Raw genomic sequence first — 54,697 nt, 5'->3', positions numbered from 1 at the left:
GGTGCGCAGGCTGGTCTGGGCGGTGCCGTAGACACCGGCGCGGGCTTGGCTGGTTCCGCTGCCGGTGGCGCGCAAGCAGGTTTGGGCGGTGCCATAGAAACCGGCGCCGGCCTCACCGGTTCCGCAACCGGTGGCGCCCAGGCAGGCACCGGCCTGGAGACCGGCCTCGCCGGTTCCGCAACCGGTGGCGCGCAGGCGGGCACCGGCCTCGAGACCGGCCTCGGCGGATTCGGCGACGCGGGTCTGTCGAGCACGGTGACCGGCGGCACGCAGATCGCCGGCGGACTCGGCAGCACCGTGGACGGTGCGACGCAGGCCGGCACCACCGCGACCGGCGAATTCGCCGGGACCTCGACGGCCCAGGCCGACGCCTCCGGTACCCTCGGCGCCACCACCCAGGGCGCGGTCACCACCGCGGCCGACACCTGGTCCTCGGTCGACGTGTCGAGCGCGTTCGGTTCCGGCCTGCACGGCTCGAGCCTCGGCGGTGGCGAGGCGTCGCTGTTCGGCGAGTCGAGTACTGTCGCCGAGACCGGTGCCGACGTGCACACCGACGGACTGTTCCACTGAGCGAAACGGGCGCTGCGATGGGGACTCTCGCACCGAATGCGGTGCCGCTGACGACGGTGTTGGCCGACACCGTCGCAGCGGCCCGCGCCGCAGGCCGCGACGATCTGGTCGGGCGCCTGGAGAAGGTCACCGAGCGGGTGCGCGATCCGCGGCACCGCATCGTCGTCACCGGCCAGCTCGGTCAGGGCAAGAGCCGGTTCGTGAACGCGCTGCTCGGGCTCGACGTGTGCCAGGTCGGCGACGACACGACCACCGTGCTCCCGTTGCAGCTGTCCTACGGCGCGCAGCAGCGGGCGTATCTGGTGCTCGCCGCGCCCGGCACCGAGGATGCGCGGGTGGAGATCCCGTTCGACGAGATCGGCGTCGTGGATCCGCGCAGCCCGCTGGCCCAGGGCAGGCAGATCGTGCGGATCGAGGCCGAGCTGCCCAACCAGCTGCTGGCCGACGGCATCGTCCTGATCGACACCCCCGGTGTCGGTGGCCACGGAAGCGCTTGTGCCGCAGGCGTTCTCGGTCTCGCTGCGGCCGCCGACGCGGTGCTCGTGCTCTCCGACGCCTCGACCGAGCTCACCGAACCCGAGCTCACCTTCGTCCGGCAGATCCGCGAACTCTGCCCCACGGTCGCCGTCCTGCTCACCAAAACCGACCTGTATCCGCACTGGCACCGGGTACTCGAGGCCGACCGAACCCATCTGACCCGCGCCGAAGCCGACGTCGCCCTGATCCCGGTGTCGGCACTACTGCGCGCACACGCCCTGCGCCTGCAGGACGCGCAGCTGGGCCTGGAGTCGGGGTTCGGCGTGCTGTTCGGTTTCCTCCGAGACCGGGTCGTCGCCCGCGACCAGGCCGTAACCCGGCAAGCGGTGGCACGCGAACTACATTCGGCGGCAGAGCATTTGGCACTGGCCCTGGGCAGCGAACTGGTCGCACTGCGCGACCCCGCGCTCGGCTCGGCCGCGGTCGACGAGCTCCAGTCCGCGCGCGCCGCCGCCGAGGCACTGCAGCGGCGAACCGCGAGCTGGCAGCAGACGCTCGCCGACGGCATCACCGACCTCGTCGGCGACGTCGACCACGACCTACGCGACCGCCTGCGCGGCATCGCCCGCACCGGCCAGGAATGGATCGACGAGAACGACCCAGGCAGGCACTGGGGCGCGATCGCCGAATGGCTGTCCGGCAGCGTCGATACCGCGCTCGGCGATAACCTCCTGCTGACCCACCGTCGCGCGGAACTGCTGGCCGAACGCATCGCGGATCACTTCAACGAGGTCGGCGCGGTCGACCTGCCCGAGGTGCATGCCGGGATGGACGATGAGAGCAGCCTCGCGAGCTCGGGTTCCCTGGCCGACCTGGAGCCGGACATCGGTTTCACGAGCAAGGTGCTGGTCGGCATGCGCGGCTCCTACGGTGGCGTGCTGATGATCGGCCTCGCCACCACCTTCGCCGGCCTGGCGATGCTGAACCCGATCTCCCTGGGCGCGGGCCTGATCGTCGGCGGCAAGGCCTACCGCGACGACAAGACCGCCCGGCTGGCGCGCCGCCGCATCGAAGCCAACGCCGAGGTGCGCCGCTTCCTCGACGACCTGGCGTTCCAGGCGGCCAAGGACACCAAGGACCGCCTGCATCGCATCCACCGTGCTCTGCGCGATCACTTCGCCGGGGTCGCCGAGCGCAGCCTGCGCTCGATCGACGCCTCCCTGCGCGCCGCCCAGGAAGCGGCGGCGATGGCGGCTACGCACCGCGCCGAGCGCACCGCCGTGCTCGAACGCCAGCTGAACGCGGTCGCCGAGCTGCGTCGCTACGCGGAATCGATGCAACTCGAACCAGGACGGGCCGACGGTACGGTATCTGGGTGACCCACCGTTTCGACACCGCCGCGCCCGGCGGTCAGGCCGCACCCAGGATCCTGGCCGAGGCGCACGAGCTGGTCGGCGCGGCGGCGCGGGTATTCGGTCGTGACGAGTACGCGCGCACGCTGCTGGCCGACTGCGAATTCCGATTGCGTGAGCCGCTGCGGGTAGCGCTGGCCGGTTCGATCAAGGCAGGCAAGTCGACGCTGCTGAACGCACTGGTCGGCCAAGCCGTCGCCCCGACCGATGCCACCGAGTGCACCCGGGTCGTCACCTGGTACCGCGACGGCGCCACCCCCACCGTCACCGCGCACGCCGCCGACGGTTCCCGGGCCAATGTGATCGTGCGGCGCGGCAGTGGCGCGCACGGCCTCACCTTCGACCTGAGCGCCCTGAGCTGGGATGCGTACGGCCCGCGCGAGGTGGACCACCTCGAGGTCGGCTGGCCGTCGGCCGCCCTGGCGCAGACGACGATCATCGACACTCCCGGCACCTCGTCGCTGTCGCGCGAGGTCTCGCTACGCACCGCGCGTCTGCTCACTCCCGCCGGCGCCGAAGGCGGCCGGTCGGCGATCTCGGCGCCCGGCGCCGACGCCGTCGTCTACCTGCTGCGTCGCCTCGACGCCACCGACGTGAGCTTTCTCGAGCAGATCGGCGCTGGTGCCGGTGGCGCTGGGCCGCTCGGCGTGATCGGGGTGGTGTCGCGCGCCGACGAGATCGGTGCGGGCCGCATCGACGCGCTGCATTCGGCCCGCGATGTGGCCGCCCGGTTCGCCGGCGAACTGGAGCGAACGGGCTTGTGCCAGGCGGTGATTCCGGTGGCCGGCCTGCTCGCCTTCGCCGCGTCGACACTGCGGCAGCCGGAATTCGCGGCGTTCGAGGCGCTGTCCACGGTCCCCGCGGAGGACCTCGGCATCGCCCTGCTCTCGGCGGACCGGTTCGCCCGCGCCGACATCGCCTTGCCGGTCGCCCCCGAACTGCGCGCGCAACTGGCGGATCGCTTCGGCCTGTTCGGAATCCGCATGGCCACCATGCTGATCCGCCTCGGCGTCCGTGATTCGTCTTCGCTGGCAGCCGAATTGGCCGCACGCAGCGGCATCGAGGAATTGCGTTCGGTATTGGAGATCCAATTCGGCCAGCGCGCAGAAGAACTGAAGGCTCATTCGGCGCTGAGCACCCTGAACCGGATCCTGTCGGCCTATCCCGGCACCGAGGCCGACCGACTGTTGCCCCGTGTCCGCGCCCGCCTCGCCGACGTACACGGCTTCACCGAACTCCGCCTCCTCGGCCGCCTGCGCACCGACGAATTGCCCCTCCCCCCACCGGTACTCGCCGACCTGCACCGCATCCTCGGCGGCACCGGCGTGGCACCACACCTTCGCCTCGGCCTCCCCGCCGAGGCCGACCCGAACACCCTGCGCACCGCAGCCTTCACCGCCGTCCGCACCTGGCGAGCCCGAGCCGCCCACCCCCTGGCCGACCAGTCCACCGCCACCGCCTGCCGAGCCGCCGCCCGCAGCGCAGAAGGAGTCCTGTCCGAACTACCCCGCTGACTGTCTGCGGCCGACGGCAGGTTCAGGTTCTAACCCCGCAGCACCGGCACGATCTCCTCGGCGAGGTACTGCTCCACCCCACGCCCGGCTCGCTCCGCCGCGACCACGGTGGTTTCCCGCTCATCGGCCTTGGCCGCCAGCGTCTTTCGTGATTCCGTCTCGACCCCGCCGCCGATGACGAGCAGGCGAACCTGCTCGCGGTCGAGGATATCCAGCGCTTCCTCGTCGAGGGTGGTGCCGAGGGCGCGGTAGCCGAGGTCGCCGATGTAGGTGATGGAGGTGTCGACCACGCTCTGACCGCGGCCGACGACGAGAAGATCAACGGTGTGCATACTCTTCCTTTCGCAGTGAAACGGTGAGTCGCAATGTCTTCCGGGCGCACCTTAGCCGGTTTCGTACCGTGACGATGCCCAAACCTACGCGGACGACCCGTCCATCGTCGCTCGTAGCCGCGCGATCAGTGCCTCGAACTGCTCGAGCTGCTCCGGCGAGTATTCGGCCAGGATCGCGTCCTGCGCGGCATTGACCGTGTGGAAGAACTCGTCGGCGAGGCGGCGCGCCTGCGCGCTGCACCGCAATGTCACCACCCGCCGGTCGGTGTGCTCGCGGCTGCGAGTGACGTATCCCGCCTGCTCGAGCCGGTTGATCAGGGTGGTCATCGCCCCCGAGGTCAGGGTGATCCGCTTGCCGAGCAGTGCGGGGGACAGCGGAGTGCCTGCCGCCTCGGCGGCGGCGATCTCCATCAGCGCGAAGGCGTCGGTCGAGTGCACGCCGAGGGTCTCGGCGAACCGGCGGCCGAGTTCGGTGAAGCTCGCGCCGTAGTCGATGAGCCCGGCGGCGAGCCGCTGCCGCCCCGTCGCGACATCGCCGGATGCCTGCTTCGCCATGTCGTCCTCTCGTTCGCCGTCCGATTGACAACCTACCGCCTGACATTTAGCTTCATCATAAAGTAACTTGATGATGGAGGTAAATTGCAGACCGAAACCGAGACCCCACCGCTGCGGTTGTGGCTGGGACTGATCGCCGTATCGCTCGGCGTCGCGTTGATCGTGGTCGACCTGACGATCGTGAACGTGATCGTCGCGCCGATCGTCGACGACCTGGCGATCACCTCGATTCAGGCGCAATGGATCCAGGAGTCCTACGCGATCGTCTTCGCGGCGCTACTGCTGCTCACCGGCAGACTCAGTGACCTCTACGGCGCCCGCAAACTGTTCCTGATCGGTCTCGTCGTCTTCGGCGTGACCAGCCTGCTCGCCGCGCTCGCGCCGAGCGGCGGTCTGCTGATCGCGGCGCGCTTCCTGCAAGGCGTCGGCGGGGCGATGATCCTGCCGACCTCACTGGCCCTGGTGAATGCCGCCTTCACCGGGAAGGCGCGCGGGCAGGCCTTCGCGATCTGGGGTTCCACGATCGGTGCGGCCGCCGCGGTCGGCCCGCTGCTCGGCGGCTGGCTCGCCGACTTCTCCTGGCGCTGGGCCTTCGGCATCAACATCCCGATGGTGGCCCTGATCATGGCCGCGGTGCTGATCTATCTCCCGGTGTCGTCGAGCTCCGCGGGCCGCGTGGATTGGGTCGGTGCCGCGCTGTCGGCGCTCGGCCTCGGCCTGCTCGCGTTCGCCCTGATCGAAGGTCGTCACTACGGGTGGCTGATCGTCACCGAACCGCTGACCATCGGTGAATTCGCCTGGCGCAGCGGACCATCCCCGGTATTCGTCGCGCTCGCCATTGCGGTGCCGACCCTCGGGCTGTTCTGGCGCAGGCAGGCGCGGCTCGGCAGCGCGGACGAGCAGCCCCTGCTCGATGTGCGGCTGTTCGCCATCGACTCGTTCCGCAAGGGCAATGTGGTGACCCTGCTCGTCGGCCTCGGCGAGTTCGGCATCATCGCGGTCCTACCGCTGTGGATGCAGTTCGCGCTCGACTACACCGCGCTGCAGGCGGGTCTGGCGCTGGTGCCGCTCGCGATCGGCAGTTTCGTCGCCAGCGGCGCGAGCTTCTCGATGACGGCGTCGGTCTCGGCGCTGGGCCAGGTCAGGATCGGCTTGCTGCTGGAAGCCGCCGGTCTCGCGCTGCTCGGCCTGTTCGCCGCGGCCGACAGCAGCTGGTGGTCGATCGCCGTCGCCCTGTTCGTCTACGGCATCGGCGTCGGCTTCGCCACCGCCCAGGTCACCAATGTCGTGCTCGCCGACGTGCCCGCCGAGAGCGCGGGCCAGGGCTCGGGAATCCAGAGCGCCGCACGCGAACTCGGCTCGGCGCTCGGTATCGCGGTCCTCACCACCGTCTTCTTCAGCACCCTCGGCACCGGCCTGCGCGACCGCCTGGCCGACGCGGACCTGTCCGAAGCCGAGGTACACCGGCTGGCCTCGACCGTCACCGACAGCGCCGGATCGGTGATCCCAGCCCTCGCCGAGGACCCGCACGCACTCCCCATCGCCGAGGCGGCCCGGGCAGCCATGGCGGCAGGTATCGAGGTGTCGAGCTACCTGTGCGCGGGCCTACTCGTACTCGCCCTGGCGACAACCGCATTCGTCAAACCGGCGCGAAACGGCTAGCGGAACAGGATTTCTCGCACAGACGCGGTTGTCGCGGGCACATCGGCCCGCGGCAACCGCGTCGTGTCGAAACTCAGAGGAAGTACGCGGTCCCCGAGGAACTGCCGGTCCCGTACCCCAGGCTCTTGGCGAACTCCCGCACCGCGATCAGCGCATGCCCCACCGGCCCCGGATCGCTGCACGATCCGCCGACGGAAGAGAACGTGCACCCGTCGTCGGCGACGGCGACACCGACGTGCCCGTCGGCGGCCGCCGCGTTCCCCGCGCCCGTCATCAGCCCGCCGACCACGGCAGCGGCGAGGACGGCCCCGCCGACCCCGCGCTTCCACTGAATACTGCTCTTCGATGCACGCATGACTCCGAAGCTATCCTGCGGGCGTACCCATCGGCCGCCCCCAATATTCGGGGCAACGGGCCACGATCCGACCAGTGCCCGGTCGCCATGAGCGATCCGTCACGATCCCGCGTCGCGCCGCAGTTGAGCGCAGTCGTGGCAAGAATGGCCGAGGGGTCGGGAAGATTTTTTCGGGCGGCGGGAATGAATCGTCGCAGCTACTGGTTGTGCTGATCAACGATGTTGAGCGCATCGGACTCAAGTTCGGGTTGACGCCCGGCGCCCCGCGAGGGCAGGATTGAGCCCACTGCGCTCAGCGTTGCTGAGAAAGTTGCACTGAGTACGACAACTCAGTACGTCAAACAGGAGGAAATCACTATGGCTCGTGCGGTCGGAATCGACCTCGGGACTACGAACTCTGTCGTCGCCGTTCTCGAAGGCGGCGAGCCGGTCGTCGTCGCGAACTCGGAAGGCTCGCGCACCACCCCCTCGATCGTCGCGTTCGCGAAGAACGGTGAGGTGCTCGTCGGGCAGCCCGCGAAGAACCAGGCCGTCACCAACGTCGACCGCACCATCCGCTCGGTCAAGCGCCACGTCGGCACCGACTGGAGCACCGAGATCGATGGCAAGAAGTACACCTCGCAGGAAATCTCCGCGCGCACGCTGATGAAGCTGAAGCGCGACGCCGAGGCCTACCTCGGTGAGGAGATCACCGACGCGGTCATCACCGTCCCCGCCTACTTCGAGGACGCCCAGCGTCAGGCCACCAAGGAAGCCGGCCAGATCGCCGGCCTGAACGTGCTGCGCATCGTCAACGAGCCCACCGCGGCCGCGCTCGCGTACGGCCTGGACAAGGGCGACAAAGAGCAGACCATCCTGGTCTTCGACCTCGGTGGCGGCACCTTCGACGTCTCGCTGCTGGAAATCGGCGAGGGCGTCGTCGAGGTCCGCGCGACCTCCGGTGACAACCACCTCGGTGGTGACGACTGGGACGAGCGCGTCGTCACCTGGCTGGTCGACAAGTTCAAGGCCAGCTCGGGCATCGACCTGACCAAGGACAAGATGGCGCTGCAGCGTCTGCGTGAAGCCGCCGAGAAGGCGAAGATCGAGCTGTCCTCCAGCCAGTCGACCTCGATCAACCTGCCCTACATCACCGTCGACGCGGACAAGAACCCGCTGTTCCTCGACGAGCAGCTGACCCGCGCCGAGTTCCAGAAGATCACCTCCGATCTGCTGGATCGCACCCGCGCGCCGTTCCAGTCCGTGATCAAGGACGCCGGCATCAACGTGGCCGACATCGACCACGTCGTGCTCGTCGGTGGCTCCACCCGTATGCCCGCCGTCTCCGACCTGGTCAAGGAACTGACCGGCGGCCGTGAGCCGAACAAGGGCGTGAACCCGGACGAGGTCGTCGCCGTCGGCGCCGCCCTGCAGGCCGGTGTGCTCAAGGGTGAGGTCAAGGACGTCCTGCTGCTCGATGTCACCCCGCTGTCGCTGGGCATCGAGACCAAGGGCGGCGTGATGACCAAGCTCATCGAGCGCAACACCACCATCCCGACCAAGCGGTCCGAGACCTTCACCACGGCCGACGACAACCAGCCGTCCGTGCAGATCCAGGTCTTCCAGGGTGAGCGCGAGATCGCCTCGCACAACAAGCTGCTCGGCTCCTTCGAGCTGACCGGCCTGCCCCCGGCCCCGCGTGGCGTGCCGCAGATCGAGGTCACCTTCGACATCGACGCCAACGGCATCGTGCACGTGACCGCCAAGGACAAGGGCACCGGCAAGGAAAACAAGATCAAGATCCAGGACGGCTCCGGCCTGTCCAAGGAAGAGATCGACCGGATGGTCAAGGACGCCGAGGCGCACGCCGCCGAGGACAAGGCCCGCCGCGAGGAGGCCGAGACCCGCAACCAGGCCGAGTCGCTGGTCCACCAGACCGAGAAGTTCATCGCCGAGAACGCCGACAAGGTCCCGGCCGACGCCAAGACGAAGGTCGAAGAGGCCATCGCCGAGGCGAAGTCCGCGCTGGCCGGCACCGACATCGCCGCGGTGAAGACCGCCGTGGAGAAGCTGGCGACCGAGTCGCAGGCCCTGGGCCAGGCGCTCTACGAGTCGCAGGCCGCCGACGCCGCTGCCGAGGGCAACGGCGCTGGTCCTGCCGATGATGACGGCGTCGTCGACGCCGAGGTCGTCGACGAGCCGGTGGACACGGAGAAGAAGTGACCGAGGCCAACTCCGAGCAGGAGCTGATCGAAGACATCGTCGAAGACACCGAGACGGACTCCGCCGCCGAGGTGGCGGAGCCCTCCTCCGACGGCGAGGTGGAGGCGCCGGTCAGCGACGAGCTGGCCGAGCGCACCGCCGACCTGCAGCGGTTGACCGCGGAATACGCGAACTACCGCCGCCGGGTCGAGCGGGATCGTCAGGCCAACATCGACGCGGCCAAGGCCGCGGTGGTGACCGAGTTGCTCGGTGTGCTCGACGACCTCGACCGCGCCAGGGCGCACGGCGACCTGGACGCGGGCCCGCTCAAGGCCGTCGCCGACAAGCTCGAGACCGCGCTGACCAAGCAGGGTCTCGTCGAGTTCGGCGCTGTCGGTGAGTCGTTCGACCCGACGCTGCACGAGGCAGTGCAGCACGAGGGTTCGGGCGCCGATCCGGTCATCGGCGTGGTGATGCGCAAGGGCTATCGGTTCGGCGAACGGGTGCTTCGGCACGCGCTGGTCGGGGTAACCGATGCCGAGGCCGTGGGGGCATCGGATTCGGATGCCGACGGCGACGACCAATAGGAACGCGAGAGGAGGAGATGCCCGGTGAGCCAACGGGAGTGGATCGAGAAGGACTTCTACAAGGAGCTGGGTGTCTCCTCCGGCGCCTCGCAGGACGAGATCAAGAAGGCCTACCGCAAGCTCGCTCGTGACCTGCACCCGGACTCCAACCCGGGCGACACCAAGGCCGAGGAGCGGTTCAAGGCGGTCAGCGAGGCCAATGCCGTGCTGTCTGATCCGGCCAAGCGCAAGGAGTACGACGACACGCGCCGCCTGTTCGCGGGCGGTGGCGGCGGTGCGCGCGCCTACGGCGGCGGGTTCAACCCCGGTGCCGGCGGCGGCGGCTTCTCGCAGGACTTCAACATCGGTGACATCTTCGGTCAGGCCGGTGGCGCGGGCGCCGCGGGCGACGGCGGGCTCGGCGATCTGCTGGGCGGGCTGTTCAACCGGGGTGGCGCGCGCGGTTCGAGCCGTCCGCGCCGTGGCGCCGATGTGGAGACCGAGACGACGCTGGGCTTCCGCGAGGCCGCCCAGGGTGTCACCGTTCCGCTGCGGATGACCAGTCCGTCGCCGTGCACCACGTGTCACGGCAGCGGCGCCAAGCCGGGCACCAGCCCGCGAGTGTGTCCGTACTGCAACGGTTCCGGCGTGGTCAGCCGTAATCAGGGCGCGTTCGGTTTCAGCGAGCCCTGCGACGACTGCCGCGGCACCGGGTCGATCATCGACGACCCGTGCTCGGACTGCTCGGGCACCGGCATCCAGAACCGCACCCGCACGATCACCGTCCGGATTCCGCCCGGTGTCAGTGACGGGCAGAAGATCCGGTTGGCCGGGCAGGGCGAAGCGGGCCTGCGTGGAGCGCCCTCGGGCGATCTCTACGTGACCGTGCACGTCAGCCAGGACAAGGTGTTCGGCCGCCAGGGCGACGACCTGACCCTGGTGCTCCCGGTGAGCTACAGCGAACTGGTGCTGGGGACAACGGTTTCCGTGCCGACGCTGGACGGCCGGGTCGGCGTGAAGGTGCCGCCGGGCACTGCCGACGGGCGTATCCTGCGGGTACGCGGTCGTGGTGTGCCCAAGCGCGGCGCGGCGGGCGGTGCCGGTGACCTGCTGGTCACGGTGAAGGTCGCGGTTCCGCAGAACCTGGACTCCGACGCCACCGATGCGCTCAAGCGCTATCAGGAGGCGGAGAGGTCCGGTGGCTTCGATCCGCGTGCAGGATGGGCGGGTGCCTGATGTCCGATGATCCGAAGTCCGCGTCGGGTGGGACCTCGCGTGCCGAGTTCTTCATGATCTCGGTGGCGGCTCAGCTGGCGGGTATGCACGCGCAGACGTTGCGCACCTATGACCGGCTGGGTTTGGTCACGCCCCAACGCACTTCGGGTGGCGGGCGCCGTTACTCGACCCGCGACGTCGAGCTGCTGCGCGAGGTGCAGCGGCTGTCGCAGGACGAGGGTGTCAACCTCGCGGGCATCAAGCGAATCATCGAGCTCACCAACCAGGTCGAGGCGCTCCAGCAGCGCGTCGAGGAGATGAGCGCGGAGCTGGAGCAGTTGCGGGCGGGCTACCGGCCCGACCTCTCGCCGCCCCAGCGCAGCACCGCGCTCGTGGTGTGGCAGCCGCGGCACCGGCGGTAGGGTTCCACGATTCGGCGAGCCCCCGGTTCACGATCCGCTCCGGCGGACGCGGGCCGGGGGCTCGTTCGTGTCCCGGTCAACCACCGGCGATCGACTGGTGACTATTCAGCAACCTATTTATTCGTGATCTTGGCCGGGCACCTCGGGGGTGCAGGGCTCTGAGGTGGGGATATATCTCGGGACCATCACGAAAGTTTGCTGGAGGGACGCTGAATTCGGCTCGATCGGAGGCTATTTCCCCCTGCTCGACCAGCCACTCCGACACTCCCTCTCCGCGTGTCGTGGCACGGCGCGTCGGACCGGGGGTGCCGGGTTCGTAGCGGAAGGGTCGCTCTACCAGGCACGTTGAGTTGCGGTTGCCGCGAACGCCGGGAAGATCACGGAAGCGTCTGGTCATGTTCACCCGTGATTAACAGTCTGCTGGTATGTTTTTAGCTGGTACTGATGAGGTACCAACCGGTTTATAACGAATTACATGCGTGATGTTTAAGAGTACGATTCCTAAGCTGGCAAACCTCGCCTAGACTTCTCGCATCGGCTGCTGACGAGTGTCCTCCCAGCCCGTCACTCGCCGGCGCGGCTAGCGTTCGATGGGCGAAACGAGGTTGTGACACATATGGATTCGCGGACTGTCGCTTTGATCCGTACTACGTTCAAGGCGGTTGCTGCGGAAGACGGTGGGCCCGAGAAGCTAGCCAGATCGTTCTACTCGATCCTGTTCACGGAGTATCCAGGTGTCCGTGACTACTTCCCGGCGGCCATGGACTCCCAGCGTGACCGGCTCGTCAAGGCGATCTCCTACGCGCTCGACCGGCTGGAAGAGCCGGACAAGCTGCTTCCGTTCCTTGCCCAGCTCGGGCGCGATCACCGCAAGTACGGTGTGCAGCCCGCCCACTATGTCGCGGTGGCCAACTCGCTGAAGTCGGCCATGCGCCAGTTCGCCGGCACCGAGATGTGGACCGACGAGGTCGCCACCGCCTGGGACGAGGGCCTGGCCACCATCAGCGGCGCGATGATCAGCGCCGCCGACAAGGAGACGACGCCCGCGGCGTGGTCGGCGACCGTGATCGAACGCCGCGAGGTGCTGCGCAACCTGGCCGTCATCCGCGTCCAGCTCGACCAGCCGATGCAGTACGCGGCGGGCCAGTACCTCAGCGTGCAGGTGCCCGCGCGGCCCCGGATGTGGCGCTACCTCTCCCCGGCCAACCCGGCGAACGCCAACGGCGAGATCGAGTTCCATGTCCGCAGTGTGCTCGGCGGCTGGGTCAGCCCGGCCATGGTCTCGCACACCAACGTCGGTGACCAGTGGCTGCTCGGTTCGCCGCTCGGCGGCCTCGGCGTGCCGCGCAACACCAAGCGCAAGATGCTGATGGTCGGCTGCGGCACCGGCATCGCGCCGCTGCGCGCCCAGATCATGGCGATGGCCCAGCGCCGGGTCAACCCGAAGGTTCACCTGTTCGTCGGCGGCCACTATCCGTGCGACCTCTACGACCTGCAGGTGCTGAGCCAGCTGGCGATGGCCAACAAGTGGCTGTCGGTCACCCCCGTCACCGAGAGCGACGAGAACCCGTGGTGGTTCTACGATTCCGGGGAACCGCACGCCGACCTCCCCGGCCTGGAACCGCGGATGACCGGCCAGATCGGCAAGGTGGTCGCCAGTTACGGCTCGTGGGCGGATCGGGATGTGCAGATCGTCGGGTCACCGTCGATGGTGCAGACCACGAAGTTCCGCCTGATGGCCGCGGGCACCCAAGCCAAGTCGATCCGCCACGACCCGCTGTTCTGAGTGTGCACCCCCGCACCGTGAATCGAACTGTCGGTTTGCTTCGTCCTGGTTAGAGTGGTCTGACGAGGATGATCACAGTGAGGGAGGGCGGATCGATGGATGACGTTGTGCTGGTGATCAATTCCGGGGGTCGCGATGCCGAGTGGCTGGACGAGGTGACCGGCGAGCTGCAGGCCGACCTGTCCGAGATCGGTGGACTACACGTCAGCCGGGTGACGACAGCCGCGGCGGGCGGCCAGAAATCCGGCGCGGTCGAGCAGATCGGTCAGTTGCTGGTGTCCAGCGGGGCGATCGGTGCCGTGGTGTGGTCGATTCGGGATGTCAGCCTCAAGTTCCTGGAGCGAACCAAGGCGGAGTCGATCACGATCAAGAAGGGTGACCGAGAGGTGACCATCGTCCGGCCGGGCTTGGCCCAGGTCGACAATGCCATCGAGAAGTTCGGCGACCTGCTGGCTGATGAGTAGTCCGGCCGGACGCCGAATCGCGCTCTTCGTAGCGAACGACACCTACCACTTCGACGGTTTGTCGCGGCTCTACGCGCCGATCTCGGACGCCGAGCAACTCCGGGAACTGCTGCGCGACCCCGAGATCGGTGGCTTCCGGCCGACCGAGTTGCTGATCAACGAGTCCAAGGCCGAGATCGAGCGCAGCATCGAGCGGGTCTTCCGTGGCGCCGAACCGGACGACGTCATCCTGTTCTATTTCTCCGGTCACGGGCTGCGCACCCGGCAGAATCTGTATCTGGCCGTCGGCAATACCGATCCGCAGCTGCTGAGCAGTACGGCGGTGTCCTCGACGTTCATCCGTGAGCTGATCCGGGAGTCCGCGGCAGCGGCGAAGATCATCGTGCTGGACTGCTGCTACAGCGGCGCGTTCCTCGGCTCCGAGGTGATCAAGTCGCCACCCACCATCGACGATGTCGCCCAGCAGCTCGCGGCGGGCGACGGGATCTGCGTGCTGACCGCGTCGAGTGCGGTGGAGACCGCGGCCGAGGGCCGCGCCGACGGCGACTCGGCACCCCTGTCGGTGTTCACCTCGGCGCTGGTGAAGGGTATCGGCACCGGTCAGGCTGACAACGGCAGCGGCCTGATCGGCACCCACGATCTGTGGACGTTCGTGCACGCCGATGTCCGCAGCCGGACTACCAAGCAGACCCCGAACCACTACGGGGTTTTCAAAGACGAGGTCTACATCGCCCGGGTCCGGCGGCGGCAATCGAGCCTCATCGAGGTGGGCGATCGAGTGCAGCTCGGATCGCTCGTCGGGCGGCTCGAACAGACACCGGACAGTGGACTGCGGGCGGCCAACTGGTGGGGGACCGGCCGATTGAAGGTTCCCATCGGGCAGGAGCGCCGTACCGACGGTGTGCCGGGCGAAACCGTGTGGCTGGACCTGGCGGGCGCGGATCGCAACCTCTTCATCGTCGGCCGCGCGGGGTCGGGCAAGAGCACACTGCTGCGGACGCTCACCGGATCTTTGGCGCTGACCCATTCACCCGACGAGGTGAAACTGTATGTGCTCGAATCCAGCAACCGCCTCGGATCGATGAGCGCGTTGCCCCATATCGCGAGCGCGGTGGGCGACGACGAACTGGACAAGGTGGGCGCGGTCCTCGACCGGGTAACCGCCGAGATCCGGAGCCGCAAAAGGCTGTATCGGGAATCCGGTATCGATTCACCGGCCAGTTTGCGCGCCGCCCGGCCGTCGCTGGCCGGACCGGTGCCCGATGTCTTCCTGCTCATCGACCGGCTCGGCGACTTTCGCGAGCAGATCCCCGGGTTCGATGGCCGGATCAAGCAGATCGCGAGCGCCGGCCCGGAGTACGGCGTCCATCTGGTGGTGACCGCACGCGACTGGAACGAGGCGCCCGGCGACCTGGTCGACTTGCTGTCGGCGCATATCGAATCGCGATTGCACCGCCCCGCCGATTCGCGTCTACACCCGGAGCGCGCCGCCCGCCTTCCCGACGGGCCAGGGTGGGCGCTGTTCGGGGAGCGCCCGTTTCGCATCGCGATGCCGGATCTGCGCGAGTTGCAGCCGGAGTTGCTGAGTGCGGCGGAAATTTCCGATGGCGCCGCCGAATTGGTCGATCTGGTGCGGGGATACCAGCAGGAGCTCGCACTCGACAGCCTCGGACGGTCTCCGCTGGACGGCGAGGTGGACTTCACCGAACTGCTCGGCATCGGTTCCGGTCAGGACTTCGACGTCGACGAGATGTGGCGGACCAGGCACGTCCGCGACCGGTTGCGGGTGCCGATCGGGCTCACCGCCACCGGGGACGTCGTCCAATTGGATCTCAAGGAGGCGGCCCAGCACGGCATGGGCCCGCACGGGCTGTGTATCGGCGCTACCGGCTCCGGGAAATCGGAGTTCTTGCGCACCTTGATCCTCGCCTTGGTCACCACCCATTCCCCGGATGCGCTGAATCTGGTGCTGGTCGACTTCAAAGGTGGCGCGGCGTTTTCCGGTCTGGAGTCGCTGCCGCACGTGTCGACCGTCATCGCCAACGTAGAACAGGACCTGTCCCTGGTGGACCGGCTACAGGACGCGCTGGCCGGCGAGCTGAAACGCAGGCAGGAGATACTCCGGGCGACGGGGAAATTCGCCGACGTTTCCGATTACGAGAGCGCCCGTGCGGCGGGTATGCAGGTGAGCCCGCTGCCCGCGTTGTTGATCGTGGTCGACGAGTACTCGGAGCTGCTCGCCCAGAAACCGGACTTCAGCGAGCTGTTCGTGATGATCGGCAGGCTCGGACGTTCGCTGCACGTGCACCTACTGCTTGCCTCGCAGCGGTTCGAGGAGGACAAGGTGCGCGGGCTGGAAAGGCATCTATCCTACCGGATCGTGCTGCGCACGTTTTCCGCCGCCGAGTCGAGGGCCGTCATCGGCACCGCTGACGCCTACCATCTGGCCAGCGATCCAGGCTCCGGCTATCTGAAGGTCGATGCTTCCGATCCGCTGCGGTTCAAGTCGGCCTACGTGAGCCGGTCGGAACGGGTCGGCCCCGGCGAGAGCACCGGGAGTGTCGAGCAGCGCACGGTGCTGGAAGCAGTCGTGTCGAGGATCCACGGGCACGGCAAGCCGGCGTATCCGCTGTGGGTGCCTCCGCTGGACGAATCTCCGACGCTGGATCAGCTGTTGCCCGACCAGAATTGGCGGGCGACCGTGAATCGGGCGGGTCGGCTGCGGATGCCCATCGGGGTGATCGACAAGCCGTCCGAGCATCGTCGCGAAGTGCTGACGATCAATCTCTCCAGTGCCAAGGGGCATGTAGCCGTGGTAGGCGGTCCGCGGGCGGGCAAGTCGACGACCTTGGAGACGATCGTGTTGGCCGCGGCGGTGACGCACAGTCCGGAGCAGGTGCAGTTCTACTGTCTGGATTTCGGCGGCGGCGGTCTCATGAGGTTGGCTCGGGTTCCGCATGTGGGTTCGGTGGCGGGCCGTGTGGACGGTGATCGGGTACGTCGCACGATCGCCGAGCTGACGACGTTGCTGCGCAGGCGCGAGCAGCGGTTCGCCGAACTGGGCATCGAGTCGATCGTGGAGTATCGGCGCCGGAGTTTCGGCGCGTCCGAGGCAACGGATTCGTCACCACCGGACAGGTTCGGTGACGTGGTCCTGGTCATCGACGGCTGGCGGGTGGTCGGTGAAGAGTTCGAAGTGCTCGAGCCGCAGATCAACGCCATTGCCACCCAGGGGCTGTCCTACGGTATCCACCTGATGATCAGCGCGTCGCGATGGCCGGAGATCCGGCCGATGATCCGGGATCAGATCGGCACCAGGATCGAATTGCGATTGGGCGACCCGACTGATTCGGAAATCAATCGTCGTGTCGCGCAGCAGGTTCCGGACGATCGGCCGGGGCGCGGGATAACGGCCGATCACCTGCACATGCTGATCGCGTTGCCCCGCTTGGATTCCGACCCCGATCCCGCGACCCTCAGCGAGGCCCTCGGCGAGGCCGCCGCCGAACTCAGCGCGCTGTACGGGCGGCGCCGTGCCCCCGAGGTGCGGACGTTGCCACTGGAATTCAGCCGGGAAGCGTTGCCCGCGCTCGTGGCGGAGCACGGTATCTCGATGGGCCCGACGAAGGTGGTCGTCGGCCTCTGCGAATCCGAGTTGCAGCCACTGGTACTCGATTTCGCGGCCGAGCCGCACTTCATGGCCTTCGCGGACGCAGCGCACGGCAAGACCACACTCCTGCGGAATATCATTACCGGCATCGTCGAGAACGCGAGCCCGGCGGCGGCGCAGGTAGTGCTGATCGACTACCGGCGCGGAATGCTCGGCGAGTTCGGGAATGATCTGGCGGGATACTCCACCTCAGCGCAGACGACAGCGCCGATGATCGTGGAGGTGGCGAGAACCTTGGCGGCGCGCATCCCCGGCCCCGGCATCACCGCGCAGCAGTTGCGGGAGCGAGCCTGGTGGTCGGGGCCGGAAATCTACCTCGTGGTCGACGACTACGATTTGGTCGCCCCCAGTTCGGTGGCGAATCCGTTCCAGCCACTGGTGGAGTATTTTCCGCAGGCCCGCGATGTCGGACTGCATTTCATCGTCGCCCGCCGTATGGGTGGTGTCTCGCGGGCACTGTATGACCCCGTCCTCGGCGCATTGCGGAACCTGTCCGTCGAAACGCTGGTGATGAGCGGCCCCCGCGACGAAGGGAGAATCATCGGCGACGTCCGGCCGATGAAGCTCCCCCCTGGACGCGGCATCCTGGCATCGCGCACCCGCGAGCAGGAAATGGTACAGATAGCCAATTTGCCTGCGCCGCAGTGACTCTCAGGCTCCCTCGGCGGTGATGTTCGCCGGGGGCGTGCCGGCGGCGACGAGCTTGTCCACCGTGGTGCGGACCATGGCGGGAGAACCACACACCAGCACCTGATGCTGGTCGAACGGGCCGTGGGCGGCGGCCACGTCGGCGAGGGTGCCGTGCAGCATCTCCGCCGGGGCGAAGCCGATGTCGACGCGCGAGTGCTCGTGCCATTCGTCGCGGACGGCCGGGTCGTCGGGGCTCTCGACCACCGGAATCACGGTCAGCCACGGCAGTTCGCCGGACAGCAGGAACAGCATGTCCGAGGCGTAGAGGTCGCGCGGGGAGCGGCCGCCGTAGAACAGGTAGGTGCGGGGCGGGTTCTCGAGCCGGGCCAGGTCGAGGATCTGCGCGCGCAGGGGCGCCAGTCCGGTGCCGCCCGCGATCATCACGACCTCCGCGGCCTCGGGATCGATGTGGAAAACACTGTGCGGCGCGTTGATTCGCCACTGATCACCGGGCTGGGTGTCGGCGACGATCGAACTCGAGCACCAGCCACCGGGAACGGTGCGCACATGGAACTCCAGTTTGCCGTCGAGCGACGGCGGCAGCGCGGGGGAGAGCCTGCGCCGCACGCCCGGATGCTGCGGCACCTCCACCTCGACCGACCCGCCCGCCGCGAACGGCACGAAATCACCGATCAGCCGGATCACGGCCAGGTCGTTGCGCAGGCGGTGATGGCCGACAACGGTCGCCGTCCATCCGGTATCGGGAAACTCGCTACTGCTCATCGGCTTCTTTCACGAAGGGCGGGAAGGGTCTCAGCCGACCGGGTCGGCGGCGATGATCTCGCTCGGGGTGCCCGCCCTGATCAGGGCGCGTCGGGTGTCGGCGATCATCCGGGGCGACCCGGCGATCTGGATCTGGCGGTCGGACCACGCGCCGAAGCTGGTGACCACCGCACCCAGATTACCGACGAGACGGCGGTACATACCCGTCGACGGGGAAGCAGGCGCCTGCGGATACCACCACGGATCGTCGCGTTCCTCGCACACCGGCACCACGGTCAGCCACGGGTTGGACTGCGAGAGCTGCCACATGTTGTCCACGTCGTAGAGGTCGCCGGGGAAGCGGCCGCCGGTGAAGAAATGCACCCGCGGGTTGATGCCGCGCTGGCTCATCTCGATCAGCTGCGCGCGCAGCGGCGCGATCCCGGTGCCCGAGCCGATGAGCAGCACATCGCGCCCCGACTCCCGGTCGATGTGCAGGCCGCCGAGCGGACCGGCGATCTTCCACCGGTCCCCGACCTTGGTGTCGTTGACGATGGCCGGGCTCACCCAGCCGCCGCTGATCCGGCGCACATGGAATTCGATCTCACCGTAGGGATTGGCGGGGATCGCGGGGGAGAGATAGCGCCACATGTTCGGCCGCTGCGGCACCTGTATCGGCACGTACTGGCCCGCCTTGAACGGGATCGGCCCGTCGGCCTGTAACCGCACGATCGCCAGATCGTCGAGCACCCTGCGGTGCCCGACCACCGTCGCGCCCCAGAACGGCTGCGACTTGTCCTCGTTGGCGCCGATCGCCATCGACGCGGAGACGAGGATGGTGATGTCGCTCCAGCCCTCGTGCAGTTCCCTGGTCCAGCGGTTGCCGTGGAAGGTGCGCAGCGCCGCGAGCAGCGCCCGGCCCGCCATGTCGTAGTGATCGGCCTCGACCCCGTATTTCCGGTGATCGCGGGCCAGTTGCTCGAGGAACCTCTGCGCGCGCTCGAAGTCCTCCAGATTGTCCAGGACATACTGCAGCGCCGTCACGAGACGCTTGGGCATCATGTCCATGGCAGGTGGGAAAAGCTCCCGTAACGCCGGGTTCTGCGCGAACAGGTGACCGTAGAAAGCGCTGATCAGCCGCTCAGGACCACCGGGTGTCTCCGACACCCCGCGGAAATCGGCGCGGACCAGCGCAAGCGAACGCGCATCCACGTCGTCAAGCTCCCTTTCCCTGGAATTGCTGCAATGTGGCCCCGCCTCGGGGCGGGCGCCGTCTCAAGTATCACCCGAAACCCGCCGCTGGGTGCAGGGATGCTCGTCACGGTCCCATTCGCCGGACGGATCGTAAGCCCTGGATCGCCCCTTGGCGCGGTGTCGCCGGCATCGATATGCGTCGGTGATCTTGGTCGGGTTCGTTGACGGGTCGGCAGTGACGGTGCCCTGGCATACGCGGCGTGCCCCCGTTATTCTCGATTCTGACCAGAGTAGTCAAAAGTTGGTGGAGGTGATGGCGATGGCACGCAAGGACGGTGAACGGCCGTTCGATGTCGCGTGGCCGCTGGCCGATGCCAAAGCCAGGTTCTCGGAGTTGATCGACACGGTGGAAAGGGAGGGTCCGCAGGTGATCAGCAAGCATGGACGTGAGGTCGCCGTTGTCGTTCCGATCGAACAGTGGCGCCGCGCCACCGCGCGGACCGACACCTTGGCCGAGTTCTTCGCCGCATCGCCGCTGGCCGAACTGAGTGACGATGAGCTGCGATTCTTCGATCGCGAGCGCAGCGACCCGGCCCACCGGGCTGTCGAGCTGTGAACTACCTGCTCGACACCAACGCTATATCGGAGCTGGTGAAGCCCCGTCCCGACCGTGGATTACTGAGCTGGCTGGCCGAGATCGACGAAAACCGCACCCACCTGAGTGTGGTGACGATGGGCGAACTACGCAGGGGCATAGACCGTTTGCCCGACGGGAAACGCCGGGCTCGGCTCGAACGCTGGCTCAGCGAGGAACTCCCGGCGCGATTCGAGCGCAGACTGCTGCCGACGGATGTGAACGTGGCGCTCGAGTGGGGCGCCTGCCGGGCGAGCGCAGACCACGCGGGCCGGCCGATCGACCCGGTCGACGCGCTCATCGCGGCGACCGCGATCACCCACCGCCTGACGGTGGTAACCCGCAACGTCCGGCATTTCCAGGCTGTCGCCGTTCCGGTTATTTGTCCATGGGAAGGCGCCTAGATCGAGCACCCAGGGGTGCCGGTGTCGTCTCCCCTCTGCCCCGGACTCCCGATCACCATGCCCCGATAGACCATCTCGGCCAACGCTTCTGGCCCCGCGTCGGATAGACGCGCGGCTGGTTGGACCATGTCGAAGGTGTGCACGCCCGGCCGACACGGTGCGTACGTGCGAGGCGTACGACAGTGGTACTCGCAGACGGCTGGTGTGACGGGGTTGGCGCTCCCCTGGTCGGGCTCGTCGGTGACGACCGGGAACGGCCCGCGGCCCAGAGAACGAAACGAGACAGCTCACACCCGGAGCCGGGAGCTCTTGGCAGCTCCTGGCATCAAAACGGGCGGCCTCGGCCTTTGAGCACGCCGAGGTGTTGGCGGTAGGGTTCCCCTACGGTGCGAACAGCTGGATTCTGTTTCGTACCCAGGCTCTCGGTAGCGTTGGTAGCGCTGCCGGGAGCCGTTCTTCGTTCGCGACGGTACACCCCAAACCCGTTGGCGAGCAACAATGTCCACATCGCATAACACCAGTTCGCTGCTCGTCGCCAGCACATAGCTGGCGCGACCAAGTTGTTTTCCGAGCACTGACAAGCCCGATCTCCAGGGCAGGTTCTAGACCCAATTCGGTTGTGGCGCTATCCGCCTTTGCCGACATCGATCTCTACTGGTCAGCCGACAACCAGCCGCACCGCCGCCTGCCGTGCGTCCTCGCCGACCTCCCCGATCTCGAAGTTCTTGCCGACGATGTGCTGGACCAGCGCCGGCTCCGGCGGCACGCCGTATTTGCGCAGGTAGTGCGGGACGGCCCCCGGCCACACGAACACCCCGTCGGTGTGGAAGTTCAACGGCACATCCCGAACCTGCGCGTCGAAGTCGTCGGTGTCGTAGCTGCGTGCGCTCAAAACGACCGGCGCGTGTGCGAGATAGGACAGGACGCGATCGCGGATCTGTGGGTCGACGGCAGGCCGATTCACCACCGGTTTGCCCTCGGGATCGCGCCCGTCGAACGGTGCGGAAAGTCGAAGTTCACTCATGATCGACCAACCTACGCGGCCGGGCCCGACCGTCGTTCCTCATGCTAATGTCCCTGGTCAGAGCAGCGGACAGCTGGAAGGGGCGGGATGAAACGCGCAGGTACAGCAGTGGTGGTGGCCGGCTTGGCAGTGGCCGGGCTGGTCGGGTGCGACTCGGGGGAGACGTCGTCGAAGGGGATGACCACTACGGCGAAGCCGGTGCTGTGGAATCCGTGTACCGAGATCTCGGATGATGCGTTGCGGGCCGCGGGGGTGGATCCGGCGAGCGAGGAGATCGGCGCCGGCGGGGTTCCACAGTCGGGGTGGGAGATCTGTGGGTGGGATGGGCCCGACTACTCCCTGACCGTCTACACCACCAGTAAGACCATCGGCTACTTCGAAGAGAAGCCCGGGAACATCGACTTCACTGATGTCACCATCGCGGATCGGCAAGGTCGTCAGTTCCGGGTTCAGGGCGACACTCGGAACCTGTGGTGCGATGTCGTGTTTCCATCCAATCAGGGGGTCGTCCAGCTCGCGGTTGGCAATTCGCCGATCGCAGACGGTCCACTGGAGGAACCGTGTGAGTACCTCCAGCGTGCTGGCGCAGTGCTAGTTCCGGCCTTCCCGAAGTAGGCGTCGGCAATGGCGGAAACCACTCCCTACAGCCAGCTGGTCGCACAAGTAAAGGCTGGCGAGGTCTACCTCAATAACGAAGCGGCTGCCTACCACATGTACAAGGCTTGCGATTCGAGACTCTCTGATCTCAGAGAACTGATCGGCGTCACGCAGCGAGTGCAGAACGTCACCGGGTTCGGCGATTTCGACATGGCCAGGCAACTCGAAGCGAAGTTTCGTGCTCAAGCTGCCGGCGAGCCGAACTCGATCTACGAGGTCATCCTCAAGGACATCGAAGCGGTCAAGCAACTGCGCGAAGTCTTCTCCATCTCCTTCAAACGCCTAACCGGCCAGGACATCGAAACCGCCAACGCCCTCGACTACACCACCGAGCAGGTGCAGTAGATGCAACCCAACATCGCAGGACTCGACCTCTTCGGCGGCCTTCGCAACTTCATCACGTCTCCGTTCTCCGGCAACGACAGCGAACTCGACGGCTCCGAGATCGCGGACATCCAGAATCGGTACAACGATCAGCGAGCGACCAACCGTCAGAACGCCGCCGACCTCGGTTTCGACGGCGAGTACCGCCCCAACGTGGTGACTAAGACCGATGCCTTCGAGGGAACCGTCGCCCAGCTGCGCGCCAAGGTCGACAAGATCGACCTCGACGCCGTCAACGACCTGATCAGCGCCTGGAACGAGATCTCGACCCGCAACAGCACCTCGCTCGACGAGTTCCGCAAGCAGATCACCCGCGGCATGGCCCCCGATGTGTGGTCCGGTGCCGCCGCGACCGCAGCGGCGGAAACCGTTGCGGCATACGACGCTACGGGCAAGAAGGTCACCACTGCTGCGGCGCTCACGAGAAGCAAGCTGGACGAACTGCGCACCGGCCTCGAACCGACGAAGCGCCTCGTCCCGTTCGAACCCGAGCATCGCAGTGGCCTGGACAACTTCGGCGGTCTCTTCACCGGTCGTGCGTGGCGCAATGACGATGTCGCACAGGAGAACGCGCGAGTCGAGGCGGTGCGCGTCCTGAAGACCGTCTACGCCCCGGTGATTCACGAATCCGATACCAAGGTTCCGGTCATTCCCATCCCGAAGACCGTCGAAAACGGTGGCGGCGATCCTGACGTCAACGGTGGCCCGACGACACCCACCTCGAACAACCCGAATACGTCAACGCCGAACACTGATCAACCAGCGACGAACCCCGCGACCGCAGCTCCCGCAGCGACCACTCCGTCCGACGACGACACCACCGACACGACCGACGACACCACGGCCGACGACGATACGACGACCGACGACGATGGGACCACGCCTCAGTCGACCGATCCAGCTGCGACCACACCGACAGCGACGACCCCGAGTGCGACAAATCCGGGTTCAGGATCTCCATCCGGATCACCCGGCGGCGGCGCGGGCGTTCCCGGATCCGGTTCCCCGAGCTCCCCCGCCCCCGGCAGCTCGGTCCCCGGCGCAGGCGCGACCACGGGCACCACCGCCGCGGGCGGCCGGGCCGCAGGTGCGGGCAGCGGCGCAGCGGGCCGTTCCGGCATGCCGGGTATGGGCGCCCCGGGCGCCAGAGGCGGCGGCAAGGACGACGAATCCACCAAGGGCATCCCCGACTACCTGATCACACAGGAGCACGGTGACGAACTCACCGGTCTGGACAACTTGCCCAAGATGGTGCCGCCCGTCATCGGCGCCGACTGAATCGTGAAATCCGATGGAACAGAGTAGATCTCCCGTGCGTACCTGGCATCTCACCGCTCTAGACTTCCGCACCCTGTGGGAGGCGGCAGGCCGCGATGTCCTCCCGTATCCCCTGCATCATCGCCACACCGACGTCGAATCCCAGGCAGAGATCCATCGGCTCCGCAGCAAGGCCGCCGAGAACATGATGGCCGAATTCGACAGCGACCTCGACGCGGCCATGGCCGCCCTGCTGGCCCCGCACGCCCGAGTCGAGGTAGCAGGCGCCACCGGCCGCACGAGAACGATCCGCGCGCACGGCGGTGCCCGAGACACCTACGCCGCCTTGGCGATCCAGGCCCCCGGTGACGAATCCGAACCGGGCGACGTCACCCTCCACCTGATGGCCCCCGACGCCCTGGCCGCGGCGGTCCTCTCCACCCTCCCCAAAGTCGGCCCCGGCAAGGGCCGCGAAATCAAAGTCACCGCAGCCGAACTCGCGGCCCCGCGCCCCCACGTCCGCGACCGCTGGAACCCCACCCCCCGAGAACAACTCGAAACCTTCCTCGCCAAACCCACCGACACCCTCACCCACATCGGCGTCTACGCCCACGGCAGCGTCGACAACCGGCACACCGAAGGCCGCGACGACTTCCAACTCCACGACCTCACCGGCGACGGCCGCTACGTCTTCTACGGCGAAACCACCTTCATCGCCAAACCCACCACCCCCACCCGCCTCCAGGCCACCCTCACCACAATCCTCACCACCACCGCAACCAAAGCGCGCCAAGGCGCCTACCGCTCCCACTGACGACACCGGTGATCAGCTGGCCAACGAGTCGTTATGTCTGGGATCAGTCCTGGCCTGCCCGAACCTGAGCAAGGTGCCACGCACGAACGTGATCATCTACGACCTGGCTCGCGCGACTCAGATCATCGTCAGTCAGATCCAATTCAGTGCACAACTGCTCGACACCGTCGTATGACGGCCACGCCATACGGTCGGGCGAATTCGTCAGCATGCCCTACCTCCCTGCATCTGCACACCCACCACGGCAAACCCGGCTGCCTCGGTCTGCTTGACGGCGCCGAGGACGGCCGACGCCAACGAATCGGCATCGCGATGCACATGCAGTACCGGGGTGGTCCGTGGTCCGAACTCTGGCGTGGAGTCGTCGAGGCCCGCTTCATACAGTGAGTCGAGCTCGTCGCCGGTCGGCGTGTGATCGAGCACCAGCGTGAACTCGTGGTGACTCATCGCGACTCCTTCGTATCGGTATGCCGCCGCGCGAACCGTCGATTCGCGTCGGCGAGGTGCTCGGATACACGGGGACCAGATCGCAATCGTGTCCGGCCGATGACTACGCGGCCAGGGACACCGTCAGCTTGGCACCCAACGCAGCGGTGATCCGCTTCAGCGTGGTCAAGGTCGGAACCACGTCGCCGGCCTCCAGCCGACTCACCGCGTGCTGCCGCATCCCCGCGCGGTTCGCCAATTCGGTCTGCGACCATCCGCGCGCTTCACGTGCGGCTCGGATCTGAATACCGAGCTCGTGCGCTGGCTCATACGCGCGCAGTGCCGCCTTGTATTCGGGGGTGGCTCGGGTGGCGGCCAGATCGGTGTCGAATTCATGCTGACTCGTCATTCGGTTTCTCCCATCGGATCGAAGGTCAGGTGAGCTGGCCCGGCGTGCTCGGCTTCGCATACCTTGCGGGCACTCCTGGCTCGGTCGACCTGGCTCCTCGGAAGCTGTCGATCGTGATGCCTCGGATGAGTGTGGCACGCTCGCGCAGGCAGTCGATAGAGTACGAGCCATTAGCTGTTCAAGCCGCGCCGGAACCATTCAGGCATACTTTCATCGGAACGTGGAAACCATTTATTCTCGGTAGTGAAGTTCTTGTTTGTCGGCGGCACGGAGAATTGTGGCTCGCTATCGCGGTTGTAGCGAATAGAGAACTTCCCGGGCGGATCGAGAATATACTCGAACTCGATCCAAGAACCCGCGCCCTCTGCGTACATGCCCTTGCGTAGTTGCTGGAACTTGCGCCACACCTCGGGCGGGAACGACCAGCTACGTACCGGGCCGTCCGCCATCTTGATGCCAGTATCTGCCTCGGCGTGGGGACCGATCATCATTGCGCGGACAATGAGCCGTGTCCATCTCTCGGGGAGAGTCTCGAGGATATCTCTGGTGATATCTGCAAGCTTGTCCTGCTGTTCTCCCGGGCTGAGCGCTGGCCAATTGGCCATTGTTGAATTTCCTCCTCGTACCCTGTGACTAGGAGAACCAAAGTGAATCTTCTTGTGCTCGATCAATCTTGTGCTGCAGCCATTTTGGCGTATGTGCCCAAGCCCGAGGGTAGCGTTGCTGGTCTAGGAAATATATGCCATTGACCAGACGGGGGAAGAAATCTGGTTCGCCATCGTAATTGAACTCGAGGGTGACGTCTCCCGAGTTGTCCAGGGTGTATACGGCGGTGAACCAAGTGCCGGTTCCGGGCACGTACATTCTCGTGCGTAGTGCGGTGAAGACGGTGAATATCTCTGGCTCACGCCAGTTTGTGAGTGGCCTGGGTGGGCACTTCTTGGCTGCGATTGCCCTCCTGCCCTCTTCCTGCGTGGCGAAGCTCAGCAGGGACTTGTTCGGCTCGTAGTCCGTCGCTTCGCCGGCGCCGGAAATCCACTGAAATTTCCTAGAGATGGAGGTGTCGATCTCGCTGAAGGAGTATCTGATCTTCGACCAGCCGTTCGGAGCGGCGCGGCGCAGGCGTTCGCCGACAGCGACCAGCTGGTCGACTGTCGTCTTGTCGAATTCTTCACCCTTGATGGCTATGGCCGGGAGCGCTGGGGGCGCGGCAGGTGGCGGATTGAGCGGGACTCGTTCGGGGGCTGTCAGATCTTGGTGACCGATGAGATTCGTCCCGGGTCGGATCCGCGTGGGGCGGTCCACCTTGCGTCGTGGCAGCCGAGATCCATCAGGCCGCGGTTGAACGAACCAGTCCGGAGGTGTTCGCGCAGCGGACAGTTGGGTCCTCAGCCAATCCGGGACGAACTCGATGTCGCGAGGAAAAAAGTCGAAGTCGTCAGCGTATGCCTCAGCTGCGAGTGCTGGGTCGAAAGGGGCGTCGTCGTAGTCGAACACCAGCTGCCAGCGATCGTCGCTGCGCACGGTGTAGTGCACCGAGAACCAAACTCCGAATGGTGCCATATTCATACGGGGCCGAAGGTCTCCCAGCATTTCGAGCGCTTCCAGGCTAGGATCAAATTCCCTTCTGGATCCATCATTCAGAACGGCAGTTGCGTCATAGCCGTAGTTACCGATCAATGTCCGCGCGCGAAAGGATATCTGGACCCAGTCATCAGGCGCGTCCTCCGTGATTATCTCGTACAGCTCTTCGTGCAGGTCCTCGGCGAAGGACTGTCGCCATGCCGACACGGCTGCTGGGTCGCGTGAGTCTGGTCGACCAGGTATCGTCACGGATCTACCTTTCATCCGGTATCAGTCCAATCGGATTCGACATCGAAACCGGATCAGTTTTCTTTGCCGGCCTCGATCAATGTGTCGGCGAGCCATGTCGGAATATGTGCAGGATCACGTGGAAATGCTCTCAGGTCTGACTCGAACACTCGGTTCGGCAGCGGAGAACCCAGATGTGGGGGTGACTCGTAGTCGAACGAAGCATCGTATTCACCACTGTCCGTCACGGTGAGCGTCATGGTGAACCATGTACCCTTCCCGCCCTCATACATGCCGATCCGGAGCGCGGCGACACGTTCTGCTTGAGATGGCATGGCGAGAAATCGGGACTTGTCCACGGTGCCGTCCGTGCCGACAACCTCGTAGCTATGCCGATACGACTCGACCGTCGCCTCCATCACCAGACGCAGTTGTCTCCACTCAGGCGGTGCAGCCGAGACCATGTCCACGCCAATTGAGCGCATGATCGTGGCTCTCTCTATCGGGGGCATTGATTCGTAATGCTCGGCCTGGTGGTGAATCTCCTCATCGCGGGGGAGTGGCCTAACTATCGATGATCTGTTGCATCCAGTCGGGTACGTTGTCTGCGCTGCGCGGAAAAAGTTCCAACTCGCGGACGCAATCGAGAGCTGAAGGGAGACGCTTCGGGGCGCGGGGATTTCGAAAATATTCGATAGAGTACGAATCTGGATATTTCAGAAAGTATTTCGCTTGTAGCCAGGCGCCGCGAACTGGGGCTGCCATTGCAGCGCGTAGCGCGGCGAAGTCCGCCGTCACGTCTTCTGGTGGCAGCCATCCGAGAAAGATCACCCCACCTCTGCTATTGAAAACCAGCGCGCTGCAGCCACCGAAATCATTGTCGCCGATGGCGCCATAGACGATGTCGATGCGATTCCATCCGGCAGGGGCGACTGCCTGCATTCGAGTCGTTATCCGCGACAGGATCTCTGTGTGCTCTTCTATATTTGCTGCCATATTCATGATTATCCTCTACTGCTTGCGATCGAAATGTTTCGATATCTTTTCGGCTAGCCACCCTGGTATGTGCTCAGAATTGCGGGGGTAAACCTTCAGGTCCATTATCCAGTTATCGGCTTCCGTCGGGTACGGCCATAGGGGATCGTTATCGTAGTCGTATACGATGCTGTACTCCATTGTGTTCGATAGATTGTAGCGCGCGAGAAACCACGTACCTCGGCCGGGTTCATACATCATGCTTCGTAGTTCGCGGAGTGCTCTATCTGCTAGTGGTAGTGGTTCAGGTATTTGTATGACATCACCGTTAGGATACGCTCCGTACAACGATAGGTCGCATACGGGCGCCGTCGCCCGGTACTGTAAATCGAGCCGTTGCCAGCCATCAGGCGCAACGGCGGCGATATTATCCCCGACGTTATGCAGAAGGTTCAGGATCTGGGCATCATGGCTGGGGTTGCTGTGCGGTGCGCGGAGTCCTAGCTGGTTCTGGGACATTATGGAAGCTCCTGACCTGTATATATCCAGTTTCATTATTGATGGTCGATACTACGAATCTGGAATGCAGAGTATCCGGTGTGACGACGTCGGGTGTGACACGTTCTGCGAATAGGTCGACCCGATCCACGTTTGCCCCGGGAGACCTACTGATCTCGGCTTGGTCGTCCTCCATACTTCGCCATGAGTCGGCAGTCGGCCGCTCATCGAGCTCCCAGTTACTGTTCTCGTACGCCCACTGCGGAACATGATTGATCCGTTCGCCCGGGCCTCCCGCCTCGTATGGGATCAGGTGTCCACCGGCGAATCGGAACAGCTTGGCTGGTTCGTTCGGATACAAACTCGCGTCGTACTCTCCGGCCTGGCGTGTGCCATGGCGGTCACGGCCGCCGCCGGCGATGTGGCCGACGTCCGTCTGAAGATTGGTCGGGCCGCCATGTCCGCGCCGAGGACCGAAGTAGTCGGCTGCGCGCGTGCCGCTCGGTGCGTACGTGGGCTGTCCCGTCGCTGCAACCGTGTCCCCATGTTCGTCAGTGCGAAACAGCTGCTGTGGTACCCGTGGGTCGAATCCGTGGTGGTCCAGGTACCGCGGACCGACGGCAAATGTCGTATTCGGTGACGGAACCGCCAGTCCCGCATCCCATGTCGCTCCTGTGCCCAGCTCGGGATTGAATCCTTGAGTCCGGTTGCCTGACCAAGTGTGTATATGCGAAAACTGGCCTTCAGCATCCGTGTAAAAGGTTCCGTGCCAATTCCCATCGGTGTCGAAAACGTCGTAACGCGTGAAGGGTTCCCTCGGCTGGGTCAGCGAGAACGGACCTTGCGTGGCGGTGTCGTACCCATTAACCGGCTCCGCGGTTCGATACGTGCCGTTCTCGTCGCCTGGTGGGTCCCAGTCCACTGCTGGCTCCACTGGTCCGCCACGGAAGCCATCGAATCGTTGAGGCGGTGCAGTCGGCGCGGGCGCCTGGTCTGATTGTTCGGTCGCTGATGAAGCGGGTGTCGGGCCGGATTCTCGTACGTCGTGATCGGTCGCGCCGACGTAGACCTGTGGTTCCGGACTGATTCCTAGGTCAACGCTGTACGTGACGCCAGGTGCAGGGTAATCAATATCTGGATTCGCGCTCGACGCGATTGGGCGCGGTCCATGGCCGACGTTCGGCGCTGTCAACTCCGCATGCGTGATGTTGCCGTCCGCATCGGTGAAGAAGGTCCCTATCGGATTGCCGTTGGTATCGGTGACGACCATTCTGGAGTGGGGCTGCAGCGGGGCTTGTCCGTTGAGATCGAGGACACGTGTACCAGGTTCGATGGTCATCGGGACTTCTGGAAGCGGCGTCCCATCGGGGGCGGTAGGCGGGTCCCATTCGGCAGTGCGTTGAGGAGAAGGGTCCCTATCCGGCGAATCAGACCGTGCTGGTACCGGCCTGTAGCGGTCTACCGCTGTGTCCGGGCTGAGGTTCTGAGCGATGGAATGGCCGGCTCCTGGTGGTGTGGCGACTGTCCCGTTCTGCGTTCTGCTGCCGTCGGGGCCATGGGTATTCCACTGGCCATCCGGCGGGATGCGAGGGCTGCGAGTTCCGTCAGGATTTGTGACTCCGCTGGTGCTGAAGATGTTTCCGTTTGAGTCCGTCCACGCTGCTTGGGTAGGGGCCAGTACTTCCACGCCCAGGTGCTGGGCCAGGCGGTCGGCGAAGCCGTTGGAGGAGGCGTCGCAGCCGATAAGGCGGATGGGGGTTACGCCGTCCCAGCCGGAGCGGCGGAGGAGGTCGCCGTATTCCTCGGGGGTGAGGGTGTGGTCGCCGATGCGGGCTTGGCCGTCGGGGGTGATGTGGGTGTCGGCGGTGAAGCGGGTGGGGTCGGCGGGGACTCGGTGGGGGAGGTCGCCCATGGTGGGGTCGCCGCGGTGGTGGGAGACGCCTGCGGGGGTGTTTTCGGCGAATTGGTTGTGGATGGCGTCGAGGTCGACCGTGGTGTCGGTGTCGGTGTCGGTGTCGGTGTCGGTGTCGGTGTCGGGCGTGGGAGTGGAGTCGGTGGGGAGTGGGGTGGAATCGGTGTGCTGGTCGGCCCAGGAAGGGGTGGTTGATCTGGCCAGGTCGGCTCGGGAGATGTCGGCGCCCAGTTGTCTGATGTCGTCGGGGGTCAGAGTTGGGGTCGAGCTCGGTGGTAGGCCGAGGTTGGTGCGGACCGTGTTGGCCAGGTCGGTGAGGGTTGGGTCGGTGTCGGCATCGATGGTGAGGTCGGCGGTGGTTGGGTCTGTCGTGGGGACGACGTCGACCATGAGCCAGTCGCCGAGGGGGAATTGGCTGCCTTGGTTGAAGGTGTGGTCGGTGGCCAGTTGGGTGCGGTCGGTGATGGCGGCGACGGTGTCGGGTGATGTTGTGGGGGAGCTGGTTACGGCTGCTGTTACGCGGACTACGCGGACCGGTGCGCCGAGGGCGTTCGGGTAGCTGGCGCTCAGGTAGGGGCGGCCGGTGGTGGGGTTTACCTGTAGGGCTTGGTTGTTTTCTGGGGAGAGCGGGCGTAGGGATTCGCGGGCCTGGCGGGCGCGGTTGGCGTTCTCCAGTTGTTGCGGGGTGAGGTTGGTGTTGTGGGTCGGCCGGGTGTCGGTCGGGGTTGTGGGGTCGGTAGGGCGGGCCGGGTTCGTTGCGGGGTTGGATTCCGGAGTGGTTGCATGGCTGCTGGGGTCGATGCGGGCAGGCGGGGCGGATTGCGCGGTGTCGGCAGGGTTGTTCCCGGCCCGGGAGGGGGTCGGAATTGGTGTTGGGGCGGGGCTGGGCGTGTCCCGTGGAGTTGCACTCGGCCGGTTGACTGTGGACGGCTGTGGATTATTCGGCGTTGGCGACCGATGGGTCGAGGGTGTGACCGGAGTGGTGCCGATCGGCGGGGTGGATCCGGGGACCGTGGAGGTGGGGTTGGGCGGTATTGCGGTGGTCGTCGGCGTCGTTGCCGGGGTTGTGGTCGTCGGGGCCGGCGTCGTTGTTGTGGCGGCTGCGGTGGTGTCTGTGTCGGTCGACAGGTTCTGACGGCTGGGATCGGCTGGCGCCTGCGCCGTGGGCGGAGTCGAAGGGATGCCGGACTGTGGAGTTGATCCGGGCACCGTGGTCGACGGGTTGGTGCCGGGGTTCGGGGTGGTGGAGGCCGGCTCGGCCGTGTTCGTCGGCTGGTTGACGGGCGCAGTAGATGTGGGGTTGGAAGGCGGAGTCGAATTCGGCTGGGCTGGGGATGAATCAGTCGGCGTGGAGGGTGCGGTCGGCTGCGTGGTCGACGGGGTGTCGGCTGGCGGAAGGTCCGGCGATGACGGGCTGGGGGAAGGTACAGCGGGTGTGCTGGGCAGACCGGTTGAGGTGGGAGAAGGGGATTCGGGTGGTGTCGCGGGGCTGGCAGGCGTGTTGGGGTTGCCGCTGTTGGGGGTAGAGGTAGGCGGGGTCGAGTCGCCATCATTCGGCGCGGCAGGTGCGGTGTTGCCGCCATCGTTGGGCGCGGGTGGCGCGGTGTTACCGCCATCGCTGGGCGCGGGCGACGCGGTATTTCCGCCATCGCTCGGCGTGGGAGGCGTGGCATTTCCGTTGTCGCTCGGCGTGGAGGGGTTCCCGGTGCCACTCGGGTTTGTAGGAGTGGTGTCGCCCTGCGGCGAGGGACCAGGACTCGATTCGGCTGGCGTGGCAGGTGAATCGGTGTTGGGTGCGGGGGTCGAATCGCCAGGCGAGGCGGGGGTGCCAGGCTGTGTTCCGCTGGGCTCGCTCGGGGAGTTCGGCGTGCCGCTCGGGTTGTCCGGTGTACCGGAATCAGACGGCGAACTCGGAGCTCCGTCGCTGGGCGTGTTGGGGCTGTCGGCTGGACTACCGTTCGACGGAGTGCCGCTGGCTGGATCGCCGCTCTGTCCAGTCCCGGCCGGACTGGTCGAGGGCGATCCCTCACCCGGTGACGAGGGCGTTCCCGCCCCATCAGGCTGAGTTCCGTTGCCCTCTGCCGCCGACGGCGTCCCTGCTCCGGCTGACGCAGGAGAGGTGGCTCCCGGATCACCCGTCGACGCGGGCGAAGTCGGCTCCGGTGCCGAATCTCCCGGGTCACCAGTGCCCGCGGGTGTCGTGGGTGCGTCGGTATCGCCGGGCACATCATCGCCCAACTCGGGAACAGTCGGCGCGGGCGAGTTCCCGTTTCCACCACTGGATTCCAGCGCGCTCTGCACGCCACCCGCACCCGCGCTGGTGAACGTGTCCACCCCGATGTCGAGGTTGAAATCCTGCCCCATGAACAGGGAAGCCGCTCCGGCGGAGGCGACCTGGGCGGACAGGTCGGCGCCGAGTTCGGTGGCCGCACCGGTCGCGGTTTTCGCGGCGAGCTTGCCCAGCCCGGACGTGATGCCGTCGCCGACACCGTCGAGTTTGCTGCCGAGACTACCGCCGACAGCGCCGCCGACCGCGCCGCCGAATGTCGCCAATCCCAGGTCGGACCAACCGAATTCGTCCATCGAACGGTCACCGTTGGCGACCTGGATGGTGCGTGCGATGCCGTCGATCCCGCCTTCCTCGAGCGCTTCGAACGCCGCTCCACGCAGCGCCGCTCGGGCCGCCGCCTTGGCGATGCCGCGGGCGATCATGCGGGTGAGCAGCGATTTCATCGCGATGCGCACCGCGACCTGCGCCGCGATCCGTGCGGCAACACCGGCGGCGGCACCGATGCCGGTCCACGAGGTCGCCAGTGCGACACCGATTTCCACCGCGGCGACGATCATCGTGCCGATGATGACCATCTTGGTGTGCTCGATGTCGTTGGCGCCGTCGTCGAGGAGTTCGGCTTGCTTCTCGCACCATTTGCGGATCGCGGTGAACGCGGCCTCGTCACCGGCGAGGAGCTTGTCGCGGTAGGCGGCGAGCGCGTCGTGGGTTTCGCCCTCGGACAACGCGGTCAGCGCGGAGTTGAGCGCCTTGGCCGCCTCGTCGTCGACGGTGTTGAGGGTTTGCGCCATGCTGGTCCACGCGTCGGCGGCTCGTCGCATGGCGGTTTCGTCGCCTTCGGGCCAATCACCGGCGCCGAGAATGTATTTCGCTACCCATTGCAGCGAATCGGGGATTTCGATGCCCACGTGGTCAGATGCCGGTCTGGTTCAGTTGGGCTGCCGTTGCCGTGTCCTGCTCGGACAACTTGGTGGCGATGGTGACCATGTTCGTCCCGAGCTGGGTCATCGACTTCGCCAGATTGCCGACCGAGGTCTTGCCCTTTTCCACGCCCGGGGTGTAGTTCTGGGCGAACGCCTGCCCGATCTCGTCACCGCCCCAGCACTCGCCCTCCGCGGCGAGGGCGGCTGCCAGTTTGTCGACTGCGGTGGTGATGGTCGATGCGACTGCGTCGAACGAAGGTTGCGTGCTGCGTAGCGCTGCGGGATCAGCGTTGATCGAACTCACGGCAGCAGCCTCCGGAAAGGACTCGCCGCCAACGAATCCGACGGCGAGCCCATCTCGGTTCGCGCAACGTCGTTTCCGGCCCGCATCGCCGCGGGCAGCTCGTCGATCATCGAAAGTCCCACTCTCGGCACCAATGCTGTCGAGATATTGGACGTTCCGAATCAGATCGCGGATCCCAATTGTGCGCTATGTCTCGATATTTGATCGTTCGCTATCAGTGCTACATCTGCACGTCGATGCTCTTGGTTCGCGCCAGCTCGTCGAAGGTGAGGGCTGCGGTGAAACCTGGTCCGGAGATGGTGGATTGGGTGTAGTCGGGGGACCAGGTGATGGTGAGGCCGCGGGGGTTGGCGTAGGCGTGGACGGCGCGGCGGTGGTCGTTGAGGGGGAATTCGGTGAGGCCCTGCTGGAGGACTCGGGTGATGCGAGGCGCCGCGGGTGCGGGGAGTTGGAAGAGGGGGTGTTCGATGAGGAACGCGGCTCGGGTGCCGCCGCCTACGGGGCCGTTGTAGGCGGTCCAGATGCCGGAGATCGCTTTGCAGGCGTCCATGAAGGTGTTCACCGCGCCCTCGGCCTGGGTGGGGGCGCCGGGCAGGTCGGCGAAGGGGACTTCCACGTTCGCGAGTTCGCTGATGCGGTGGTGGATTCCGAAGTCGCGGGCCGACTGGGCTAGCCCGGTGACCGTCTCCGGGTAGCCGGCCGGATTGCCCCACGACCACAGCCAGGATTGCGGACCGGGAGCGGCGGAGCCGAGCAGGTGGACGGCCGAGCATTCGATCGGCTGGTCGCCGGTGAAGGTGAATCGGCCGGCGCGCAGGTCGACGCTCCACGGGCGATCCCCCACCACGTCCATCAGATGCAGTTGATGCTCGAACGAGAACAGCGCCGCATCGTCCAACAGGTTCGCCAGTGTCACTCCAGACATGGTGGCGAGGGTACCGAGGTAAACGGCGAATCAGATTGCCAGGACGGTCTTTCCGCGTGCGCTTCCGGCGCCGAGGACGGCGGGGGCGGCTTCCAGGGGGACTGTTGCTTCGATCGGGACCACCACATCCCCGGAGGCGACTCGGCCCAGTAGACGCGTCAATTCCGGTCCGCGGCCCTTGGATTCGAAGTTTCCGCCGGTGATGTCGTGTTCGCGCAACGCGTTTTCGTCGGCGGCCCAGGTGGTGGAGTAGGCGCGGCCGCCGCGGCGGACGAGGGTGGCGTGGGTGGCGAAGTCGGCGGGGCCGCTGACCAGGTCGAAGAGGACGTCGATGCCATTGGGGTGGGTGAAGCGGACGGCGCCGGTGATGCTGGAGTCGCGGTGGGTGGCGGGGTCGGGGTCGACGACGTCGGGGTCGGCGGGGCGGGTTCGGGTGTAGTCGATCGTTTCGGTGGCGCCGAGGCGGGCGACCTGGTCGGTGGCGTCGCCGCGGGCGGTGGCGATCACGTGGCCGCCGGCGATATTGGCCAGCTGGACCAGGAAGGAGCCGACGCCGCCGGTCGCGCCGACGATCAGCACTGTCTGGCCGGGCTGGATCTGGGCGGTGTCGACGAGGTCCTGGGCGGTGACGCCCGCGACCGGGAGTGCGGCCGCGGCTACCGAGGTGACGCCGTCCGGGATCGGCACGAGTGTCGCGTCCTCGGGCAGCGTCGCGTACTGCGCCCAGCTGCCGTGACCGGCGGGTGCGGTGAGGAACTTGCCGACCACCCGGTCGCCGACGGCGAACGAGCGCACGCCGGGCCCGATCGCCGAGATCGTGCCCGCGCCGTCCACGCCGAGGATCATCGGGAAATCGGTGGGCATCTTGCCCTCGAGGATGCCGTCGGCCATCTTCAGATCGAACGGGTTGACCCCGGCGGCGTCCAGCGCGACCTGCACCTCGCCGTGTCCCGGCTCCGGCACCGGCACATCGGCCAGCTCAGGGGTGGCGCCGAACTTCTGAACCACGATCGCGCGCATATGTCTCCTGTGTCTGTGGAGCCGGGGGCCATCGCTGGGAGGTGTTGTGCGTGGGGTGCATTCGATCGAGTATCTCGTTGCGCAATCTTAGGTCCGCAGGTCTGCGACGTGCGGTGATTGATCGTCTTCGGTGGTGTCGCGGCGTAGCGTGAACACCGATTCGGACGTCCGCCGGGAAAAGTTAGAGTTGAGCGGAACAGACTCAACTTTGTGAGCGTTGAACCAGTCGATACCGATATACCCGAGGAGATCTGTGGACTCGTTCAATCCCACCACCAAGACACAGGCGGCGCTGACCGCCGCCCTTCAGGCCGCCTCGGCGGCAGGCAACCCGGAGATTCGTCCGGCGCACTTGCTGGTGGCGTTGCTGGATCAGACCGATGGCATCGCCGCCCCGCTGCTGAAGGCCATCGGCGTGGACCCGGCGACAGTCGAGCGCGAGGCGGGCGACATCGTCGACCGGCTGCCGCGCGCGACCGGGGCGACCACCACACCCCAGCTGGGCCGCGAGGCGCTGGCCGCGCTCACCGCCGCGCAGCGGCTGGCCACCGAGCTCGGCGACGAGTACGTCTCGACCGAGAATCTGCTGGTCGGGCTCGCCGACGGCGACTCCGAGATCGCCAAGCTGCTGCGCAGGCACGGTGCGAGTCCCGAGGCGCTGCGCGATGCCTTCGCCACGGTGCGCGGCAGCGCGCGGGTCACCAGCCCGGAGCCGGAAGCCACCTACCAGGCGCTGGAGAAGTACTCCACCGACCTCACCGAGTTCGCCCGCGCGGGCAAGCTCGACCCGGTGATCGGTCGTGACACCGAGATCCGCCGGGTGGTGCAGGTGCTCTCGCGCCGCACCAAGAACAATCCGGTGCTCATCGGCGAGCCCGGCGTCGGCAAGACCGCCATCGTCGAGGGTCTGGCGCGCCGCATCATCGAAGGCGACGTGCCGGAATCGTTGCGCAACAAGAAGGTCATCTCGCTGGACCTGGGCGCGATGGTCGCGGGCGCGAAGTATCGCGGTGAGTTCGAGGAACGGCTCAAGGCCGTGCTCGACGACATCAAGAACAGCGCGGGCGAGATCATCACCTTCATCGACGAGCTGCACACCATCGTCGGTGCGGGCGCCACCGGCGATTCCGCGATGGACGCGGGCAACATGATCAAGCCGCTGCTCGCCCGCGGTGAGTTGCGCCTGGTCGGCGCGACCACGCTCGACGAGTACCGCAAGTACATCGAGAAGGACGCCGCCCTGGAACGCCGATTCCAGCAGGTCATCGTCGGTGAGCCGTCGGTGGCCGACACCATCGGCATCCTGCGCGGCATCAAGGAGCGCTACGAGGTGCACCACGGCGTGCGGATCACCGATTCCGCGCTGGTGGCCGCCGCGACGCTGTCGGACCGCTACATCACCTCCCGGTTCCTGCCCGACAAGGCGATCGACCTGATCGACGAGTCGGCCTCCCGGCTGCGGATGGAAATCGACTCGCGACCGGTCGAAATCGATCAGGTCGAGCGGGCCGTGCGCCGGCTCGAGATCGAAGAGGTCGCGCTGGAGAAGGAGACCGACGAGGCGTCCAAGCAGCGGCTGGAGAAGCTGCGCTCCGAACTCGCCGACGATCGCGAGAAGCTCGGTCAGCTCACCACCCGCTGGCAGAACGAGAAGAACGCGATCGACTCGGTGCGCGGACTCAAGGAGCAGCTCGAAGCGCTGCGCGGCGAGTCCGAACGCGCCGAGCGCGACGGTGACCTGGGCAAGGCCGCCGAGCTGCGATACGGCCGGATCCCCGCGCTGGAGAAGGAGCTCGCCGCGGCCGAGCAGGTCAGCGGTGCGGCGCCGGACGGTGACGTGATGCTGAACGAGGAGGTCACGCCCGACGACATCGCCGACGTCGTCTCGTCGTGGACCGGCGTGCCGGTCGGCCGGATGCTCGAAGGCGAGACCGCGAAGCTGCTGCGGATGGAGACCGAGGTCGCCGGACGTGTCGTCGGGCAGGAAGAGGCAGTGCAGGCCGTCTCGGACGCGGTGCGCCGGGCGCGGGCCGGGGTCGCCGATCCCAACCGGCCGACCGGGTCGTTCATGTTCGTCGGCCCGACCGGTGTCGGTAAGACGGAGCTGGCGAAATCGCTGGCGGACTTCCTGTTCGCCGACGAACGCGCCATGGTCCGCATCGATATGAGCGAGTACAGCGAGAAGCACTCGGTGGCTCGGCTGGTCGGTGCGCCTCCCGGCTATGTCGGCTACGACCAGGGTGGACAGCTCACCGAAGCGGTGCGCAGGCGGCCCTATTCGGTGGTGCTGTTCGACGAGATCGAGAAGGCGCACCCGGACGTCTTCGACATCCTGCTGCAGGTCCTCGACGAGGGCAGGCTGACCGACAGCCAGGGCCGCACGGTCGACTTCCGCAACACCATCCTCATCCTCACCTCCAACCTCGGCGCCGGTGGTGACCGGGAGCAGGTGATGGCGGCGGTGCGCAGGGCGTTCAAGCCGGAGTTCCTCAACCGGCTCGACGACGTGGTGATGTTCCACGCGCTCGACGCCGAGCAACTGGAATCGATCGTCGACATCAACCTGCGTCAGCTGCAGAAGCGGCTCGCGCAGCGGCGGCTGACGCTCGATGTCACCGACGAGGCCAAGAAGTGGCTGGCGGTGCGTGGCTACGACCCGGCCTACGGCGCGCGGCCGTTGCGCAGGCTGATCCAGCAGGCCATCGGCGACAGCCTGGCCAAGGAACTGCTCTCCGGCGCTGTCACCGACGGCGACACGGTGCGCGTGAGCGTAGACGACGCCACCGACAAGCTGGTCGTCGGACGCGAGGCTGTGCACAGCTCGTGAAATATCCACAGCGCGGTGCGTAGGAACCTCCCAACGCACCGCGCTGTCCTACGCTGGAGCTCATGACGAACCCGAACGATCCGTGGGGGCAACGCCCGGAGGATTCGCCGACCGAACGGCTGGGTTCGCCGGGCGTGGACTCGACCAAGCCGTACGGAGGCGGCTCGTTCGACGAGTGGGGGCAGCCGTCGAACCCGACCCAGGCGTTGCCGCCGCACGACGCGCAATGGGGTGCCTACGAAAGTGGTTATCCCGCAGCGCAACCACCACCGCACCAACCGCCCCCCGGCTACGGCCAGGGTTATCCCGGCGCGCCGCCACCGGGTTACCCGCCCCGTCCGCAGGACGGTGACCAGGGTGAACCGCCCAAGCGACACACCGGATTGTGGATCGCGCTCGGCCTCGGCGTCCTCGCGTTGATCGCGGTCGGCGGCGTGCTGGCCGGCCTGGTCCTGAGCGGCGGTGGGTCCGACGACAACACGGCTGCGGCGCCGACGACCACTCAGTTCCTGGTGCCGCCGACCGGCAGGCAGACGACTCCGGTCGTGCCGCCGACCACGAGCGGCCTGCCCGGGCTGCCCGGTCTCGGCGGTGGCGACGATCTCGGCGCGACGATGGGCAGCATCACCGCCAACACCGGCACCGAGATCACCATGAGCACCCTCGGCGGGTCGACGGTTCGGGTGCTGATCGACGATGCCACCCAGGTGATCTCGCTGACCAGCACGAAGGCGAGCGAGCTGCCCGTCGGCGACATGGTTATGGTGCAGGGCGACAAGAACCCAGACGGGTCGATCCACGCCAAGATCATCATCAGTACGGCGTTACCAAGCGGCCCCCGATGAGCGACCCGCGCGTCGAAAGCCCGGCACTGCCGGGCAATCACGGCGACGGCTGGATAGGCTAGGCGACGATGACGGCTATGTGGTTCGGGTTGGCGGCGATCGCGCTCGTGGGTGCGGTCGTACTGCTCTATTTCGATCGGGTCCAGCGACAGCGGACCGGGCACGCGCGCCAGGTCTGGGCGAAGTCCCAGGGCTATACCTATGTCTCGGTCGAGCCCGCGCTCGCCTCGACGTGGCGTCGTGGCGCGCTGGCCAAGCTCGGCTATCTCTCGGCGGTCGACGTGGTCTCCGGCATCCGCAAGGGCGAGAAGTTCGTGCTCTTCGACCTGGAAGACGCGGCCACGCTGGTGGCGGTGCGCCGCCAGATCGGCTCCGAGATCGACGTCGACATGCGACTCAAGACCGCGTCGCCGCCGAAGGACCACGATCTGGAACTGCTCGGCGCGATCGGCGACCGGGTCGTGTTCGCGACCGATCCCGAGATCGCCAGGCACGCGGTCGATCAGCGGATGGTCGGCTTCATCGAGTCGCTGTCGGACACCGTGCAGATGCTGTGGAGCGAGGGCAACTGGACCCTCGGCATGCTGCCGGTCGGCAGCGGAGCCAAGGACTGGGAGACCGCGATCGACGCGGTGCTGCGCCTGTCCGGCCTGCTGCACGTGCTGCCGCCGGTGGTCGAGCCGAGTGAGTACACCCGTCCGCGCAGCAATGCCGATGAGCCGCTGGGCGCCGGCGTCCGCGCCCAGCACGACGACGATCTCGACGACGACCGCGCACCCGCCGGATTCGGGCGTCCCGCCGCCGGTGACCACGACGAGCCGGGCCGCGCCCGATTCCCGGGACCCGACGATGCCGATCGCGACGACCGCTACGGCACCCGTGGCCCGGTCTCCCAAGCTCCCGAGCCGGACGACTTCGAGGTCGGCCGTCGCGCGCCCGCGGGCCGAGCGCAGGCCTACACCGGCGACGACTACGACCCCGACCTCGACGATCCCGATTTCGAGGACCAGCCCGCCCCGGGCCGCCGCCCGCTCGGTGAGCCGCCGAAGCGGCCGTCGCTGGCGGTCGTCCCGGAACCGCGTCCGCGCGCCGAAGCGACTGCCGCGCGCGACGAGGACGCCGACTCGGGACAGCCCGGCGGACCGTTCCACCCCGGTTTCCGCCCGTACCAGGGTCCCGTACCGAAGTGACCGAGAGTCCGCTGCGCCTGCCCGGCTCGCATCGTCCCGTCGCCATGATCACCGGACCGACGTCCGGCATCGGGCAAGGTTTCGCCCACCGTCTCGCCTCGCTCGGCTACGACCTGGTGCTCGTCGCCAGGAACGAGGTGCGTCTGCGTGCCCTCGCCGACGAGCTCGGCCGCCGCTACGCCACCTCCACCGAGGTGCTCGTCGCCGATCTCGCCGATGACGTCGACCGCGCCCGCGTTGCCGATCGGGCCGCCCAGGGGCTCGAGTTCCTGGTCAACAACGCGGGTTTCGCGCATTCGGGGGAGTTCTGGACCCTGGAGCCCGCCGAATTGCAGGCTCAGCTCGACGTCAACGTCACCTCGGTGCTGCAGCTGACCAGGGCCGCGTTGCCGTCGATGATCGCCGCGGCCACCGGGTCGATCGTGAATGTGGCGAGCGTGGCCGGGCTGATCCCCGGACGGGGGTCGACCTATTCGGCCTCGAAGGCCTACGTCGTATCCTTTTCGGAAGGGTTGGCGGGTGGATTGACGGGCACCGGTGTCCGCATCCAGGCGCTGTGCCCCGGGTTCGTGCACACCGAGTTCCACGAGCGCGCAGGCATCGAGATGAGTTCGCTGCCCAAGCGCCTGTGGCTCGACGTCGACCAGGTCGTCGACGGGTGCCTGCAAGACCTGGACGCGGGCCGGGTGATCAGCGTGCCGGGCGTGCAGTACAAGGTGCTCACCGCGGTGGCGGGCTTCGTCCCACGGACACTGGTGGCTCGCATGAATCGCGGACTCTTCAACGCGCGCGGACGTACCTAGGGCATGAGCGTCGGGCCCGGACGCGGCGCGTAGCGTAACCATAGGCCCGGATCATGACCGAAAGGACACGCAAACGATGATCGACCAGGCACGTCAGGCGCTCACCGAGGCAGATCGCGACCAGCTGGCCGCGCTCGTGCGCGAGCTCGCGGTCGTGCACGGCAAGGTGACGCTGTCCTCGGGCAAGGAGGCCGACTACTACGTCGACCTCCGCCGCGCGACGCTGCATCACCAGGCCGGCCCGCTGATCGGTTCGCTGCTGCGCGAGCTGGTCGCCGACTGGGACTTCGACGCCGTCGGCGGGCTCACCATGGGCGCCGATCCGGTCGCGATGGCCGTGATGCACGCGGCGGGCCGCCCGATCGACGCGTTCGTGGTTCGCAAGGCGGCCAAGGCGCACGGCATGCAGCGCCAGATCGAGGGCCCCGACATCGTCGGCAAGCGCGTGCTGGTCGTCGAGGACACCACCACCACCGGCAATTCGCCGCTCACCGCGGTGCGCGCGCTGCGTGACGCGGGCGCGATCGTGGTCGGCGTCGCTACCGTTGTCGACCGGGAAACCGGTGCTGACCAGGTCATCGCCGCCGAGGGGCTGGAGTATCGATCCATCCTCGGTCTCGATGACCTTGCTCTGAGTTAGCCTGAACAACGGTAACCCTGGATGACGACGTGGTCGTCCGGAAAGTCTGAAGGACGTGTGAGTCACCTGTGGTGAGCATTGCAGTAAACAAGAGTCGTGACAACGTTGCGATGCTCGGGATCGGTGCGTACCGACCGCAGCGCATCGTCAGCAATGCCGAGGTGTGTGAACAGCTCGACTCCACGCCCGAGTGGATTTTCGACCGCACGGGTATCCACAACCGCCGCTGGATCAGTGGTGACGAGACGATCCGGTCGATCGCCGTGGCCGCCGGTGACCGCGCGCTGAAGAACACGCCGATCGAGCGCACGAAGATCGGCGCGGTCCTCCTGTGTACGTCGAGCTGGCTCAAGCTCACCCCGCACGGTGCCCCGTCGGTGGCCTCCGACCTCGGCCTCAACGGTGTCGCCGCCTTCGACCTCACCTCCGGCTGTGGTGGGTTCGGCTACGGCCTCGGTGTCGCCGCCGACCTGATCCGGGCCGGTTCGGTCGAGTACGTGCTGGTGATCGGCGCCGAGACGATGACCGTCGGCCTGGACCCCACCGACCGCGGCACCGCGATGATCTTCGGTGACGGCGCGGGCGCTGTCGTCGTCGGTCCGGCCGAGGAGAACGGCATCTCCCCGACGGTGTGGGGCAGCGATGGCGAGAACGCCGAGGCCATCGCCCAGGATGTCGACTTCCTCGCCTACATGAACAAGGCGCAGGCCATGCAGGGCATCGACCCCGAGGTCGAGCCGGTCGGCCGGATGTCGCTGCACATGGAGGGCCCGAAGGTCTTCCGCTGGGCCGCGGTGACCCTGCCGCGCGCGCTGTCCGCGGCGCTGGACGCCTCCGGTGTGGCCAAGGATGACATCGAGGTGTTCATCCCGCACCAGGCCAACGCGCGGATCAACGAGCTGATGAAGAAGAACCTCGGTCTGGCCGAGGGCATCCCGATGGCCAACGACATCGAGAACACGGGCAACACCTCGGCCGCCTCGATCCCGCTGGCGATGGAGGAAATGCTGGTCACCGGCAAGGCGAAGGGCGGTCAGCTGGCGCTGCTGCTCGGCTTCGGCGCCGGTTTGAGCTACGCGGGCCAGGTCGTCACCCTGCCGCCCGCGCCGCAGGAAGCGAGCTTCTGACGTGCGACCGCTGCGCGCCGGCTATCTCGCGGCGGCGGCGGTCACCGTCTTCGGTGCCGTCACCGGCCGCGACCGCCTCCAATGGCTGACCAAGCCGCTACTGATGCCGCTGCTGGCGGCCGACACCGTCACCAGCGGCGTCGAGCTCGATCCGGTCGAACGCCGGATCCTGCTCGGCTCGCTGGCCGCGGCCACCGTCGGTGACGTGCTGCTCATCGATCCCGACGACGACCGGCGCCTGATCGCGGGCGCGTCCTCGTTCGCGGTCATGCAGACCGGCTACTCGCTGCTGTGGTGGCGGCGCGGCGCCCGCCCGCGGGCCGCGATCGCCGCACCCCGGCTGGTGGCATGGGCCGGTGCGGCCGGTTTGCTGCGTGCCAAGGCCCCGGTTCTCGCGATCCCGCTGACCGCCTACGGCGCCACCCTCGGCACCGCGGCAACCCTGGCGTCGGACCCCGCGCTGGCTCCGGGGGCGCAGAACATCGCCGGCCTCAACATCCCGAACAGCGACCCGCGCAGCAGGCTCGGCCTCGGCGCACTGCTGTTCACGGTGTCGGACGGCCTGATCGTGCTGCGCCGCCTCTTCGCCCGCGACGACCGCACCCGGCGGGTGAGCGAGGGCGTCATCCTGGCGACCTACGCGGCGGCGCAGTATCTGCTTACGGATCCCGAGGTGGCCGCGCCCTCGCGCGGTGCCTGATACTCCCTGTCACACAGCGCTTACCTGGGTGTCCTTCGCGCGCAACACCCGCCGCGCACGCTTCGAAGATGACCGGGGAAGTGCAGTTCATCGAGGTGCACGGCTATCGCCGCGCGTTCCGGATGGCGGGGTCGGGGCCGCCGCTGCTGCTCATCCACGGCATCTCCGACAGCTCGGGCACCTGGGCGCCGGTGTTCGACGCGCTGGCCGAGCACTACACCGTGCTCGCGCCCGATCTGCTCGGTCACGGCGAATCGGACAAGCCGCGTGCCGACTACGCCGTGGCGGCCTACGCCAACGGCATGCGCGATCTGCTCAGCGTGCTCGGCATCGAGCGGGTCAGCCTGGTGGGGCACTCGCTCGGCGGCGGTGTCGCGATGCAATTCGCCTACCAGTTCCCGGAGCGGGTGGAACGGCTCGCGCTGGTCTGCCCGGCCGGAATGGGCGCGGGCGTGCACCCGGTGTTCCGGCTGGCGACGCTGCCCGGTGCCGGCCCCGGCTTGCTGGCGGTGACCAGCTGGCCGGTGCGCACCATCGTGCGGGCATCGATCCCGGTCGTGAACGGCCTCGGCGGGCTGGGTCTCGGGCCGGATGCCGAGTACGTGCTGCGGCTCTACGGCCAGCTGTCCGACACCGACGCGCGCAACGCGTTCCTGCGCACCATCCGCGCGGCCGCCGATCGACGCGGCCAGTCCATCACCATGCTCGACCGCGGCTATCTGGCCGCGCATCTGCCGACACTGATCGTCGGCGGCACCCGCGACACCGTCATCCCCTCCGGCCACGCCGAACGCGCCCACCGCGCGTTCCCCGGCTCCATGCTGGAGATCTTCGAGGGTGCAGCCCACTTCCCGCACCACTACGACCCGGACCGCTTCGTGAAACTGATCCGCGCGTTCATCGACAGCACCGAACCGGCCGTCTTCGATCCCCAGCGCTGGCAGCGAACCCTGCGCCGCGGCCGCCCGATCGTCGCCCTGCCCTCCCTGGACGCGGCCCCCGGTTGAGCCGGACACGGGCAAAGCCGACCAACGACGCCACGCACGACGCCGATGTGGCGTGACAACCATCCTGAGTCTGGCCTGAGTCCCGGAGAGGCGGCTACAGCACAAGGATGATGCGGTCTCGATCTTCCGGGTCTACGCGGATCGGGATGTTCTGTCCGATGGCCATCCGTGGCTTGTCCACCGGCATCACGTCGACCACGATCTTCCCGTGATAGCTGTCGGACCCCGGCACCGTCAGCTCGACATCGAGTTCGGTGAGTTCACTGGAATGGTCGGTCAGGGTCAGCGGCCGCACGCCGTTGATGTGCGCCCAGCCCTCCAGTCCGTGCCTGCGCAGCCGCCGGTCGGCTCTGGTCGGCATCGAGGCGAGCGCCATGGCGATGCCTGCGGCGGTACCGAACAGGCCGACCATGATGAAGACCTGATAGGGCAACGTCCCCGGCGGCGTATGCGGCGCGAGCCAGCCGAGCCACACCGCGAGCGCGACGAGATACATCGCGACAACGAAGGCCAGCGCTTGCAGAATGCGCGTGTGCTCCATACCGACAACCAACCGTGAGCTCTACGGTTCCAGGATAGGCGCGGGGGCGTCGCGAGGGCGGCCGAGTCGGCCCGACCGGCGTCCACCTAGCATTCTCGGGGTGAACGAGTCAGTGCCATCGCCCGAGGTCGAGGTCGCGGGTCCGACCGAATGGGGCGAGCACCCGTACGGACTCGGACCGTGGGAGCAGGAATACGGCACCCCGGCGCCCACCGACGACCGCTATGACCCGCAGTTGCTTGCCGAGGGTGACCGGCGCAATGTCGTCGACGCGTACCGGTACTGGACCCGCGAGGCGATCGTCGCCGACATCGACGCCCGCCGCTTCCCCTTCCACGTGGCCATCGAGAACTTCGGCCACGACGCCAATATCGGCACCGTGGTCCGCACCGCCAACGCCTTCGCGGCGGCCGCCGTGCACATCGTCGGCAAACGGCGCTGGAACCGGCGCGGCGCGATGGTCACCGACCGCTACCAGCACCTGATGCACCACGCCGACCTGGCCGAACTGCGCGAGTTCGCGGCCAGCGAGGGCCTGACCGTTGTCGCGGTCGACAATGTGCCCGGCGCGGTACCGCTGGAGACGGCGCAGCTGCCGCGCGACTGCCTGCTGCTGTTCGGGCAGGAAGGACCCGGCGTCAGCGATGATGCGAAAGACGCTGCGGCGCTGACAGTTTCGATCGCCCAGTTCGGTTCGACCCGTAGTATCAATGCCGGTGTCGCGGCGGGCATCGCCATGCACGCCTGGATCCGCCAGCACGCCGACCTCTCGCTGGCCTGGTGAGCGGTCTGTTCCTGACCGCCTTGATGTACGTACCGGCCTGGTTGTGATCGAATCAGCCTCGAATCGGTAACAGAACGGGCGCGAAAACCGGGCAGCAACTGGCACCATGGTCCTATGACCTCGCGCAGCGGCCGGCGCCCACAGCCCACTGATCGCGCCGGATCCGTGCCGACACCGGCGTTGTGGTCCGAGCGTGCCGACATGGCCGAGTCGGCGATCGTCTCGCGGCACCTGCGCATGCTGTGGGGTTGTCCCGGAACGGAATTGGGTGTCGTCGGCTGGCCGGCGACCCGGCGCGAGCGCGCGTTCGCGGGCTGGCACTTCTGGTGGCAGGCGCACCTGCTCGACATCGCGGTCGACGCCGCCAACCGGGTGCCCACTCCCGCCCGGCGCAGGCGGATCGGCGCGATCGCCCGCGCCATCCGCATCCGCAACATCACCGGCTGGACCAACCGCTACTACGACGACATGGCCTGGCTGGCGATCGCGCTCGAACGCGCCGAGCGCACCCAGGAACTGACCGAGGCCCGTCGCGGCCTGGTCGCGCTCGAGGAGCAGCTCTACGGCGCCTGGGCGCCGGAGACCGGCGGCGGCATCCCGTGGCGGGTCCGCTCCGACTTCTTCAACGCGCCCGCCAACGGTCCGGCGGGCATCGCGCTGCTGCGCCTCGGCCGGGTCGAGCGCGCGCAGGAGATGGCCGACTGGCTCGACGCCACCCTGCGCGACCCCGAATCCGGCCTGATCCTCGACGGCATCCACCTGCCGTCGGGCGAGATCGAGCGTCCGGTGTTCAGTTACTGCCAGGGAGTGGTGCTCGGCCTGGAGACCGAACTGGCCGTGCAGACCGACGACGACCGGCACGCCGAGCGGGTCAGCGGGCTGCTGGCCGCGGTCGAGGACAACATGACCACCCGCCTGGTGATCTCCGGCGGCGGCGGTGGGGACGGCGGCCTGTTCAACGGCATCCTCGCCCGCTACCTGGCGGTCGTCGCCCTGATGCTGCCCGGCGAGGGCAAGCAGCAGGAGAGCGACCGGCGCATCGCGGCGGCCATCGTGAAGGCCTCGGCCACCGCGGCCTGGGCCAACCGCCTCGAGGTGGAGGGCGAGCCGCTGTTCGGGCACGACTGGAGCAAGCCCGCCCGGTTACCCGGCGGCACGGCGGGTGCGGGCAAGTTCACCGCAGGCGGTTCGGTGACCGCCTCCGCCGTGCCGGAACGCGACCTGTCGGTGCAGCTGTCCGGCTGGATGCTGATGGAAGCCGCCTACCAGGTGACCGCCGCGGGGTTGTGACTCTCAGCGGTCGGCGTCGGTGGTGACGGCCGCGCGATCCAGATCGAAGTCCTCGATCGGCTTGGCCATCTCCTGGCGGTAGTGCCGCAGGCCGAGGATCGTGCCGACGACCAGGCAGACGATCATGATGCCGATCACGGCGGGCATCAGCCAGGGCACCTGCTCGAGGAACTCGCCCGCGTAATAGCCGATCAGCAGCAGCACCGGGGCCCAGATGATCGCGCCGAGGGTGCTGGCGATGGTGTAGCGGCGGTGATCCATCCTGGCCGCGCCCGCCACCATCGGGCACAGCGTGCGCACCCACGGAATCCAGCGGGCCACCAGCACGGCGAAGAAGCCGTGGCGCTCCAGCAGCGTGGTGACCTTCGCCAGATTCCTGGTGTTGATATAGCGGCCGTTCTTGCGCGCGACCAGGTGATGCCCGGTCCGCTGGCCGACCACATACCCCACCTGATTACCCGCGATCGCGGCCAGCATGGTGCCCACCGACAACGCCCACACCTGGGCCTCGCCGTTGGCGTGCGAGGCCATCACGATGCCCGCGGTGATGAGCATGGAGTCACCGGGCAGGAACAGCCCGATGATGAACGCGCACTCCAGGAAGACGAAGACCAGCACCACCGTCCAGACCACGGCGGGGCCTGCCGAGATCAGCGGATCGAAGCTGCCCAGAGCGTGAATCGACGGTACTGCGGTCACTTGATCAGTGCGTCTCGTTCGCCGAAGCCGCCAGCTCGGTGGCGGGCACGGTCTCGGTGGGCACGGCGCCGCGACGGTTGAGGACCTTCTTACCGACCGTGATGATCGCCGGCAGGATCGAGACGAACACGATCAGCAGGAAGATGCCCTCGATGTGGTCGCGGATGAAGGGCACATTGCCGAGGAAGTAGCCGAGCACCGTCACACCGCCACCCCACAGCACGGCGCCGACGATGTCGAACGCCACGTACTTGCGGTAGCTCATCTTCGACACACCGGCCAGCACCGGCATGAACGTGCGCACGATCGGCACGAACCTGGCCAGGATGATCGTCTTCGGGCCGTGCTTCTCGAAGAACTCGTGGGTCTCGGTGATGTAGTGCTTCTTGAAGAAGCGGCTGTCTTCCTTGCGGAAGATCGCCGGACCGATCTTGCGGCCGATCCAGTACGCGCACTGATCGCCGAGGAAAGCGGTGAGGATCACCAGCGGCACGAGCACCCAGATCGATAGCTCGGAGCCCGGCTGCGCGGCCAGCATGCCGCCGGTGAACAGCAGCGAGTCACCGGGCAGCAACGGGAACAGCAGGCCGGTCTCGATGAAGACGATCGCCAGGATGGCGGGTAGAACCGCGTTCTTGAGCCAGGTCTCCTGGAGCAGATACATCGGGTCCAGCAACTGGGTCAACGCAAGGTTGCTTGTCACCGCATCGGATACCGCCAGCAAAGTCACGGCCCCCACAGTACCGGTCGAAACTGTTACATGAGTGTCCTGCGGTGTTCGCAGACGCGAGGGGAACAAGCCGGTGAACCCCGCGATCACTTCCTAACTTAGGGTGTGGCCTGACAGAATTGGTTTTTCGCTTCCCCACAGACGGAGGTCACTGCTGTGCCTATCGCGACTCCGGAGGTCTACGCCGAGATGCTCGGCCGGGCCAAGGCGCACTCGTTTGCATTCCCGGCTATCAACTGCACCTCGTCGGAGACGATCAACGCCGCTATCAAGGGCTTCGCGGAGGCGGGCAGCGACGGCATCATCCAGTTCTCCACCGGTGGCGCCGAGTTCGCCTCGGGTCTCGGTGTGAAGGACATGGTCACCGGCGCGGTGGCGCTGGCCGAGTTCGCGCACGTGGTCGCCGCCAAGTACGACGTGACCATCGCGCTGCACACCGACCACTGCCCCAAGGACAAGCTGGACACCTACGTGCGTCCGCTGCTCGCGATCTCGCAGGACCGCGTCAACGCCGGCCTGAACCCGCTGTTCCAGTCGCACATGTGGGACGGCTCGGCCATCCCGATCGACGAGAACCTCGAGATCGCCAAGGAGCTGCTCAAGCTCTCGAAGGCCGCCAACATCATCCTCGAGGTCGAGATCGGCGTCGTCGGCGGTGAAGAGGACGGTGTCGAGGCCGAGATCAACGACAAGCTCTACACCTCGCCCGAGGACTTCGAGAAGACCATCGACGCGCTCGGCGCTGGCGAGAACGGCAAGTACCTGCTGGCCGCCACCTTCGGCAACGTGCACGGTGTGTACAAGCCGGGCAACGTGGTGCTCAAGCCCGAGGTGCTGGCCGAGGGCCAGCGGGTCGCGGCGGCCAAGCTCGGCCTGTCGGCCGACGCGCAGCCGTTCGACTTCGTCTTCCACGGTGGTTCGGGCTCGCTGAAGTCCGAGATCGAGGACTCGCTGCGGTTCGGCGTCGTGAAGATGAACGTCGACACCGACACCCAGTACGCCTTCACCCGTCCGGTCGCCGGTCACATGTTCGCCAACTACGACGGTGTGCTGAAGATCGACGGTGAGGTCGGCAACAAGAAGGTCTACGACCCGCGCAGCTACCTGAAGAAGGCCGAGACCTCGATGGCCGATCGTGTCGTCGAGGCCTGCAACGACCTGAATTCGGCCGGTCGTTCTGTGTCGGGTTCCTGATCGGTTTTTTCGCAACAATCAAACGGGGCCCGAGCTCATGAGTCTTGATGTCCGTGTGCTCGGGCCCGTTCGACTGCTGGTCGGCGGTGAGCCGGTGGCGGTCGGCGGGCCCAAGCCGCGCGCTCTGCTTGCCGCGCTCACCGTCAACCGGCGGCGCGCGGTGTCTTCTGCCGTGCTGGCCGAGATGGTGTGGAACGAGGATCCACCGGACTCCTACGCCGCCAGCCTGCAGGTATTCGTCTCCAACATCCGCAAGGCGCTGCGCAACGCCGGTATCGATTCCGCGCAGGTCCTGCGGACCGAGGGTGCGGGCTACCGGCTCGAAATCCCCGACACCGCCTGCGATCTCGGCCGGTTCGAGAACGCCCGCGAAGCGGGATCCCGCTGCCTCGAGGTGGGTGACCACCCCGGCGCGGCCAATCTCTTCGGCGTGGCACTGCGCGAATGGACCGGGCGGGCGCTGTCCGACCTGGCCGGACTGCAGTTCGCCGACGGTTTCGCGACCGCGATGGACGAGGAGCGGCTGCTCGCCGTCTCCGCCCGCGTCGACGCCGAAATCGCCTGTGGACGTGCCTCTTCGGTGATCGGTGAACTGGTCTCGATGACCAACGAGCACCCGCTGCGCGAGCCGCTGTGGGGTCAGCTGATCACCGCGCTGTACCTGTCCGGCAGGCAGGCCGACGCGCTCGAGGCGTGCAGGCGGGTGCGCAGTGTGCTGGCCGAGGAACTCGGCATCGATCCCGGCGCCGCGCTGATCGAACTGGAACAGCGGGTGCTGCGCCAGGAACCGCTGAACGTGGCGGAGACCAAGCGATCCGAGCAGCTCGCGGCGGCGATGACCGAGACGGTCACCGAGGTGCCGCGCTCGATCCGCAACGGCAACCTGCGCTTCGCCGACGGACGCACCATTCCGATTCCGCACGGCGGCATCAGGATCGGGCGGATGACGGACAACGAGCTGGTACTCGACGACCCGAAAGCCAGCCGCTACCACGCGCACATCATGCCGAGCCGGGCCGGACTGCTGATCAAGGACCTGCACTCGGCCAACGGTGTCTACGTGAACGAGGTGCCGATCGACAGCGGTGCGCTGCTGGCGGACGGGGATGTCATCCGGGTCGGCGCTACCGTGCTGACGTTCATTGCCGTTTCGTAGGCACGGTTGAGCTCAGCATGAGCTACCCACAGATCTCGCAGGAACATGGGTAACTCATGGGGGACGGGCTAACTCCCGCTCCGCACATACCGTCGGCCGCCAACCCAGGACACACCTGTCCTGAGCCTGGCCAGAATTCGCGGGGAGGCGGTTATGTGAGGCGGACGTCGGCGACGGCGCGGCCGAAGAGCTTGCGGCCCTCGGAGATTCCGCTCAGGAGGATGGTGGCGGCGCGGCGCTCCGGGTCGATCGACTTGATCTTGCCGGAGAACTCGACGATGCCCGCTTCGGCCGGGGGGACCGGGACGAAGCCGGAGAAGCGGACGGCCAGCTTGTCGATCGCGGTGGGGTCGCCGAGCCAGTCGGTCAGGTACTGGGCGGCCAGGCCCATGGTCAGCAGGCCGTGGGCGACGACGGTCGGCAGGCCTGCCAGTTCGGCGGCGCGGTCGCTGAAGTGGATCGGGTTCGGGTCGCCGGAGACGCCGGCGTAGTTGGCCAGGTCGCCACGGGTGACCCGGGCGATGCCCGCGGGCAGCTCGCCGCCCTTGACCAGGGAGTCGAACTCGGGGGTGGTGTTGACCGGGGCGAACTCGCGCGGCGCGGACGCCGGTGCGGCGCCGGTGCGGCGGATCAGCAGGTCGCCGGTGTCGAGACCGGCGATGGTGGCCGGGCGTGGGTGCATGCTGATGTTCTCGACGGCCTCGACGATGCCGGGGTCGACCTCGACACCACGCCGGGCCACGATGGTGGTCGTGCCCTGCACGGCGGTGTCGCCGTCCTGATTGATCAGCTTGAAGCCGACGTTGATGAAGTCGTTGTCGCCGAACTGGCGGATGGACTCGATGTCGATCTCGGTGCTGATCCGGTCACCGGCCAGCATCGGCCGGTAGATCTCGAAGACCTGGTCGGTCTGCAGGACCTGCGACAGGTCGTACTCGGTGAGCACGCTGTCGAGCAGTGCCCTGGTGGCGCTCATCCCGATCACCGAGGCGAAGGTCGGCGGCGCGACGATGCCCTCGTAGCCGAGCTTGCGCGCGTCGACTTCCTGGTGATGGGCGGGGTGCAGGTTCTGCACGGCCCTGGCGAATTCTCGGATCTTCTCGCGACCGACCTCGTAGTGATCGCGGAATCCGAATCGCTGGCCGACCAGCGACGCATCCGGGACCACAGCTTCGATGTCCGGCTGCGACACTGTCTGTACCTTGCTCATGATCCGGAAAATGTTAGTCGAGAATCTAACCGGATGACCAGTTATGTGTGACCCGTCATAGCAAGCACGAATGCCTGCTATGACGGGTCGACGCCGGGTTACGGGGTGCCCGCGGGGTCGCACACCTTCCAGCTGCCATCGGTGCGCTGCAGGTCGAACGTGCGCGCGGTCCGCTTCGACGGGTCGGCGGAGGTGTAGACCGTCGCCTCGGCCAGCGCGGTGTCGCCTGTGACGCGCACCGCATCCACGCTGTCGACGACCGGGATCGAACCACGCTCGGTCGAGAGCTGATGCACGCCGTTGAACTGCTCGGCGGTGATGCCCCGGTAGAACTCGTTCAGCTGACCGCACGTGCTCGACCGCAGGTCATCCAGGTCGCCGCTGCGCAGCGCGTCGGCGTAGGCGCCGATCGCCGTACGGACCTGCCCCTCGGGGGAGCTGTCGCCGGACATCAACGCCACCACGGTCGCGATCAGGGCGATCACCAGCACCGCGGCGCCGCCGACGGCCAGCAGCCAGCGCTTCGGGCGCGCGGGCGCCTGCGAATCCTCGGCCACCGCGGTCTGCGGCACCTCGATCCGCTGCGGCGGTGCGACCGGCCGCGGGCCGTCCGGCTGCCCCGGCCACCCGACCGGCGGCTGCTGGCCTTGGCGCGGGCCGTCCTGCTGACCTGGCCGCGGCCCGACCGGCGGCTGCTGACCCGGCCGCGGCCCGTCCGGCGGCGCGACCTGGCGCTTGCCCTCGGCCAGTTGCTGCGCGGGGCTCGTCGGCTGGATGTCGGCGGGCGAGGGAGCCGACGCAGGCTTCGGCGGAACACTCGGCCCACGCGGCGGCGATGGCTGCGTCTCCTCGACACCGGGCCCGTGCGGTCCACTCGGCCCCTGATGCCCCGCCTGCCGCGGGCCCGCGGGCCCACGCGGCGTATTCGGCGGTGGCGTCATCGGCCTGCCACCCGCGGGCGGCACCACCCGATCCGTCGGCCGCTGGATCGGCATGGCCGTCGTCGGCGCATTCGCCGGATCGACCACCCGCATCACCATGGTCTGATCCTCGGACGGGGGAACCTCGCCCCCGCCCTTCTTCACCAGCGAGGCAGCGCCCGCAGCCGCCGCGGCCGCAGCAGCACCCGGCCGCGCACCGGGCTTGCCGCCCGGCCGCTCCCGGCCTGCACCCGGCCCGGATTGGCTGGTACCCGGCTTGTCGGCTGCTTCGCGCCCCTGCGTTCCGGTCTGGAACTTCTCGGTCGCATCGGCATCAGTGGGCCGCGAAACCCCCGTGCCGACAACGGATCCGGAAACGGTGGGCGCATCCGCGTCCGCCCCGCCGTCGGCCCCGACCGGGCCGCGCGGCCTCGAATCGTCCCCGTCGCCGGAGCCATCGCCGGTCGATCCGAAGCCCGCGCCGGTCGAATCCTGGCGATTCGCACCCCGTCCCGACTCCGCGTCCGCACCTGCCGCAGCACCCGCACCTGCCGCAGCACCCGCACCTGCCGCAGCACCCGCACCTGCCGCAGCACCCG

General features: G+C 67.1%; 49 protein-coding genes and 1 pseudogene. 29 read left to right on the top strand and 21 right to left on the bottom strand.

Annotated features, from left to right (window positions below):
• The 3 genes and pseudogenes from ACFVAV_RS04655 to ACFVAV_RS04645 form a co-directional block, all read left to right on the top strand.
• A pseudogene (locus tag ACFVAV_RS04655) lies at positions 1–570 on the top strand (hypothetical protein); the annotation flags it as partial.
• A 17-nt stretch (positions 571–587) separates the two neighbouring features.
• Positions 588–2,426: a dynamin family protein gene (locus ACFVAV_RS04650; protein ID WP_379029847.1), complete on the top strand. Its 1,839-nt coding sequence runs from the start codon at positions 588–590 to the stop codon at positions 2,424–2,426.
• Complete coding sequence (locus tag ACFVAV_RS04645; protein WP_379029844.1) at positions 2,423–3,973, top strand: dynamin family protein; 1,551 nt, start codon at positions 2,423–2,425, stop codon at positions 3,971–3,973. Before ACFVAV_RS04650 ends, ACFVAV_RS04645 begins: the two co-directional genes overlap by 4 nt.
• A gap of 29 nt (positions 3,974–4,002) precedes the next feature.
• Here ACFVAV_RS04645 and ACFVAV_RS04640 read toward each other — a convergent pair whose 3' ends face one another.
• Both ACFVAV_RS04640 and ACFVAV_RS04635 read right to left on the bottom strand, forming a co-directional pair.
• Positions 4,003–4,305, bottom strand: coding sequence for a hypothetical protein (locus ACFVAV_RS04640; RefSeq protein WP_379029841.1), 303 nt, complete (start codon positions 4,303–4,305; stop codon positions 4,003–4,005).
• Positions 4,306–4,389: 84 nt separating this feature from the next.
• Positions 4,390–4,860: a MarR family winged helix-turn-helix transcriptional regulator gene (locus ACFVAV_RS04635; protein WP_379029838.1), complete on the bottom strand. Its 471-nt coding sequence runs from the start codon at positions 4,858–4,860 to the stop codon at positions 4,390–4,392.
• Positions 4,861–4,944: 84 nt separating this feature from the next.
• Between ACFVAV_RS04635 and ACFVAV_RS04630 the strand changes: the two genes are divergently transcribed.
• On the top strand, positions 4,945–6,522 hold the full coding sequence (locus ACFVAV_RS04630; protein ID WP_379029835.1) for an MFS transporter: 1,578 nt from the start codon (positions 4,945–4,947) through the stop codon (positions 6,520–6,522).
• A gap of 73 nt (positions 6,523–6,595) precedes the next feature.
• Here ACFVAV_RS04630 and ACFVAV_RS04625 read toward each other — a convergent pair whose 3' ends face one another.
• Entirely contained in the window at positions 6,596–6,877 is a 282-nt protein-coding gene (locus ACFVAV_RS04625; RefSeq protein ID WP_379029832.1) for a hypothetical protein, read from the bottom strand.
• A 357-nt stretch (positions 6,878–7,234) separates the two neighbouring features.
• On the opposite strand from ACFVAV_RS04625, the gene dnaK reads away from it, so the two are divergent.
• The 7 genes from dnaK (at position 7,235) to eccCb (ending at position 17,829) form a co-directional block, all read left to right on the top strand.
• Positions 7,235–9,079 carry a molecular chaperone DnaK gene (gene dnaK / locus ACFVAV_RS04620; protein ID WP_379029829.1) on the top strand — a complete coding sequence of 615 codons (1,845 nt, stop codon included), beginning with the start codon at positions 7,235–7,237 and terminating at the stop codon, positions 9,077–9,079.
• Entirely contained in the window at positions 9,076–9,645 is a 570-nt protein-coding gene (grpE, locus tag ACFVAV_RS04615; RefSeq protein WP_379029826.1) for a nucleotide exchange factor GrpE, read from the top strand. Before dnaK ends, grpE begins: the two co-directional genes overlap by 4 nt.
• Positions 9,646–9,669: 24 nt before the next feature.
• Complete coding sequence (dnaJ, locus tag ACFVAV_RS04610) at positions 9,670–10,860, top strand: molecular chaperone DnaJ (protein ID WP_379029824.1); 1,191 nt, start codon at positions 9,670–9,672, stop codon at positions 10,858–10,860.
• A complete protein-coding gene (locus tag ACFVAV_RS04605) occupies positions 10,860–11,261 on the top strand; it encodes a heat shock protein transcriptional repressor HspR (RefSeq protein ID WP_379029821.1) in 402 nt (133 codons plus the stop codon). Before dnaJ ends, ACFVAV_RS04605 begins: the two co-directional genes overlap by 1 nt.
• Before the next feature lie 616 nt (positions 11,262–11,877).
• Positions 11,878–13,047, top strand: a complete 1,170-nt coding sequence (locus tag ACFVAV_RS04600) for an FAD-binding oxidoreductase (RefSeq protein ID WP_379029818.1) — start codon at positions 11,878–11,880, stop codon at positions 13,045–13,047.
• Positions 13,048–13,142: 95 nt separating this feature from the next.
• Positions 13,143–13,511, top strand: a complete 369-nt coding sequence (locus tag ACFVAV_RS04595) for a hypothetical protein (RefSeq protein WP_379029816.1) — start codon at positions 13,143–13,145, stop codon at positions 13,509–13,511.
• Positions 13,504–17,829, top strand: a complete 4,326-nt coding sequence (gene eccCb, locus ACFVAV_RS04590; RefSeq protein ID WP_379029812.1) for a type VII secretion protein EccCb — start codon at positions 13,504–13,506, stop codon at positions 17,827–17,829. Before ACFVAV_RS04595 ends, eccCb begins: the two co-directional genes overlap by 8 nt.
• A gap of 3 nt (positions 17,830–17,832) precedes the next feature.
• Here eccCb and ACFVAV_RS04585 read toward each other — a convergent pair whose 3' ends face one another.
• A complete protein-coding gene (locus tag ACFVAV_RS04585; RefSeq protein ID WP_379029809.1) occupies positions 17,833–18,594 on the bottom strand; it encodes an FAD-binding oxidoreductase in 762 nt (253 codons plus the stop codon).
• A gap of 30 nt (positions 18,595–18,624) precedes the next feature.
• Positions 18,625–19,785 (bottom strand): FAD-binding oxidoreductase, encoded by a 1,161-nt coding sequence (locus ACFVAV_RS04580; protein WP_379029806.1) that lies wholly within the window; start codon positions 19,783–19,785, stop codon positions 18,625–18,627.
• Positions 19,786–20,086: 301 nt separating this feature from the next.
• On the opposite strand from ACFVAV_RS04580, the gene ACFVAV_RS04575 reads away from it, so the two are divergent.
• Positions 20,087–20,383, top strand: coding sequence for a type II toxin-antitoxin system Phd/YefM family antitoxin (locus tag ACFVAV_RS04575; RefSeq protein WP_379029803.1), 297 nt, complete (start codon positions 20,087–20,089; stop codon positions 20,381–20,383).
• Positions 20,380–20,805, top strand: a complete 426-nt coding sequence (locus ACFVAV_RS04570) for a type II toxin-antitoxin system VapC family toxin (RefSeq protein WP_379029800.1) — start codon at positions 20,380–20,382, stop codon at positions 20,803–20,805. The genes ACFVAV_RS04575 and ACFVAV_RS04570 overlap by 4 nt, the downstream gene beginning before the upstream one ends.
• A gap of 658 nt (positions 20,806–21,463) precedes the next feature.
• On the opposite strand, the gene ACFVAV_RS04565 is transcribed toward ACFVAV_RS04570, so the two are convergent.
• Positions 21,464–21,829, bottom strand: coding sequence for a hypothetical protein (locus ACFVAV_RS04565; protein WP_379029796.1), 366 nt, complete (start codon positions 21,827–21,829; stop codon positions 21,464–21,466).
• 87 nt (positions 21,830–21,916) lie between these two features.
• Between ACFVAV_RS04565 and ACFVAV_RS04560 the strand changes: the two genes are divergently transcribed.
• Genes ACFVAV_RS04560 through ACFVAV_RS04545 form a run of 4 tightly spaced genes read left to right on the top strand, consistent with a single transcriptional unit; the run spans position 21,917 to position 24,941 of the window.
• Positions 21,917–22,444: a DUF3558 domain-containing protein gene (locus ACFVAV_RS04560; RefSeq protein ID WP_379029793.1), complete on the top strand. Its 528-nt coding sequence runs from the start codon at positions 21,917–21,919 to the stop codon at positions 22,442–22,444.
• Between the two features lie 9 nt (positions 22,445–22,453).
• The gene (locus ACFVAV_RS04555; RefSeq protein ID WP_379029790.1) at positions 22,454–22,831 is read left to right on the top strand and encodes a hypothetical protein; all 378 of its coding nucleotides are present in this window, start codon (positions 22,454–22,456) and stop codon (positions 22,829–22,831) included.
• Entirely contained in the window at positions 22,832–24,148 is a 1,317-nt protein-coding gene (locus ACFVAV_RS04550) for a hypothetical protein (RefSeq protein WP_379029787.1), read from the top strand.
• A gap of 34 nt (positions 24,149–24,182) precedes the next feature.
• Complete coding sequence (locus ACFVAV_RS04545; protein WP_379029783.1) at positions 24,183–24,941, top strand: ESX secretion-associated protein EspG; 759 nt, start codon at positions 24,183–24,185, stop codon at positions 24,939–24,941.
• A 204-nt stretch (positions 24,942–25,145) separates the two neighbouring features.
• On the opposite strand, the gene ACFVAV_RS04540 is transcribed toward ACFVAV_RS04545, so the two are convergent.
• From ACFVAV_RS04540 to ACFVAV_RS04495, 10 genes are all read right to left on the bottom strand, one after another.
• On the bottom strand, positions 25,146–25,388 hold the full coding sequence (locus ACFVAV_RS04540) for a hypothetical protein (RefSeq protein WP_379029780.1): 243 nt from the start codon (positions 25,386–25,388) through the stop codon (positions 25,146–25,148).
• A 103-nt stretch (positions 25,389–25,491) separates the two neighbouring features.
• On the bottom strand, positions 25,492–25,776 hold the full coding sequence (locus tag ACFVAV_RS04535) for a multiprotein-bridging factor 1 family protein (protein WP_379029778.1): 285 nt from the start codon (positions 25,774–25,776) through the stop codon (positions 25,492–25,494).
• Positions 25,777–25,946: 170 nt separating this feature from the next.
• Complete coding sequence (locus ACFVAV_RS04530) at positions 25,947–26,381, bottom strand: hypothetical protein (RefSeq protein ID WP_379029775.1); 435 nt, start codon at positions 26,379–26,381, stop codon at positions 25,947–25,949.
• A 28-nt stretch (positions 26,382–26,409) separates the two neighbouring features.
• Positions 26,410–27,609, bottom strand: coding sequence for a hypothetical protein (locus ACFVAV_RS04525; protein WP_379029772.1), 1,200 nt, complete (start codon positions 27,607–27,609; stop codon positions 26,410–26,412).
• A 53-nt stretch (positions 27,610–27,662) separates the two neighbouring features.
• Positions 27,663–28,073, bottom strand: a complete 411-nt coding sequence (locus ACFVAV_RS04520) for a hypothetical protein (protein WP_379029769.1) — start codon at positions 28,071–28,073, stop codon at positions 27,663–27,665.
• A gap of 79 nt (positions 28,074–28,152) precedes the next feature.
• Positions 28,153–28,590: a hypothetical protein gene (locus tag ACFVAV_RS04515; protein ID WP_379029766.1), complete on the bottom strand. Its 438-nt coding sequence runs from the start codon at positions 28,588–28,590 to the stop codon at positions 28,153–28,155.
• Positions 28,591–29,029: 439 nt separating this feature from the next.
• Positions 29,030–34,171, bottom strand: coding sequence for a hypothetical protein (locus ACFVAV_RS04510; protein WP_379029763.1), 5,142 nt, complete (start codon positions 34,169–34,171; stop codon positions 29,030–29,032).
• A gap of 4 nt (positions 34,172–34,175) precedes the next feature.
• A complete protein-coding gene (locus tag ACFVAV_RS04505; protein WP_379029761.1) occupies positions 34,176–34,490 on the bottom strand; it encodes a WXG100 family type VII secretion target in 315 nt (104 codons plus the stop codon).
• A 220-nt stretch (positions 34,491–34,710) separates the two neighbouring features.
• Positions 34,711–35,415: a DUF6882 domain-containing protein gene (locus ACFVAV_RS04500; RefSeq protein ID WP_379029758.1), complete on the bottom strand. Its 705-nt coding sequence runs from the start codon at positions 35,413–35,415 to the stop codon at positions 34,711–34,713.
• A gap of 30 nt (positions 35,416–35,445) precedes the next feature.
• The gene (locus ACFVAV_RS04495; protein ID WP_379029755.1) at positions 35,446–36,435 is read right to left on the bottom strand and encodes an NADP-dependent oxidoreductase; all 990 of its coding nucleotides are present in this window, start codon (positions 36,433–36,435) and stop codon (positions 35,446–35,448) included.
• A gap of 253 nt (positions 36,436–36,688) precedes the next feature.
• Between ACFVAV_RS04495 and clpB the strand changes: the two genes are divergently transcribed.
• The 8 genes from clpB (at position 36,689) to ACFVAV_RS04455 (ending at position 45,574) form a co-directional block, all read left to right on the top strand.
• A complete protein-coding gene (gene clpB / locus ACFVAV_RS04490; protein WP_379029752.1) occupies positions 36,689–39,262 on the top strand; it encodes an ATP-dependent chaperone ClpB in 2,574 nt (857 codons plus the stop codon).
• Positions 39,263–39,324: 62 nt separating this feature from the next.
• Positions 39,325–40,107: a DUF5666 domain-containing protein gene (locus ACFVAV_RS04485; protein WP_379029749.1), complete on the top strand. Its 783-nt coding sequence runs from the start codon at positions 39,325–39,327 to the stop codon at positions 40,105–40,107.
• Between the two features lie 68 nt (positions 40,108–40,175).
• A complete protein-coding gene (locus ACFVAV_RS04480) occupies positions 40,176–41,297 on the top strand; it encodes a hypothetical protein (RefSeq protein ID WP_379029746.1) in 1,122 nt (373 codons plus the stop codon).
• A gap of 44 nt (positions 41,298–41,341) precedes the next feature.
• Positions 41,342–42,100 carry an SDR family NAD(P)-dependent oxidoreductase gene (locus ACFVAV_RS04475; protein ID WP_379029983.1) on the top strand — a complete coding sequence of 253 codons (759 nt, stop codon included), beginning with the start codon at positions 41,342–41,344 and terminating at the stop codon, positions 42,098–42,100.
• 76 nt (positions 42,101–42,176) lie between these two features.
• A complete protein-coding gene (pyrE, locus tag ACFVAV_RS04470; RefSeq protein ID WP_378853601.1) occupies positions 42,177–42,740 on the top strand; it encodes an orotate phosphoribosyltransferase in 564 nt (187 codons plus the stop codon).
• 68 nt (positions 42,741–42,808) lie between these two features.
• Positions 42,809–43,867 carry a beta-ketoacyl-ACP synthase 3 gene (locus ACFVAV_RS04465; RefSeq protein ID WP_379029743.1) on the top strand — a complete coding sequence of 353 codons (1,059 nt, stop codon included), beginning with the start codon at positions 42,809–42,811 and terminating at the stop codon, positions 43,865–43,867.
• A gap of 1 nt (position 43,868) precedes the next feature.
• Positions 43,869–44,567, top strand: a complete 699-nt coding sequence (locus ACFVAV_RS04460; RefSeq protein ID WP_379029740.1) for a lysoplasmalogenase — start codon at positions 43,869–43,871, stop codon at positions 44,565–44,567.
• Positions 44,568–44,635: 68 nt separating this feature from the next.
• Entirely contained in the window at positions 44,636–45,574 is a 939-nt protein-coding gene (locus tag ACFVAV_RS04455) for an alpha/beta fold hydrolase (RefSeq protein ID WP_379029737.1), read from the top strand.
• Positions 45,575–45,668: 94 nt separating this feature from the next.
• Here ACFVAV_RS04455 and ACFVAV_RS04450 read toward each other — a convergent pair whose 3' ends face one another.
• On the bottom strand, positions 45,669–46,115 hold the full coding sequence (locus ACFVAV_RS04450) for a hypothetical protein (protein WP_379029734.1): 447 nt from the start codon (positions 46,113–46,115) through the stop codon (positions 45,669–45,671).
• Between the two features lie 100 nt (positions 46,116–46,215).
• On the opposite strand from ACFVAV_RS04450, the gene ACFVAV_RS04445 reads away from it, so the two are divergent.
• Both ACFVAV_RS04445 and ACFVAV_RS04440 read left to right on the top strand, forming a co-directional pair.
• A complete protein-coding gene (locus ACFVAV_RS04445) occupies positions 46,216–46,899 on the top strand; it encodes a TrmH family RNA methyltransferase (protein ID WP_379029731.1) in 684 nt (227 codons plus the stop codon).
• Between the two features lie 201 nt (positions 46,900–47,100).
• Entirely contained in the window at positions 47,101–48,189 is a 1,089-nt protein-coding gene (locus ACFVAV_RS04440) for a glycoside hydrolase family 76 protein (protein WP_379029980.1), read from the top strand.
• Between the two features lie 3 nt (positions 48,190–48,192).
• Here ACFVAV_RS04440 and ACFVAV_RS04435 read toward each other — a convergent pair whose 3' ends face one another.
• Positions 48,193–48,888 carry a DedA family protein gene (locus ACFVAV_RS04435; RefSeq protein ID WP_379029729.1) on the bottom strand — a complete coding sequence of 232 codons (696 nt, stop codon included), beginning with the start codon at positions 48,886–48,888 and terminating at the stop codon, positions 48,193–48,195.
• A 4-nt stretch (positions 48,889–48,892) separates the two neighbouring features.
• Entirely contained in the window at positions 48,893–49,552 is a 660-nt protein-coding gene (locus ACFVAV_RS04430) for a VTT domain-containing protein (protein ID WP_379029975.1), read from the bottom strand.
• A gap of 222 nt (positions 49,553–49,774) precedes the next feature.
• Between ACFVAV_RS04430 and fbaA the strand changes: the two genes are divergently transcribed.
• A complete protein-coding gene (gene fbaA / locus ACFVAV_RS04425; protein ID WP_379029725.1) occupies positions 49,775–50,812 on the top strand; it encodes a class II fructose-bisphosphate aldolase in 1,038 nt (345 codons plus the stop codon).
• A gap of 37 nt (positions 50,813–50,849) precedes the next feature.
• A complete protein-coding gene (locus tag ACFVAV_RS04420) occupies positions 50,850–51,968 on the top strand; it encodes a BTAD domain-containing putative transcriptional regulator (protein ID WP_379029722.1) in 1,119 nt (372 codons plus the stop codon).
• 151 nt (positions 51,969–52,119) lie between these two features.
• Here ACFVAV_RS04420 and ACFVAV_RS04415 read toward each other — a convergent pair whose 3' ends face one another.
• Together ACFVAV_RS04415 and ACFVAV_RS04410 are read right to left on the bottom strand one after the other, a co-directional pair.
• The gene (locus ACFVAV_RS04415) at positions 52,120–53,178 is read right to left on the bottom strand and encodes a fused (3R)-hydroxyacyl-ACP dehydratase subunits HadA/HadB (RefSeq protein WP_379029719.1); all 1,059 of its coding nucleotides are present in this window, start codon (positions 53,176–53,178) and stop codon (positions 52,120–52,122) included.
• A 98-nt stretch (positions 53,179–53,276) separates the two neighbouring features.
• On the bottom strand, positions 53,277–54,697 hold a 1,421-nt coding region (locus ACFVAV_RS04410), incomplete at its 5' end, for a hypothetical protein (protein ID WP_379029716.1).

The organism is Nocardia sp. NPDC057663, assembly GCF_042799895.1.
GTDB lineage: Bacteria > Actinomycetota > Actinomycetes > Mycobacteriales > Mycobacteriaceae > Nocardia.
Note: the sequence above shows the minus strand (reverse complement) of the source record. Positions and strands in the feature narration are given on the sequence as shown.

What these genes read in the sequence shown, in the direction of transcription:
- ACFVAV_RS04650 (WP_379029847.1), top strand. Translation starts at nt 588, where the DNA reads ATGGGGACTCTCGCACCGAATGCGGTGCCGCTGACGACGGTGTTGGCC.
- ACFVAV_RS04640 (WP_379029841.1), bottom strand. Translation starts at nt 4,305, where the DNA reads ATGCACACCGTTGATCTTCTCGTCGTCGGCCGCGGTCAGAGCGTGGTC.
- ACFVAV_RS04635 (WP_379029838.1), bottom strand. Translation starts at nt 4,860, where the DNA reads ATGGCGAAGCAGGCATCCGGCGATGTCGCGACGGGGCGGCAGCGGCTC.
- ACFVAV_RS04625 (WP_379029832.1), bottom strand. Translation starts at nt 6,877, where the DNA reads ATGCGTGCATCGAAGAGCAGTATTCAGTGGAAGCGCGGGGTCGGCGGG.
- dnaK (WP_379029829.1), top strand. Translation starts at nt 7,235, where the DNA reads ATGGCTCGTGCGGTCGGAATCGACCTCGGGACTACGAACTCTGTCGTC.
- ACFVAV_RS04605 (WP_379029821.1), top strand. Translation starts at nt 10,860, where the DNA reads ATGTCCGATGATCCGAAGTCCGCGTCGGGTGGGACCTCGCGTGCCGAG.
- ACFVAV_RS04600 (WP_379029818.1), top strand. Translation starts at nt 11,878, where the DNA reads ATGGATTCGCGGACTGTCGCTTTGATCCGTACTACGTTCAAGGCGGTT.
- ACFVAV_RS04595 (WP_379029816.1), top strand. Translation starts at nt 13,143, where the DNA reads ATGGATGACGTTGTGCTGGTGATCAATTCCGGGGGTCGCGATGCCGAG.
- eccCb (WP_379029812.1), top strand. Translation starts at nt 13,504, where the DNA reads ATGAGTAGTCCGGCCGGACGCCGAATCGCGCTCTTCGTAGCGAACGAC.
- ACFVAV_RS04585 (WP_379029809.1), bottom strand. Translation starts at nt 18,594, where the DNA reads ATGAGCAGTAGCGAGTTTCCCGATACCGGATGGACGGCGACCGTTGTC.
- ACFVAV_RS04575 (WP_379029803.1), top strand. Translation starts at nt 20,087, where the DNA reads ATGGCACGCAAGGACGGTGAACGGCCGTTCGATGTCGCGTGGCCGCTG.
- ACFVAV_RS04565 (WP_379029796.1), bottom strand. Translation starts at nt 21,829, where the DNA reads ATGAGTGAACTTCGACTTTCCGCACCGTTCGACGGGCGCGATCCCGAG.
- ACFVAV_RS04560 (WP_379029793.1), top strand. Translation starts at nt 21,917, where the DNA reads ATGAAACGCGCAGGTACAGCAGTGGTGGTGGCCGGCTTGGCAGTGGCC.
- ACFVAV_RS04555 (WP_379029790.1), top strand. Translation starts at nt 22,454, where the DNA reads ATGGCGGAAACCACTCCCTACAGCCAGCTGGTCGCACAAGTAAAGGCT.
- ACFVAV_RS04550 (WP_379029787.1), top strand. Translation starts at nt 22,832, where the DNA reads ATGCAACCCAACATCGCAGGACTCGACCTCTTCGGCGGCCTTCGCAAC.
- ACFVAV_RS04540 (WP_379029780.1), bottom strand. Translation starts at nt 25,388, where the DNA reads ATGAGTCACCACGAGTTCACGCTGGTGCTCGATCACACGCCGACCGGC.
- ACFVAV_RS04535 (WP_379029778.1), bottom strand. Translation starts at nt 25,776, where the DNA reads ATGACGAGTCAGCATGAATTCGACACCGATCTGGCCGCCACCCGAGCC.
- ACFVAV_RS04530 (WP_379029775.1), bottom strand. Translation starts at nt 26,381, where the DNA reads ATGGCCAATTGGCCAGCGCTCAGCCCGGGAGAACAGCAGGACAAGCTT.
- ACFVAV_RS04520 (WP_379029769.1), bottom strand. Translation starts at nt 28,073, where the DNA reads ATGCGCTCAATTGGCGTGGACATGGTCTCGGCTGCACCGCCTGAGTGG.
- ACFVAV_RS04515 (WP_379029766.1), bottom strand. Translation starts at nt 28,590, where the DNA reads ATGAATATGGCAGCAAATATAGAAGAGCACACAGAGATCCTGTCGCGG.
- ACFVAV_RS04500 (WP_379029758.1), bottom strand. Translation starts at nt 35,415, where the DNA reads ATGTCTGGAGTGACACTGGCGAACCTGTTGGACGATGCGGCGCTGTTC.
- ACFVAV_RS04495 (WP_379029755.1), bottom strand. Translation starts at nt 36,435, where the DNA reads ATGCGCGCGATCGTGGTTCAGAAGTTCGGCGCCACCCCTGAGCTGGCC.
- ACFVAV_RS04485 (WP_379029749.1), top strand. Translation starts at nt 39,325, where the DNA reads ATGACGAACCCGAACGATCCGTGGGGGCAACGCCCGGAGGATTCGCCG.
- ACFVAV_RS04480 (WP_379029746.1), top strand. Translation starts at nt 40,176, where the DNA reads ATGACGGCTATGTGGTTCGGGTTGGCGGCGATCGCGCTCGTGGGTGCG.
- ACFVAV_RS04475 (WP_379029983.1), top strand. Translation starts at nt 41,342, where the DNA reads ATGATCACCGGACCGACGTCCGGCATCGGGCAAGGTTTCGCCCACCGT.
- pyrE (WP_378853601.1), top strand. Translation starts at nt 42,177, where the DNA reads ATGATCGACCAGGCACGTCAGGCGCTCACCGAGGCAGATCGCGACCAG.
- ACFVAV_RS04455 (WP_379029737.1), top strand. Translation starts at nt 44,636, where the DNA reads ATGACCGGGGAAGTGCAGTTCATCGAGGTGCACGGCTATCGCCGCGCG.
- ACFVAV_RS04450 (WP_379029734.1), bottom strand. Translation starts at nt 46,115, where the DNA reads ATGGAGCACACGCGCATTCTGCAAGCGCTGGCCTTCGTTGTCGCGATG.
- ACFVAV_RS04440 (WP_379029980.1), top strand. Translation starts at nt 47,101, where the DNA reads ATGGCCGAGTCGGCGATCGTCTCGCGGCACCTGCGCATGCTGTGGGGT.
- ACFVAV_RS04430 (WP_379029975.1), bottom strand. Translation starts at nt 49,552, where the DNA reads ATGTATCTGCTCCAGGAGACCTGGCTCAAGAACGCGGTTCTACCCGCC.
- ACFVAV_RS04420 (WP_379029722.1), top strand. Translation starts at nt 50,850, where the DNA reads ATGAGTCTTGATGTCCGTGTGCTCGGGCCCGTTCGACTGCTGGTCGGC.
- ACFVAV_RS04415 (WP_379029719.1), bottom strand. Translation starts at nt 53,178, where the DNA reads ATGAGCAAGGTACAGACAGTGTCGCAGCCGGACATCGAAGCTGTGGTC.